Genomic DNA, 44,474 nt, shown 5'->3' with positions numbered 1-44,474 from the left:
CGGTGGCCGTTCAACTATGCGGGCACCATCCCGATGCCGGAGCAAACCCCCGGATCAGGTCGAACCCGTACACCACTTCCCTGGACGCAACCTTGCAGATCATGCCCGAAAGATCGCCAAGTGGGACCGGAACCCGCTGCCGAACTGGGTCACCTCACGTTGTCGAAGCCACTCCACGAGCCCTGCGGGCTCGGGCAGATCCGCCCGAGCCCGCATCCAGCCCGAAGAAACCGACAGCCCGGCTGGACAAACGCACCGACAGATCGTCAAGACAATCACGCAAGACCGCAGGTCATCGCGGCGCCAGTCGACAAACCAGATCGGAACCCACAGCCGGCACCACTCTTGGAACTTCAGGAACTCCAACGACCCGACGTCCCGCCCGCCGTACCCCGCTCGCCGTCGCGGGCGCCTCGATCGCCGCCCTGGCCCTCGCCGCCTGCGGGGGCGGGGCACCGGACACGGCCGGGCGCCCGCCGCGTCGGCCTCGTCGGCGACCGCCGGAACGACTTCATGGGCTTCACCGTGACCGACGGGGACACCTTCGCCGCCAGTGGGCACGGGCCCCGGGCAGCGGTCCCCTGGCGATGTCGGCCTGATCGAGACCTCGGACGCGGGCCGCACCTGGACGTCCCGGTCGCTGTCGGGACAGGCCGGCTTCCATCCCTTCGACTCGGCCAAGGGCACGGTCCACGGCTACGAAGGCGGCTGGCTCCAGGTCGGCACCGACCTGAAGACCTGGGAGGGCCGGGCGGCGCCGGCGGTCCTCGACCTCGCGGTGGACCCCGCCGGGGACACGTTCCTGACCACGAGGCGGAGGGCGTCGTCATCAGCACCGACGACTGCAGCCCGGGACTCGCGGATCGGCGTCGCCGCGGTTCCCGAGCGCAGGGAGTCGGACTCCGGTCGAGGCCCGGCGGCTCCACGTGCCTCCGACCCACAGAGGGAAGGCTCGGGCCGGACGGCCGTCACCGTCGCGCTGTACGGGCTCGGCGCCGGTCCTGCTCGCCGTCACCCGCTCCGGGCACCGCGCACCCCTGCCCCAGGGGATGAGCCGGTCGCCGGAGGGAACGGGCGTTCCCACGCCCCGCCAGGAAGACCACGGAGCCACTCCCCCGCCGGTCGCTTGAACACCCTCCACCCCAGCAACGTACTAAGGGCACTAGCAGTCAAAGACCGCGCGGCTGTTCCGTGGCGCTCGTACGACACGGCGGCGCCGGCTGTGCGAACCCGCTGTGCCCTGACGATGTGGAAGGTGACATGGGAACTCTGACGGTCAGTTGGGCCATCGCACTGGTCGCTGCCCTGGTGGCCGCCGTCAGCGCGGTCCGGGTGGCGACCACTGGCGGTGAGACCCGGTTCGCGGCGGTCGGCGACCTGCTGATGGGCCTGTGCATGGCCGCCATGGCACTCCCGGCGACGGTCGGCTGGTACGCGGGCTACGGCATGTGGTGGTCGGTGGCGTTCAGCCTTCTCGGGCTCGGAGCGGTGGCGATGGCCGTCAAGCACACGCGCGCGTGCGGGTGGAAGCACGGCCGTCACTGGGTGCACCTCATCGTCGGCAGCCTCGGCATGGTGGTCATGACGCTCGCCATGACGAGCACATCGTCCGGACCGGTGCTCGCCCTCGGCGGTGGGCACTCAATGGCGGGTATGCCTGGCATGGAGAGCGCGGCGAGCACGACGGGGACACATCAGATGGCCGGAATGGACTCCATGGCGGGGATGGAGTCCATGGACGGCATGGGCTCCGCGCACGGCGGGATGGACATGCCGGGTATGGCGAACGCCGCGGCCGACGCGGGGTCCTCAGGGGGATCCGGTGCCTTGTGGCGGTGGGTGATCGCGATACTCGCCGTGTACTTCCTGCTCTCGATCGGCGCCTCCATGTGGGCGAGGGTCCGCGGCACCGGCCCGCGCGGCCGGCGGAGCGGCTCACGGGGTGCGGGCCGCTGGCTGCTCGCCATGCCCGACACGGTGGTCGTCTTCCTCGCGTCACTGACGCTCTCGGTGTGGGACAGGACCAGGACGGCCCAGCGGTCGGGTCACGGCCGGCGCCGCAAACTCGGGGCCGCGCCCGACGCGGCGCTGGCGGCCCACGTCGGAATGGGCGGGACCATGTCGGCGATGCTGCTGATGATGGTCGCGTGAGCGGCGCCGGGCTTTACTCAGGTTTGCCACGCGATATCCGCGCCGGGACCCCGGCGGACCTGCTTTCTGCTGGGGCTCCGGGGGCCCGCGGCGGCAGCCGCTGATGTCAATGCCTCCGCAAGAGGCTCCGGTCCGGCGGGTCCAGTCCCATGTCGCCTTCGCACACCCGCAGGCGTGCCGTTTTGTCGGCGCTCGGAGCAGCCGTGGTTCCGCTGTTGGCGACCGCCCGTTCCGGCGGGGAGGACGATTCCGCCTCGCACTCCCCCAGCCCGGCGAATCCGGAGGCGGGGCCGGGCGGGAAGGGCACCGTGGTCCGGCACCGGCAGCATCTCGGGCGGAAAGTCCGGGATGTTCACCGCCCCGACCGAGCCGGGCGAGTACGAGGTCGTCTGCACCTTCCACCCGGACATGACCGGCACTCTGATCGCCGGCCGAGCCGACGCGGGCCCCCGCTCTCCGTGCCCGAGCAGGGAAGCGAGGTCACGATCGGCCCTCTGACTGTGCCCTGCGACCGCACCCCGCGGCCGGTCGCGTCTCGGGACCGCCGAATCCGTCGCCGCAGGTCGCGATGTGAATGGCGCAAGCCGGCGAGCAAGGTCCACTTCAAGCGGATCGTGTGGGCAGCACCACAGGTGACAGGATACCCCTAGGGGGTATAGCGTCATCACCGGCCGGGTGGACAAGGCAGCCATGCCCCTCCCGGCGCAGCGACCCCACGCACCCAGACCTGAGGAGGAAGCCATGACCACCGAGACGAACACCAGCACGGGCTCCTGCTGCGGCTCCGGCGGCTCCTGCGGCTCGGGCACCACGTCCGACGTCCAGATCCAGGGCACCGGCGCCACCATCACCGTCTACAAGGTGTCCGGCATGACCTGCGGCCACTGCGAGGGCGCGGTCTCTCAGGAGATCTCCGCGCTGGACGGCGTCACCGCGGTCACCGCCGTCGCCAAAACCGGAGAGGTGACCGTCACCTCCGCCGCCCCGCTCGACGTGGAGGCCGTCCGCGCCGCCGTCGACGAGGCGGGTTACGAGCTCGTCGGCCGCGTCTGACGGCTCGGTCCGGGCCCGCAGTCCCGGACACGCGCGTTCGCGCATTCCTCCGGCGCCGGGACGTACCGCTCCGCCGACACGGACGCCGTGCGTCCCGGCCTGCCCCTGGAAACACGTACATGACCAGCACGGCCCTCGAGGCGGCAGTCCCCGGCGCAGCACCCGCGCCCTCCTTTGCGGTCGAGCTCTCCGTCGGCGGCATGACCTGCGCCTCGTGCGCGGCCCGCATCGAGAAGAAGCTCAACCGCACGGACGACGCCACCGCGCCACCGCCCCACTACGCCACCGAGAAGGTGAAGGTGTCGTACCGGGCAGAATCGCGGTCGCCGACCTCATCGCCACCGTGGAGAGGGCCGGCTACACCGCCGAGGAGCCGCCGCCCGTGGTCGCCACGGCTGAGGCGAGCGAGCCCGAGGCCGCTCCCGCCGCGGACGGTGAACTGCTGTCATCCCGGGTCCCGCAGGTACGAGGCGCGGTTTCCATCCTGGCTGCGGATACCCCCACCACGTAGGGGCCTGCCGTACCTGGCCTCCGCCGTCGCACAGGGCCGTTCGACCCTCCACTAAGGACCTTAGTTCCATAGGACTCGCGGGGCGCCGGGGTCACGGTGAAGAAGCCCGCATCGACCGGGCGACAGAGGCGGTGAGGCGCGCGGGGCCGTCCGGCCCTGCCGGCAAAGGACCTGCGGCCCTGCCCTCGGCACGCTCAGCCCCTGCCGGACGATGCACGACAAGTTCAGCCTGGAAAAAGACCACCCATACCGGGTGGAGGTATGGGTGACGCAGCCGAGGAGGCCTCGTCATGACCAACGACGGCAAACGTCCGCTCTACGCACTCGCCGCGGCGATCGGGATCGTCGGGCTCGTGGCCCTTGGGGTGCCCATCGGGACCCTCGTCCTGCTGGCCGCCCTGGCCGCCTGCCCGCTGATGATGATGTTCATGATGCGCGGCATGCACGGCGGGGGCATGCACGGTGGGCACGACCGCACGGACGAATCCACCGACCGGGACCGCGATCGGCTGCACAAGCACGATCACCGGCACCCCTACGGCCATGGCCGGTCATAGCGCGGGACCGGGCCTCCGCGGGTCCTGCCACCATGCGGCGGCAGCGGTGCGGGAAGCGCCATGACCGCCGTGGTGGCGGCACTGATCGGCTCGCTGATCCTGGCCGCCCTGGTCTATGACATCGCCCGGCTGGTGACGCCGGGCGAGAGCCGCCTTCCGCCGCTCGCCCGGCTCAGGGGCCGTCGGGCCGCCTTGGAGACTGCCGAGATATGGCTCGTCGGGCTGCGGCTCCACGGCCGGATCGACGCGGCCGCCTACCGCACGAGGATGCACGGCCTCGCCCTCGGCGAGCGCACCCCGAGGAGGACGTGATGGCTGACGCCGCATACGGCCTGTGGCCGCTGGTGGTGCTCAACACCCTGCTGTTCATCGTCTTCGCCGCGAGCTTCTTCCACCCCAGGAGCAAGCGGGACTGGCGGGCGATGGGCGCCTACAGCGCGTTCATGGTGGCGCTGTTCACCGAGATGTACGGCACCCCGCTGACCGTCTACCTGCTGGGCAGCTGGCTCGGCTCCCGGTTCCCGCTGCTGGAGGACACCCACGCCGGCGGCCACCTGTGGAACGACCTGACCAACTGGCAGGGCGACCCGCATCTGAGCCCCTTCCACCTGGCCAGCTATGTCGGCATCGGCGTCGGCTTCTGGCTGATCGCCGTCGCATGGCGGGTGCTGCACGACGCCGCCCAGCACGACCGCCTGGCGACCACGGGCCCGTACGCATATGTGCGCCACCCGCAGTACGACGGCTTCCTGCTCATCATGATCGGGTTCCTGCTGCAGTGGCCGACCATCCCCACCCTGATCATGTTCCCGGTCCTGGTGTACGTCTACGCACGGCTGGCCCGCAGCGAGGAGCGCGAGGTCGCGAAGAAGTTCGGCACCGGCTGGGACGCGTACGCCGCCCGCACCCCCAGGTTCTGGCCCAGGTGGCACACCCGTCCGCCCGCGCCGCACGGTGGCCCGCCGGCACGGCACCAGCGCCGCACCACCGCACGGGGGTGAGGGACGTGATCGCCCTCGTCCGGTCCCTGATCGGTCCGCAGCCACCTGTCGTCGGGCTGTGCGACTACCGCCTCCCCTGCCGTTGCCAGAGGTCTGTCGGGCGTCGGCCACACCGCCGCGGCGCTGGTACACGCTGCCGCCGACACGCTGCGCGACCTCCCGTCCCGCACGTCGTCGGCCACTGTCAGAGAGGCACGTCCGGGAATCCGAGGAGGGAGTCATGAGCTCCACCGCATCCGCGTCCATCACCCACGCACCGCCGACACGGCACCCACGGCACGTCCTGACCGCCACCGGCATCGAGAAGGCCTACCGACGCGGCGTCTGGCCCACCCGGCACAGCCTTCACGTGCTGCAGGGCGCGGATCTGTCGCTGGCCCCCGGTGAGGTCGTGGGTCTGGTCGGAGAGAACGGCTCCGGCAAGAGCACCCTGATGAAGATCCTCGTGGGGGCGCTGCGGCCGGACGCCGGCACCGTGTCGTACGACGGCCGGCTCGGCTACTGCCCCCAGGAGCCCGTCGTCTACGAACGCCTCACCTGCGACGAACACTTCGAACTGTTCGGCCGCGCCTACGGGATGACCCCCGAGGCCGAGCGGCACGCCCGCCGGGCGATCTACGAGTCGCTCGGTTTCGAGCGGTACGCCGCCACCCGCACCGACCAGCTGTCCGGCGGCACCCTGTCCAAGCTCAACCTCGGCCTCGCGCTCCTGGCCGATCCCGACGTACTGCTGCTGGACGAGCCGTACGCGGGCTTCGACTTCGACACCTACCTGAAGTTCTGGGACCTCGTCGGGCAGCGGAGGCAGGCCGGCCGGTCGGTGCTGATCATCAGTCACTTCGTCACCGACGAGGAGCGTTTCGACCGCATCGTGCAACTGCGGGACGGCAAGGCGCGGCCACGCGACGAGAAGGCCGTGGCGTCATGACCACCACCGGGCTGCTCGTACGCCGCTATGTCAGTGAGACGGCGCGCAATCGGGTCACCGTGTCGATGCTGGTCGTCGTGCCGGTCGTGTTCGTGGCCGTCGCCGCGCAGAAGATCGCGGACGCCGCCGAACTGCTCGGCGGACAGGGCGGGGTGGCTGTGGAGACGGCCACCGCCGGGTGGGCCGCGGCCTTCGTCTCGGCCATCGCCATGTACTTCCAGGTACGCTCCGCCCGCGCCACCGACCGCCGCCTGGTGCTGGCGGGACTGGCTTCCGTACGGCTGGTCGCCGCCCGGCTCGCCACCGGGCTCGCGCTCGCCGTCACCGCGACCGCTGCGGCCCTGGTGACCCTGGCGGCCCGCACCGGTATCAGCGTGCCGGGGCGGACCATCGCGGGGACCCTGATGTTCGCGGTGATCTACCTGGGCATCGGGGCGTTGATCGGCGCCCTCGTGCCGGAGCCGGTCAACGGCACCGTCCTCGTCTTCTTCGTATGGATCCTGGACGTCTTCTTCGGTCCGGCGTTCGGCGCCGCGGACCGGGTGGTGACGCGTCCCCTGCCGACGCACTTCGCGGCGCTGTGGATGATGGATCTGCCGTCCCGCCACGGTGGCCGTATCGGTGACCTCGGCTGGGCGCTCGTGTGGACCGTCGCCGCGCTCGCCGTCAGCTGGGCGGTCGTCGCGGCCACCAGCCGCGCCGCACGACCGCGCCGCCCGGCGGGCCAACTCGCCACCGCCCTGCGGATGGGGCTGCGCGAGGCAGGTCGCAACCGCGTGCTGTGGGCGCTGCTGATCGCCGTACCGACCGCCTTCATCCTGCTCGCCGCGGTCAGCACCCCGGACGAGTACCAGTCCATGGTGCTCACCGAGAACGGCCGCCGGGCCGTGGTGCGGTTCTGGTTCCCCGACGCCCATCCCGGCTTCATGGCCCCGGTCTCCATCGCCACGCTGGCCGCGCTCGTAGGGCTGTTCACCGCCCTTCAGGCGCGCTCCGGCGACCAGCGGCTCTTCCTGGCCGGCCTGCGCGTCCGCAGCCTGCTCACGGCTCGGCTGTCCGTCGTCGCCCTGGGTGCACTGGTCGCGACCGCGGCTTCCCTCGCCGTCACGGCGGCCCTGTTCGACCCCCGCCAGTGGGGCCTCTACCTCCTCGCCAACCTCTTGATGGGCCTCACCTACGGTCTGATCGGCGTGCTGATCGGCTCGTTCGTCGGGCGGGTCGGCGGGGTGTTCGTCGCCTTCCTGGTGCCGTTCCTCGACATCGGCATCGAGCAGAGCCCCATGCTCAACTCCGAGGTGTCCGGCGTGGGACGGACCCTGCCCGGCTACGGCGCCTCCCGGGTCCTGTACGACGCCGCGCTCACCGGGTCCTTCGACGAGACCGGCCCGCTGCTCATCGCCCTCGCCTGGCTCGCGGGCCTCACGATCGCGGCCGCGCTGCTGTTCCGCCACGCCGTGCGCACCACGGCCGTATGAGGTTCCGGCCCGCCTTCGCGGAGGCTTCGTACGAGCGCCGGGCACGACGGGGGCGTCACGGCGTCCTCGCCGGGGCGAGGGCGGGGCGCGAGTTTCACCCTCGTACTGCCGTTGCAACCACGTCGGTGACGTGCGCTCCGGGGTCATGGGGCCGGGCGGCCCGGCTCGGTGGAGCTCTTCCCCAGTTGATCGAGACGGCGCTCCAGGGCGGGGTGGGTGGAGAACAGGTTCGCCACGGTGGAACCCGGGCCGAGGTGATGGGCCCGGCCGCCCCTGTCCTTGCTCCTGGCCATGTACACCGGTCTTCCTGCTCATCCGCGCCGTGTCCTGTTACCGCGAACCGGCCGCCGACCGGCCCGCCGCCCTGCTCACCGGCCGACCTTCCGCGCGTTCTTCTTCACCCCGGCCGCGTGCGTCGAGATGCTCATCCTGATCTCCCCCCGGTCGCGAAACGGTCCAGAGAACGGCGTGGTGCGGCTTCACTGCCCGAGGACCGCGCGCCTGTCACCGCAGGCACTCCGCACGGCCCCACTGGTCGTTTGCGGGAGGCCATCGGCTGCTCGGGGCCGTGCCCGAAATGTGAAGGAGGTGCGGGCACCGTCCGGATGTGCCGTGCATCGGTTGCGGAGGCGGGTGGTTGACGCGGGCGCCCGGGAACCATGGAATGTGGCGGCCGCCGCCCTGTCGTCGGCGACGGCGGCGGCCGCCTGCGCGAGTGCTCGCGTCTTCCCTTGGCGCGAGACCTCGCGCGGGATCGTCCTCACGACCTGTTGGGCGTGCGGGAGTTCGCCCATGGGCTGTGAGGACGAGGGACCGGGGCCGCGGACCGTTCGCGGGATGCGGGCTCCGGTTTCCCTGCGGGCTCGGTTGACTCTTCAGGCCCGGGGACTGGGGGCGGGTACGGGGCGCGGACCGGCCGGTGGCGCAGCTTCCGCTCGCTGCCCGAAGCGTAGAAGATGTCCGCGCCGGTCGGGAAGAGAGCCTCTCGGCCACCGCCCGGAGGCGGCGGCCGCTGACCTGCGCGATGGGACGCTGCGAGAGTTCGGTATCTCGCGGCCGCTTCAGTTCGGCCGGGGCGCGACGGGCTGGCCGGTGCCGGGGGACCGGTATCGGTCGGTCCAGGAGGACAACCCGGCACGGTCGGCGAGTCCGAGGGTGGTGAGAACGTCCTCGATGCGTTCTGTGACGGATCCGGGGTCGATGTGCAGCTGTTCGGCGATTGCCTGGCCGTCCAGGCCCTCGGTGACGACCGGGCGAGGTCCGTCCCGGTGCTGCTGAGCGGGCGGCTGGGCCATCGGGGTCGGCGGTGGGGGCGTGAACGGTGCGTCCAGTGCGTAGACCACGGGCTCCCCGCTGTTCATCCGGGCACCCTTGGCGAAGGCTGCCTCCGGTGACCACGACGGCGTAGGTCTGACGCACCGTGCGGGCCCCGCCGGGCAGTTGGGCGGCGCGTTCGGCTCGGAGGCGCGAGGTGCGCAGTCCGGCGAGGACCTCGAAGGTGACGGCCATGCCGATCACGTCGTGGAAGGCGTGCCGTATCCAGGGGGTGTCGCGGACGCGGGCGATGGCGGTGGAGAAGCGGCCGAGGACCCGGTCGGACTGGGCAAGCAGCCAGTCGAGGTGCGAGCGCATTCAGATACGGCCGCCGCGGTTCGCCCTCAAGGAGGGACGTCTGCACAGCTGCCGCACCAGGCCCTGGCGCCGGCCTCCGGGCCCGGGCGAAACCTACGCCTACGCGGTCATACATGTGGGGTGACGGCAGCGTTGAGGGTAGGAATGCCAGGCGGTGGCGGTCTGCGACGCGACCGGTCATCCGACCACCGGCCCACACTCCACGGAGCCGGAATCCGGACACGGCCCCGCCGACGCCGAGGGGGTGGACGCCGCCCCCGGGCCCGAATACTCGGATGCGGGCCCGGCCGGCGCCCGCCTAGGCTTCCGCGAGGGCCCGCACGGCGCCCTGTCGGCAGCAGGCGGTCAGCTGATCGGAGATGTACGGGGCCATGACTTCTCGACTGTTCGCAATCTGCTTCGGCGCGAGCGAGCCGCTGCGCCTCGCGCGGTTCTGGTCCGGGGTCCTGGGCTGGGAATTGGTGGACGATCCCCGGGACGGCGTCCAGCTCGTGCCCGGTGACGACGCCGGGTTCCGGCTCCGTTTCGTTCCGACCGAGGACCCCAAGTCCGGCCCGAACCGCATGCACTTCGATCTGACGAGCGCCACGCTCGAGGAGCAGCAGCGGACGGTGGAGCGGGCGTTGGCGCTCGGCGGCCGGCACCTCGACATCGGCCAGGGCGAGGTCGATCACGTGGTGCTCGCCGACCCCGACGGCAACGAGTTCTGTGTCATCGAGCCGGGCAACAAGTTCCTCGCCGACTGTGGATTCCTCGGAGCACTGGCCTGCGACGGTTCACAGGAGGTCGGCTACTTCTGGAGCCGGGCGCTGGAGTGGCCACTGGTCTGGGACCAGGACGAGGAGACCGCCATCCAGTCGCCGCACGGAGGCACGAAGATCACATGGGGCGGACCGCCGGTGGCGCCGAAGAAGGGCAGGAACCGGCAGCAGTTCGACCTCACTCCACCCCCCGGCGCCGACCTGCGGGCGGAGATCGACCGTCTGCTCTCCCTCGGGGCGACACACGCCGGGCAGGGCGACGCCGGTCAGGTACTGATGCTCGATCCCGACGGCAACGAGTTCACCGTACTGACACCCCGGTGACGACGCCGGCTGCCGCTGACGGACGGCGGCCCGGCCGCACTGTCAGTCCCCCGTGGCACCGTGGAGACGGCACGAGCGGCGTGCGGCGAGCCTGCGTCGCCGCTCGCGTCGATCTCGCCGTGACAAGGGGGCCGCGTCATGACCGACATCGACACACAGTTCCTGCGCAGCCTGTTCGACGAGGAGGGCGGCCTGCACACCGCGGGCCGCACCGCCCTGTACCGCCTGTACGGACCCGAGGGCCTGCTCTACGTGGGCATCACGATCTGCCCCCTCACCCGTATTCGCACCCACTTGCGAGACCAGCCCTGGGGGTCGGAGGTCATCGCCATCCGGATCGAGTACCCCGGTGACGCGGAGGCGGCCGAGCGTCGCGCGGTCCACACCGAACGCCCCAGGCACAACGTCGTCTTCAACGGCCCGGCCCCGTCCCCGCCGCCCGATCCCGCCTCCCGTCTGAGGGTGCAACTCGCCGTCGAGCGGCGCCGGTTGGAGGAGCTGGAGGCCACCGTCCCCGAATCCTCCACCCACCTGCGCCTGTTGACGCGGGCCATCACCACGAAGCGAGCGAGGGTCGCGAGACTCGCCCAGGAGATCCGGCTCGCCGAGGACCCCGCGGCCCCACGGCGCCATGGTCGAAATTCGCTACCGTGACGGCCTGGCACGACGGAGACTCGTCCCATGACTGACATGGGGGCGTTCCGGCAGGCGGTCACCGAGTGGGCGGCGGGTGGTCCCGGCGACCCCGCACGCGAGCTGGCCGAGCGGCTCTCCGTACGGACGGCCGTCCTGCTCGAAGGGCTGAGCGATGCCGCGGCGGTCGACGCGCTGGCCGCGAGCCGCAGCCGTGATCTGGCGGCCGAGGGCGTCTGTGTGATGCCGATGGGCGGCGCGATGAGCGTCGGGCGTTTCACCCAGCTCCTCGGCCCACCCGGTCTCGGCCTTCGCCTGACCGGACTGTGCGACGAGGCGGAACACCCCTACTACACCCGCGGCCTGGAGCGGGCCGGTGCACCGCAGGAGGGGTTCTTCGTCTGCGCGGCGGACCTGGAGGACGAGCTGATCCGCGCACTGGGCGTGGCCCGGGTGGCGGAACTCGTCCGGGAGGAAGGCGACCTGCGCCCCTTGCAGACCTTCCTCCGCCAGCCCGCGCAGCAGGGCCGCACCGCCCAGCAGCAGCTCCGGCGCTTCCTCGGCACGAAGAAGGGGCGCAAGATCCAGTACGGCCGTGTCCTGGTCGAGGCCCTCGAACCGGACCGTGTACCCGCGCCGCTCGACGATCTCCTCAGCAGCGTCTGACGAGGCCTGTCCTCCGCTCGGTCGCCCTCTCACAGGCCGGCGTCGGTGAGGATGCGGTCCATCCGGGCGGGGCCGAGCACGGGGTTGGCCGCGGCGGCGTCGGCGACCTTGGGGTCCGGGTCCACGAGCAGTCGCTCCAGCAGGGCGTCCGTGATGTTGGGGTGGCGGGCGACCCCGCGGCGCAGGAAGGGCTCCGGGGCGCCGGCCAGTCGGTGCAGCGCCGGCACCGGGAGCCGGGGGTCCTGGAGGGCGACGTAGCGGACGTCCGGGTCCGGTTCGTCGACGAAGGTGCGCAGGGCGTGGCGGGGGAAGTTGGGGTGGTCGACGTGCAGTGGCTTGAGATGGAAGACGTCTCCGTGGGCGCGTACCAGCTTTTCCAGGACTTCTGATGGTGCGTCGGGTCTGCGGGCGGCGATACGCCGGACCGACAGATCCGGGTCGTCGTCCAGGCGGCGCCATGCCTCCTCGGGAAGGTCGGGGCAGCGGGCGAGGGCACGCCGGAACACCGCGTGCGGGGAGTCCAGACAGGTCAGCCGCTCGCCGAGGGGGAGTTCGCACAACCAGGTCGGTTCCCCCGGCCGCCAGGTCAGCGCGATCCGGGCGTCGTCGCTTCCCTCGGCACGTTCGGCTTCCACCAGCGCGAACAGCCGGTCGCGGGTCGGGGTGTCGAGGTGGCGGCTGATCGCCAACGCGATCCGCACGTCCAGGTCGGCGATCTGCAGGAGCCGGTTGACCATGTCGGCGGAGAGATGCGGGTTGGCGGCGACGGCCCGGTGGAGCTTCACGTCCTTCACCCGCATCAGCTCGGCGAACTGGGCCGACGTGAGCGGGACGTGACGCGCGACGTGGGTCCGCACGGCTGGGTCGGCGAGACAGCGGTCCCTCAACTCAGCTGGAACGCCGGGCTGTTTGTACAGGGCGGCCGCTGTCCGCACGGTCGGGTCCGGGTCGGTGAGCAGCGCCGTCTGCACCGGCTCCGGCCGTTCGTGCCACGACTGGGCGACCGCGGCGCGCAGCTTCGGGTCCGAGGACTCTGCCAGTGCGGCACGGGGGCGGCCGTAGACCTCTTCCAGGTCGTCGATGGGGAGCTGCACTTCCAAGTCGACGGTTGTCCGGACGAAGTCTGCGAACCCTTCGCGGATCGCCGGATCCGGATGCCCGGCGATCCGGCGGCGCATCGCAGGGGAGACCCGGTCCCGGCGCAGGGCCACCACGATGTCGCCGCCGCCGTGCCGCAGCACCGCCTCGGCCACGGTGTCCGCCAACCGCTCACGGCGCTGGGCCATCCCGTGCCGGCCGGCCCCGTGGACGGCCAGCCGGACCAGGATGTCGTCAGAAGCCGCCGGGTTGCGCCCCAGTCCGGAGAGCTGTGGGTGCTTCAGACTCGTCATGCGCCCACCGTAGACGGCTCAGCTCAGCTCAGCCCTGCCCGGCAATCGTTGCCGCCGCGGTGGCCGCGTGTGCTCACCGCTGCTCCCGCTCCACCGGAAGCCACAACTCGGCGTCGGCCTCGGTCCCGTCCGGCGAGAGCCGGGTGCGCAGGATCTCCGGGCCGGGTCGGCTGCGGTACGGGTTGGCCGGGAACCACTCGGTGAACACGTCACGCCACAGTTCCTGGATGGCCTGCGGAGCCGGGCCCGAGGCGGTGAAGACCGCCCAGGTGCCGGCCGGGACGGCCAGGGCGGTCGTGCCCTCGGGGGCCGGCGCGGAGGTGATCACCGCGTGGTAGTAGTCGAGTTCGGTGCCCTCGGCGCGGCTGGGGTCCAGATCGTCGCAGACCGCGACGATGCCGTGGGGCTCCTGGTCCGACAGCTTCTCCAGTTGCTCCACGGTGCCCCGGCCGATCCCGCGGACGAAGTCGATGATGGCCTGGTTCGGACCCGAGTGGATCAAGGGCACCCGGGCCTTGGGGCCCACGACGGTGAACTCCGGCCGGTCCACTACGCGATAGCGCATGCTGCTGCTCCCTTCGATGGTGAGACGGAAGGTCAACCGGGGCTGGGAGACGAGCGCGGCACCCGTGCGCCGGGCCTCCCCCGGCCCGACGCCGTGCACGGCCCGGAACGCCCGCGCGAACGCCTCGCCCGAGCCGTAGCCGAACCGCACCGCGATCTCCAGCAGCGACTCACGGCCCGCGAGCACCTCGGCACCCGCGACGGTCAGCCGCCTGCGCCGGATGTACTCCGACAACGGCATCCCCGCGAGCGCGGAGAACATCCGCCGCAGGTGGTACTCCGAGGTCGCCGCGGTACGCGCCAGCCCCGCCACGTCGATCTCGCCGTCGAGGTGCCCCTCGATGTGCTCCATGACCTGATTGAGTCGTTCCAGCACGCCCGGTCCCCTTCCTGTTTACGATCACCACGCTAGGCAGCGGGCACCCACCGGGACCCGACATCCTGTGCCCGATCGGGTCGGGTAGGGAGGGACGGGCCGACCTGGGGCGGGTGCGGGACCCGGTGCGAGAATCCGATCATGTCCGAGGAATGGTCACGCTGGTACCGGGGCCGGTTGGTCGTCGGCCCGTTCACCCCTTTCGAGCCGGGTGAGCTCGCAGTTCTCGAACAGGAGACCGGGGCACCCCTGCCGGCGTCGTACCGGTCCTTCCTGGAGGCGGCGGGCGGAGCGAGCCTCTCGTACACGGTCCGCCTGCCGGCCTGCGAGGCGGAACCGCTGCAGAGCTTCGACGAGCTCCACCGGCTCGGCAGGGACGGCTCCGGCGAGTACGGCCACGGCACTCTGCTCGGCGAGTACCGCCGGTGCAAGGAGTGGCGGCTCGGGGACGATGTCCGCCCCTCAGGTCTGTTGCCCATCGCCCGCAACGGTGGCGGCGACACCTTGTTCCTGGACCTCGATCCGGCGGCCTGTGGCCGGCTTCATGCGTTCGTGCACGGCATCGCCTGGCCCGGCCGGCTCCGGCAAGGAGTCCTCACCGAGGTCTCCGACGACTTCGATTCCTATCTCGACGATCTGTTCGTCACCCGGGAGGCGGCCGAGGACGTGTGGGCCGATGTGGCCGGGAGTGAGGTCGACGATCCGTGGCGGCTGACCGTCGAGGCCTGGCTCGACAGGGAGGTGGCCGGGTGGCGGGCCGACCCGTGGGCGGCGGCGCTCTGACCGTGGGGCACCGGTCGGGTACTGCAGTGGGCCGGCGTTCCTCGTAGGCTGATTCCCGCGCATGACGGACAGGAGGCCGAGGTGGCCGAAGCGACGCCCAGTGGGACCGGGTTGGCCGAGGTGATGGCCGAGCTGGCCGGGCTCGAGGATCCGAAGGTCCGGGCCGTGAACGAGAGGCACGGGGACGATCACGGGGTGAACCTGGGGAAGCTGCGGGCGCTCGCCAAACGGCTGAAGACGCAGCAGGACCTCGCCTGCCGGCTCTGGGAGACCGGCGACTCCTCGGCGAGGCTGCTGGCGCTGTTGATCTGCCGCCCGAAGGCGTTCGGGCGGGACGAGCTGGATGTCATGCTGCGTGCGGCTCGGACGCCCAAGGTGCACGACTGGCTCGTCAATTACGTCGTGAAGAAGAGCCCGCACGCCGAAGAGCTGCGCCTGGCCTGGTGCGCCGATCCGGATCCCGTGGTGGCGAGTGCCGGGTGGGCACTGACCACCGAACGGGTGGCGAAGAAGCCCGAGGGGCTCGACCTCTCGGGGCTCCTCGACGTCATCGAGGCGGAGATGAAGGACGCCCCGGATCGGCTGCAGTGGGCGATGAACCACTGCCTCGCCCAGATCGGGATCACACACGCCGAGCACCGCACGCGTGCCGTCGAGATGGGTGAGCGCTTGCAGGTGCTCAAGGACTACCCCACTCCCCCGGGCTGCACATCTCCCTTCGCACCCGTCTGGATCGAGGAGATGGTGCGTCGGCAGGCCGGCCGGACGGCGACCTGAGTCCTCCCCCCCGTACGTCCCAGTACGCCCCGCCGTCAGACGTCCTCCACCGTCGCGGTGACCGGCGTACCGATCTCGACCGTGCGGCTGACCGTGCAGAGTCGGTCGTGGGAGGTCTTGACCGCTCGCGGAAGGATCGCCCGCGCCCGGTCCGCGCCTTCGCCGTCGGGGAAGGTGACGGAGAACGTGACCGCCAGGTCTGTCAGCCGGTTGCCGAGTTCGTCGGCGACCTTGTTGCCGGTCACGGTGACGGAGAACCCGTCCGGTTCCGCGTGGCGGCTGGTCGCGATGTCGACGTCCACCGCCGTGCAGCCGCCGAGCGCGGCGAGCAGCAGCTCGACCGGGGTGAACTCGGTGTCCCCGGCGGCATCGGAGCCGGTGCCGAAACTGATCGTGCCGCCACGGGAGTTCGTCGCGGTGAAGTGGCCGGTGCTGGTTCGCTCGACGGTGACGGAGCGCAGGGAGTCGTCGGTCATGTGGTCGACAGTAAACGTATGACCGGATCGCAAAGGCACCCCGACACGGGCCGTCCGGCCGGTGGCCGTTCTGATCGCTGGCGCCTCCTCCAGCAAGCGCTTGTCATGCACTGAACGCAAGGCCGTTCATTTCCGTACGTTTCGTAGGAGCCGTGGTCGGCTTCGCGAGCATGGGGTCCGAGAACTCGGACAACGGTGCCGCCGTGGAGAGGTCGGTAGTCGAGTGGGGAAAGCAAGGCGAGCGAAGCCCGGCAAGAGGACTCCGGCAGCCCGCGCGAAAGCTGCGCTGGACCGGGCGCAGCCTCCGCCCTCCGAGCCGCCCCCGTCCACGAAACGCGCACCGGGGAAGTTCTCCACCCGCAACTGGCGGGTGGCCCGGCGGCTGCGCGCCATCCTGCTCATCCCGGTGCTCGTGACACTCGTGTTCGGCGGGCTCCGGGTGAACCGCGCCATCGACACCTGGCAGAGCGCCGACGACGCGGTGCGGGTCGCCGAACTGGTCCAGGCGGCGAACAAGTACGCCAGCGACGCGATCAACGAACGCGATCTGTCCGTGGTCCCGTTGCTCCAGGGCGACACCGGCTCCGAGGTGGTAGCCAAGGCGCGCAAGGTCACCGATCAGGACCGGGCCGCGTTCGAGGCGGCGGTCGAACGGATGCCCAAGACGGCGCGGCTGCTCAGGAGGGTCGAGGTCGTCCAGCAGGGCAGCGAGCAGCTGGACGACATCCGGGCCGCGGCATTCACGTCGAAGCTGCCGGGCGTGCAGACCGAGGAGAAGTACCACCTCATCCAGCACCCCTTGATGGAGCTGGCCAACGAACTCGGCTTCGGCAGCAGCAACCAGGCCAGTTTCGGCCGGGCCCTGTACGCCATCTCCCTCACCCAGGCCGCCGAGTCCCTCACCCGGGCCATCGGCACCCACATCCTGGTGGAGGACCGCAGCGCCCTCCAGGACGGTGAACTCGAGTCCCAGCTGGCCTCGTTCCGGTCGTACGCCTATCTCCAGCAGGTCGCGCTGGTGGAGTTCGACGGGGCCGCGACGAGCCAGGACACGGCGCGGCTGCAGAAGGCGCTGGACACCGCGAGGGCCAAGGGCGAGCAGCAGGCCGTCGAGGCGGCGCAGCGTGCGGACGAGGCCGGGGAGGAGTATGTCGCTCCGCCGGCCATGACGAAGATGATCAGCGAGATCGCATCGGGGAAGCCGGCCACGGAACTGGCGAAGCAGGGCATCACCACCGAGTCGTTCTTCGCCGCCTCCACCCTCTCCTTCGACGCGTACCGGCAGGTCGAGGTCTATCTGACCGACACCGCGCTCTCCAACGCCGAGGACATCGCCGACAGCGCCCGCCGTGACGCCATCGTCAACTCCTCGGTCGCCCTCGCCGCCGTGCTCGCCGCGTTCCTGATCGCGGCGGGGGTGGCCCGTTCGATGAGCACGCGGATGAGTCTGCTGCGCGCCTCGGCGTTCCAGATCGCCGACCAGCGGCTGCCGGCCCTGCTCGCCCAGCTGTCCCGCTCCACTCCCGGACGCGTCGACTCCCGGGTCGCCCCGATCCCCATCACCTCGACCGACGAGATCGGCGAGGTCGCCCGCGCCTTCGACCAGGTCCATCAGGAGGCGGTCCGGCTGGCCTCCGAACAGGCCCTGCTGCGGGGCAACATCAACGCGATCTTCACCAACCTGTCGCGCCGCAGCCAGTCGCTGATCGAGGGCCAGCTGAGCCTGATCACCGACCTGGAGAACAACGAGGCCGATCCGGACCAGCTGGAGAACCTCTTCCGCCTGGACCACCTCGCGACCCGTATGCGCCGCAACGGCGAGAACCTCCTCGTCCTCGCGGGCGAGGAGTCCAACCAGCACGGCATGGGACCGCTCGCCCTGATCGACGTGCTGCGGGCCGCCGCCTCCGAGGTGGAGCAGTACGAGCGCATCGAGCTCTCGGGGGTGCCGGAGGCCGAGATCCACGGCCGTGCCGTGAGCGACCTCGTGCACCTGTTCGCCGAGCTCCTGGAGAACGCCACCGCGTTCTCCTCGCCGCAGACGATGGTCCGGGTCACCGCGGGGCGACTGCCCGACGGCCGGATCATGGTGGAGATCCACGACAGCGGTATCGGTCTGACGGCCGACGACTTCGCCGCCATCAACCACAAGCTCGCGCATCCACCGACCGTCGACGCCAACATCTCCCGGCAGATGGGCCTGTTCGTGGTGGGCCGGCTCGCCGACCGGCACGGCATCCGGGTCCAGCTGCGCCCCTCGCGTGCGCAGACGGGCACGACGTCGCTGGTCATGCTGCCCGACACCATCACCTACACGGCGGTGGAGGCCGTACCGGCCGAGGGGCCCGTCGCGCTTCCGCATGCGCCGCAGGAGGCGCCGGACCTCGCGGCCGTCGCCGCGGTCATCGCGGACAGCGTCGCCCGCCGCGGCCGCGGCATCCATGAGACCTGGGAGGACCCGGGGAACGACGCGATGAGCCGCTTCCTCCACCGTGAGGAGCGGCGCAGGCAGACGACGCGGGGCGAGCATCAGACCACGGGGCCCGACACCCCTCAGTGAGGCAGTCGCGCAACTAATGGTTGCGAATAGCGGCCCGCCGTCGTAACCTGATACGCAACCAAAGGTTGCGAAAGGGAGTCGGGGATGGAGTACGGCAGCATCGAGCGCGACATCCATGTCGAGGCATCACCCGAGGTGGTCTTCGAGGTCATCAGCCGGCCGGAGCACATGCGGGAGTGGTGGCCCGACGACGCCCGGTTCAAGCCCGTGGAGGGCACACCGGGCGAGCTGTTCTGGCGTGACGAGGCGACCGGCGAGACCATGACCGTCGAGTTCACCGTCCTGGAGGTCGCCCCGCCGTCACGGTTCTCGTTCCGCTGGTGCTACACGGACGCCGGACGAGCAGGGGACTCCCTGCTGGTCACCTTCGACCTGAAGCCGACACCCGACGGAACGCTGGTGCGGATGACCGAGACGGGGTTCCGCGAGATGGGCTGGGAGATCGCCGTGCTCGAGGAGCAGTACCGCGATCACGTCAGGGGCTGGGACCTCTACATCCCGCGGCTCGGCGCGTACGTGGCACGGCTGGGATCGACACCATGAGCACGCCGATCGACGACGACCTGTGGTCGGCCATCGGCGACCCGACCCGGCGCACCCTGATCGACCTGCTCCTCACCTCCGGACCGGGCACCGCCACCTCGCTCAGTGCGGACCTCCCCCTCACCCGGCAGGCCGTGTCGAAACATCTGGCCGTCCTCGACCGGGTCGGCCTGGTCCACGCCGAGCCGGCGGGCCGTGAGCGGCACTACCGGGTCGACGAGGCGCAACTCGCCCGCGCGGCCGCGCAACTGGCCTCGGTCGGCACGGCCTGGGACGCCCGACTGCGTCGTATCAAGCACATCGCGGAGGCGATCGAGCGCCGCCGCGCGACTGGCTAAGGAGCATGAGAATGGTCGACATCCTGCATCGGATCGGTGCCGTCGCACCGCTGGACGACGTCTACCGCGCGCTTGCGACACCGGAGGGCATCTCCGGCTGGTGGACCACCGACACCTCCGGCAAGAGCGAGGTGGGCGGTCAGCTGGCGTTCCGCTTCGGCGACGTCGGAGGCTTCGACATGGAGATCCTGGAGCTCGACCCCGTCGGCCGGGTGCGCTGGCGGGTCACGGACGGCCCCGCGGAGTGGATCGGGACCGAGATCGACTTCAGTCTCAGCCGGCGCGACGACTACACGATCGTCCTCTTCAAGCACGAAGGCTGGCGGGAGCCGGTGGAGTTCATGCACCACTGCAGCACCAAGTGGGCCGTCTTCCTGATGAGCCTCAAGGAGTACGTGGAGAGCGGACGCGGCAGGCCGGCGCCCGACGACGTCCGGATCAGCGACTGGCACTAGCCATCGACACCGTCCGCGCCGTCTCACCCCTCAGCGATTTGAACATGTTCAAATATGGCGGCTACGCTTCTGCCACCACAGTTGAGGGGGACCGATGAAGGTAGTGCTGCCCGGGGGTACCGGACAGGTGGGGACCGTCCTGAACCGTGCGCTCACCGCGGCCGGCCACGAGGTCGTGGTGCTGACGCGGCGGCCCGGGCACGAGCGCGAGATCGGGTGGGACGGGAAGACGCTCGGCCGCTGGGCCGAGGCGATCGACGGCAGCGATGTCGTGATCAACCTGGCCGGCCGCAGCGTCTCCTGCCGTTACACGGCGGAGAATCTGCGGGCCATGATGGACTCTCGGGTGGACTCCGCCCGAGTGGTCGGCGAGGCGATCGCCCGGGCCGCGCGGCCGCCTCGCACCTGGCTGCAGATGAGTACGGCGACGATCTACGCCCACCGCTTCGACGCGGCGCACGACGAGGCGACGGGAGTGATCGGCGGCCGGGAGAGCGGCGTGCCGGACCACTGGGCGTACAGCGTCGAGATCGCCGAGAACTGGGAGCGGGCGCAGGCCGAGGCGCCCACTCCTTGGACCCGGAAGGTCGCGCTGCGCTCGGCGATGGTCATGAGCCCCGACCGTGGCGGGGTCTTCGAGGTGCTGACACGGCTGGCCCGGCTGGGACTGGGCGGGCCGGTGGCCGGGGGCGCGCAGTACGTCTCCTGGATCCATGACGAGGACTTCGTGCGGGCGGTGGAGTTCCTGATCGCCCGGGAGGATCTGGACGGGCCGGTGAATCTCGCCTCCCCCGGTCCCCTCCCCCACCGGCAGTTCATGCGGACGCTGCGCGCGGCGCGGGGCGTACCGGTCGGGCTGCCCGCCACGCGGTGGATGGCGGAGGTGGGTGCCTTCGCGCTGCGCTCGGACACGGAGTTGCTGTTCAAGAGCCGGCGGGTGGTGCCGGGAAGGCTGCTGGAGGCCGGGTTCGACTTCGCGTATCCGACGTGGGACGGGGCCGCCGCGGACCTGGCCCGCCGCGCCAGGTCACCTCGCGGAGGCCGGAGGCACGCGGAAGCCGCGGCCTGACCACGGGCCGCGGGCTCATCACCCGCCCTGCATCCACGCCCGGGTGCCGAACGAGGTGCACGCGCGCGAGGCCACCTCGGCTGCGGCGCGCAGCGCCTCGGCGAAACCCTCCGATGTCAGGGTGCCGTGCAGCGCGAGGCGGTGGGTGAGGGCCCCGTGCAGGACGTCTCCGGCGCCGAGCGTGTCCCTCACCTCGACCTGCGGCACGTCCACCGTGCCGCCGCCGTCGGGGCCCGCCCACACGATGGGCCCGCCGCCCCGGCTGACGGCGGCCCAGGCCACCCCGTGCTCCCGCAGGAACCGCAGGGTGGCCGTCGGTGTGTTCACGCCGGGCGGGTGGAAGTCGGCCGAGCAGACGGCCACGTCGATCGACGGCAGCAGGTCCTCGGTGCCGTCCTTCCAGCTGCCCGCGTCGAGGACGGTCGGACGGTCGAGGGCACGCGCCGTCCGGGCGGCGGCGAGCGCCAGCTCCCGGTGGTGACCGTCGACTTCGACGATGTCGCAGGCCGCCACGACGGTGGCCAGATCGCCGGGAGGGTCGAGCCGGTGGGCCGTGGCGTTCGTCGACGCGACGGCACGTTCTCCGGTGGACGCGGTGACCAGGATCGAGGAGACGGCAGGAGGTTCGGTCGACTCGGCCGCCAGGTCCGACACCCTCACGCCCAGTCGGTGCAGGTCGGCGGCGGCCGCGAGGCCCAGCGGATGGGAGCCGATCGCGGTGAGCAGCCGGGCCCTGCCGCCCAGGTGACGGAAGGTCGCGGCCGCGTTCGCCGCGGGCCCGCCGGCGACGACGAGCTGTTCACGGGCCGTGAGTTTCTCGTCGGGGGCGGGGGCGTGGTCGACGAGCTGGACGACATCGAGGGTGCACAGTCCGACGAACAGACCTACAGGCACCCCGCCACTGCGGCTTCCGTCCGCCAACGCCCGCTCCCGTCCGTACGGTTCTCGTCTCACGACAGCAGCGGGGCCGCCGCCGCGCGTCGAGTCCCGGTTCTCGGACCGCGAATGCCGCGCACCGCGGATGTCTTCGTGAAGTGCCCGGTCAGCGCTGCTGATCGAGCAACTGGGCTGCGATGCCTGCCAGTACCAGACCGGTGGCGATCAGCAGTCCGCTGGCCATGACCACACCCCCCACCAGTACGGCCGTGGCGATCGCCAGCACCCACCAGGCGAACCGGGCTTCGAGCGTCATCAGACGCTCATCGTCGGATCGGGGCATGACTTCTCCCCCTCGCGGAGTCGTCTCGCCTTATTCTCCCTGGTGGTTGGCGCCTACAAACACCGCCGGCCGCATCAGCCCGGGACGGACGCGCGCTGCGGGACCAGCGAGCCCATGGACTGCAGAGCGCGCGCCAACAGATGGGCACGTCCGGCCAGTACGGGTCCGAGGACCGCCAGGACTAGAACGTATCCGGCGATGAACGGGGCGAGCCGGGCGTCGAGTCCGGCGCTGGTCGCCATCGCGGCGAGGATGAGGGCGAACTCCCCGCGGGCGACGAGGGTGGTGGCGATGTCCGCGGCGTGCTCGGGGCCGTGACGGTGGAGGCGGGCGACGAGGACTCCCGCGATCACGTTCATGACCACGGTCAGGGCCGCCGCCGCGGCGACCGGCCCGGCGACGGCGGCGACGACGGCGGGGTCGATGGCGAGTCCGAAGGCGAAGAAGAAGATGGCGGCGAAGGCATCGCGCAGGGGATGGACGAGTCGGCGGATCCGGGCGGCGGACGGGGTGCCGGCGAGGATCAGTCCGACCATGAAGGCCCCGATCGCGTCGGCGACACCGAGGAGTTCGGAGACCCCGGCGACCAGTACGGCCGCGCCGAGGAAGCTGATCACGAGCAGTTCGTTGTCGCGTACGGCGATCAGGCGGCCGACCAGCCGGGTGCCGTAGCGGGCCGCGGCGGCCAGTGCGAGCAGGAACGCGAAGGCCTTGCCCGCCTCCAGCGCCACGTCGGCGACGCCCCGGGCTCCGCCGACGACCGGTTGGAGTGCCGCGAGATACAGGGCGAGGAAGATGTCCTCCACCACGATGACGCCCAGGATCAGCCGGGTCTCGGGGCGGCCGATCCGGCCGAGGTCGATCAGGATCTTGGTGACGATCGCGGACGAGGAGATGCCCAGCACCCCGGCGAGCACCAGCGCCTCCCGGGCGCCCCATCCCAGGGCGAAGCCGAATCCCAGGCCGGCGCCGACGTTGAGCACCAGATAGATGCCGCCTGCGGCGAGGAGCCGCCCGCCGCCGCGCCGGAGGTCGTCGAGGTGGAACTCCAGGCCCAGACAGAACAGCAGCAGCACCAGTCCGAGCGCGGAGAGCATCTCGAAGTCGTGCGCGTCCCGGACCAGGACGATGCCCGGTGTGTGGGGGCCGAGCAGGATGCCGGCCAGCATGAACAGGGGGATGGTCGGAAGTCCGATCCTGCCGCCGAGGCGGGCGAGGAACGCGGCCGCGAGGAAGGCGCCGCCCATGGCCAGGAGGGTGTCAGCGTGTCCCATGGGTCACCGCCTTCCGCCGCGAGGAAGGCCGGGGATGCTGCTGGTGCTTGACTTGGCGGGGATGGATACAGGTTCTCCTTGCTGCGTGCCGTTGCGGTCTGCGTCATCCCCACGCTCACACGGCCCCCATGTCCGGGGCCATCGGTGTCAGCACTCATTTCCGCAGATCAGGAGAGCGGGCCCAGGACCTCCTGGGACTCGATGAGCCCCTGGTCGCTGGGGGCCTTCCCGTCGCCGAAGACACGGGTGGCCTGCCGGGCCCGGAACTCCAGGTGGGCCTCGGCGGGTTCGGCGTAGCCGTAACGGGCGCGGGCCTCCGCGGGGGTCAGGACCTCCGCGTTGCGGGGCGGGATGCCGAGCTTGACCGGTGCGACCACCGCGACCGTCGAGGGCGACAGCCGTCCCAGCAGGTGCAGTTCGACCCTGGGGTTGAGGTGGGCGAGAGCGAAGGCCACCTTCATGACCGGCACGATGAGGGTGTCGAGGAGGCGGGACTGGCGTATGCCGGCCATCTCACGCATCCAGCGCGGCATCGTGGCCAGCGTCGCGGCCCGCTGCGTCCTCGCCACGACCAGGGCGATCGGCTTCGCCCAGCGCGGGTGGGGCGGAAAGACGAGTTCGCTCTTGAGGAGGTGGTTCATGGCCTCCCGGGCGATCGGGCTGGCGGAGAGGTGCGGGCGCATCCGGGCGAAGTACTCCCGGACTCCCTCACGGCTGCGGGGGACGTCGTCGGGCGAGCAGGTCTGCAGTTCCGCGGCGAGCGCGCAGGCCTCCCAGTACTCCTTCTCCTCCTCGGCGGTGAGCTTGCCGGGGCCGTACTTCTCGTACGCGTAGAGGATGGAGTGCCAGCCGGTGAGCTGGATCCACAGCTGCGAGGCGGGGTCGTTGGCGTCGTACGTGCCGCCGCCGTAGGGGAGGTGGCCGATCGCCTTGGAGTGGACCTTGACCAGGATGTCCGCGGCCTTGGACACCTCCCGCGAGCCGGCGAAGGCGACCATCGCGAAGTAGCGCAAGGTGCGGTCGTAGCGGGTGCGGGAGCGCTGGTAGATGCCCTGGGTGGCGTCGACGGCGGCCACCAGCGGCGGGTCGAGTTCCTCGACCACCACGGCCCGCTGGAAGCCCACGGTCGGCGCGGTCGGATAGCCCCAGACCTTCCACACCACCGAGCCGGGCCCGAAGAAGCCGTAGTCCTCGTGCGGTGGGACCTCGCTGCGCCTGAGCCTCGCCATGGAGCCGCTCCCTGTGCCTGCGCGGCCTGTGCCGCCCCTCGATTACGACAGTGCTGTCGTAAATTAAGACACGCGTGTCGTAAGCTGCCAAGGTGTCAGCGTCCACGTCTTCGCAACAGGGGCCGCGCAGGCGGCGCCCCTACGCGCCGCGCGTCCCGATGGCGGAGCGCCGCGAGCAGCTCCTCGACGCGGCACTGGCCGTGATCGTCGACGACGGCTACGACCGGGTCTCCATCGACGCCATCGCCAAGCGGGCCGATGTCGCCCGGTCGGTGGTCTACGGCGCGTTCGAGAACCTCGACGCCCTGCTGACCGCCCTCCTCGACCGGCAACAGGCCCGCGCCTTCACGCGGTTGCTGGAGAGCGTCCCCGACGTGCGGCAGCTGCGCGATCCCGCCGCGTTCGCCGCCGAGGCGGTGCCTCGGATGGGCGCGATGCTCCGTGCGGACCCAGACACCTGGCGCCTCATCCTGCTGCCTCCCGGGAACATGCCCGCCGTCGTACGCGACCGCGTCGAAGCGGACCGGGAACGGTTCCGGCTGCGGGTCGAGGCCTGGATCCGCCACGTCCAGGCCGACCGCACCGGTCCGTCCCTCGACCCGCAGATCCTCGCCCACGCCCTCGTCGCCTGCGCGGAACACTTCGGCCGCGTCGCGCTCAGCGAGCCGGGCAGGTTCGACCCCGCCCACCTCATGGAGCAGGTGAGGACGGTTCTCGGAGCCGTCTGGCCGACGCGCTGACGCCCTTCGGCCGCTTCCTCAGTGGGCGGAGAACTGGACCCCGGTCTGCTGCACGGCCCCCGGACGCACCGCGATGCCCTCGACCGTCAGCCGCTCACCGTAGATGTCGGTGATCCTGATCGCACTCCCGCAGCCGCTGCCCTTCTCGGAGAGGAAGTAGTTGTAGTCGGTGCGGGGCAGGCTGGTCCACCCGCCGCCGGTGCGGACCTCCAGGCGCGCCAGCGGATTGCGGTGGCCGATCGCCTGGATGCCGCACCAGTAGCGGCTGGAGCCGGTCTTGTAGCGGATCGAGATCTTCTCCGAGGTGCCGGGGCTGAGCAGGCTCCAGGTGACCGGGATCTGCCCCTTCGAGGGCGCCGCCAGCTTGGCGAAGGCCTGGGCGCTGAGGTCGAGTTGGCCGGGGGCGCAGGGCAGGGGGCATTCGTTGGTGATGCGTACGGTGACGGTGGCGCCGCTCGACGCCCGGACCCGGACGTACGCGCCGCACACCTTGGACGTCTCGTAGTCGGTGTGGTTCATCGCGGCCGTCATGACGTCGTCGGTCGGGCCGAACGAGCAGGCGCCGTCGCCGTTGCCGGCGTCGTAGAAGGTGGCGACGCCCTGGTAGGTGGTACCGGGCCGGATCCGTCCCGCCGATACTGCCGTGCCGGCCGAGGTGCGCCGGGGGCTCGTGGTCGTCGGCCGCGTGGCCGGGGTGCTCTTCCTGGCCGACGGGGTGGCCGACGGCGTGCTCGACGCGGCCGTCGGCGACGGAGAGGGAGACGGCGACTGCGTCGTCGGTGCGGACGTCGTGGGCGCCGCGCTCAGCTCGGCGCCGGCGACCGATGCGGCCGCCTCGGGCCTGTCGTCGGCATCGCGGTCGGGGGCGAAGGCCACGATCAGGGAAGCGACGAGGGCGACGGCCGCCACGGCTATCGCGGAGACCACCCAGGTGGCCTGCCGGCGGGGGCGACGACGGCGGTGTGAAGGGGACGCCACGGATGAGGTCCTTACTCGGTTCGGAGTGCACGGTTCGGAACGGCACGCTTGATGCCGGGCCGCCCCCGGGAAGGAGGCGTCCGACCCATCAGTGGCCACCGGATCCGAAAAGGTTGCCGCGGATCGAGAGAAAGTTCCGCGGATCCCGGAAATCAGTGCGCTGTCACCGCAGATCGAGTCGCATCAGAATCCGGGGATGTCCGGCCAGCACCGAGGTGGTGTCGGCGGCATGCACGAACCCGGCGCGCTCGAAGTTCTTCCGCAGACCGGCGTACGCCATGGTCAGGTCGACACGGGCGTCGCCGTTGTCGAGCGGGTACGCCTCGATCGCCGGGGCGCCCTGGGCGCGGGCGAAGTCGACGGCGCCGGCGATGAGGGGGTGCGAGATGCCCTGCTTGCGGTGGCCCGCGCGGACGCGGATGCACCACAGGGACCACACCGGCAGGTCGTCCACACGCGGGATCTTGCGGCTGCGGGCGAAGGACGTGTCCGAGCGGGGCGCCACGGCTGCCCAGCCGACCGGCTCGTCACCGTCGTACGCGATCACCCCGGGAGGGGGCTGCCGGCTGCACAGCTCGGCGACATAGTCGGCGCGGGCCTGGCCGCGCAGTTCGTTGCTGAGCTTGGACGGGATCCGGTAGCTGAGGCACCAGCAGACAGTGGACGTGGGCGACTTCGGGCCCACCACCGCACGTACGTCCTCGAAGACCGAAGCCGGGCGCACCTCGACAGTCATGACGCCACCCTGCCACGGCGGGTCCCGCTACGCCCGGTAATCTGACGATCATGGCGGACTGGGAACTGCGGCCGGCGTCGGGGGCCGACCTCGAACCGGTGGCGGAACTGCGTGCCGTGGTGATGCGGCCGGACCTGGAGCGGCTCGGGCGGTACGACGAGCACCGGGTCCGGCAGCGGCTGCGGGACAGCTTCGTACCCGAGCACGCCTGGATCATCGAGGTGGGCGGTGAGTTCGCCGGGTGCGTGGCGCTGCGGCCGGCCGAGGACGCCCACTGGCTGGAACACTTCTTCCTGGCCCCGCACCTCCAGGGCAGCGGTATCGGTTCGGGTGTGCTGCGGGAGCTGCTGGAGCGATGCGACCGCGAGGGCCGGCCCGTCCGGTTGAACGTGCTCCAGGGCAGCCCGGCCCGGCGGCTGTACGAGCGGCACGGGTTCACCGTCGAGTCGGAGGACACGGTGGACGTGTGGATGGTGCGCGAGCCGGCGGGCGGCCCGCGCGCGGGTGCGGCGCCGGACGGCGTTCGTCCGTAGGCTGCCGGGCGTCGGGCGAGCTGCGGGAGGCAGGATGACCGAGCGGCGGGCGCTCAACGGGGTCGACCACCGGATCGGCGGTGTCCACGTGCAGGGTCGTCATGTGCCGTGGCGGTGGGACGACGGAACGGAGACGATCGTGCATCTGGGCGTGACGGGGACCGTCGGATGAGTGCGTCCGTGCCCGAGGAGGGTGACGGGCCGGGGGCTGTGGCGGCCCGGCTCACCGGGCGGGCGGTGGTGACGCGGCGGCGGCTGACCGGGGCGGTCACCGAAGTCGCCCTGGACGGTGGCTCGGTGGTGGTCAAGGACGCCGGCGGCGCGGCGGAGGCACGTGCCGAGGCGGCCGGGATGCGGTGGCTGGGCGATGCCGGGTCGGTGCGGGTGCCGCCTGTCCACGGTCGTGAGGGACGGTGGCTGGTCACCGGGTTCGTGCCCGAGGGGCGGCCGAGCGCAGAGGCCGCGGTGCGGTTCGGGCGGGAGCTGGCCGGGATGCACGCGGCGGGTGCGGCCGCGTTCGGGGCACCACCGCCCGGCGGCTGCGCGCAGGCGTTCATCGGACGGGCGCCGATGCGCAACGCGCAGGGGAGCAACTGGGCCGACTGGTACGGCACTCACCGGGTTCTGCCGTATGTGCGCCAGGCGGTCGACGGAGGTGTCGTACGGGCCGCCGAGGCTGCCGTGTTCGAGCAGGTCTGCGAGCGAATGGACGAACTGGCCGGTCCTGCCGAGGAGCCCGCGCGACTGCACGGGGATCTGTGGAACGGCAACGTGCTGTGGGGTGCCGACGGGCAGGTGTGGCTGATCGATCCCGCGGCGCACGGCGGGCATCGCGAGACCGACCTCGCCATGCTCCAGCTGTTCGGTTGTCCGTTCCTCGCGGAGGTGCTGGCGGGATATCAGGACGCCGCACCCCTCGCCCCGGGCCGGCAGCAGCGCGTCGGCCTGCACCAGCTCTTCCCGCTCCTGGTCCACACGGTGCTCTTCGGGCGCGGCTACGCCGATCAGGCCCTGGTCACCGCACGGCGGCTCCTGGCCGCCCACTGACCACCGGCCTACGGTAGAGCACCATGAAGGTGCTGATCATCGGTGGCAGCGGGTTTCTGGGAACGGAGCTCGTGCGTCGGTCCACGGCAGCGGGCTGGGAGACGGCCGCGACCTACCATTCCCGGCCCGGCGACGGCTCCGGTGCCACATGGCACCGGCTCGACGTCCGCAAGGGTGCGGAGGTCGAGGCGGCTCTGGCGTCGATCGCCCCTCAGGCCGTCATCGACGTGACGAGCGGAGGGAGCGACTGGGAGGTGACGGCGGACGGTTCGATCCACGTGGCGATGGCATCGGCCCGGCTCGGCCGCCGTCTGGTGCACGTGTCGAGCGACGCGGTGTTCTCCGGCTCCCGGGTCCACTACGACGAGCGCTGCCTGCCCGATCCGGTCACTCCGTACGGCGCCGCCAAGGCCGCCGCCGAGAGCGCGGTACGGCTCCTGGCCCCAGCTGCCGTGGTCGCGCGCACCTCGTTGATCATCGGGTCCGGCGGTTCCGTGCACGAGCGGATGGTCCGTTCCCTGGCGGAAGGCAGGCACGGCGGGGTCCTGTTCACCGACACCGTCCGCTGCCCGGTCCACGTGGAGGATCTCGCCTCGGCCCTCCTGGAACTCGCCGCCTGCGACCACTCCGGCGTCTTCCACCTGGCCGGCCCGGACGCCCTCAGCCGCCACGAACTCGGTGTCCTCATCGCCCGTCGCGACGGTCTGGACCCCACCCGCCTGCCCTCCGGCCGCCGGGCCGACACCGGCATCCCCGGGGCACTGGACGTCCGCCTGGACAGCACCACGTCCCAAGCACTCATCACCACTCGGCTCCGCGGCGCCCGCACGTTCCTGCGAGTCGGAACCCGCGAGGGCGGAGTCGCCCACGGGTAGGACTTCCGGGTGACGACGATCCCCGGTCCCGGATGCGCCACCCCTACGGCTTCCACCAAGGCCACGAGATCTTCGTCATCCGTGAACTCCACCTCGACCGCGCAGGGCGAACCTTGCGCGAGGGCCAGGGCGTCGGTACGGCGGACCACGGCGCGCAGGTCCCGCACGGCGGGCATCTCAACGTGTTCGTCGATGCCGTAGGGGCAGCCCTGCCGTTTCTCGGCAGCGATCGCGAACTCGCGCACCACGTCGATCAACGGGGTGTGGCGGGACGGCGTCGGGGCCTGAAGTTCACCGGCCCCGACCCTACGCCGGTGAAGCCGGACGCGTCCTCGTCGAGCGTGCACAGGCCGGTGAACTCGGTCAACGTGTCGAAGTACGCGGACCGTTCGGCATGGTCGGGGTGCCGGCCCACCCGGGAGCCGGCAGGTGTCCCGCGGCCCCCGCACTCGGCCGCCCCTCGGACACGAAACCGGTGCCGGTCACCGCAGCCCGGCCGTCTCGCCACCTACCTCCGCCGCGCATCCGGTGTCCTTGACCACCACCGAGCCACCGTCCAGGGCGACTTCGGTGACCGCCCCGGCCAGCCGCCGCGTCGACACGGCCCGCCCGCTGAACCGGTCCGCCATGGGGACGTCGAGGCCGCGCGGGTTCGGGGCTCTCGGTCACCGGCGCTTCCTACGCAGGGCCTTTCAGCTGGAAACGGCGGCAGGGCTCGGCGCGGCCCGTGGCGAGGTCGGCGGCCATCGCGCCGATGAGCGGGGTGAACTTGGCGCCCTGGCCCGAGCAGGCGGACACGACGACGAGGGGACCGATCCGGTCGAGGACGAAGTCGTCGTTCGGGGCGGTGGTGTACAGACAGGTCGCCTCCGCGACCGGGGCCGGATCGAGGCCCGGGAGCCGGTCCCGGACGAAGTCGCCGACACGGGTGCGCGACGAGGGGTCGACGACGCCGGTCCGGGTGCTGGCCTTGGTAGGGGTGCCGCGGTCGTGCTCGGCGACCTTGACCGCGGGCAGCGGTCCGCCGTCACTCCCGGACGGCAGCCCGTACGTCTGCATCGTCTGGTCCTGGAAGACCACCGTCGGCCACACCACCGACGGGTCCCGCTGACGGAAGTGGAAGACCTGCTGCTGGGTCACCTTCAACTGCTGCAGCAAAAGCGGCAGTCCGAGCTCGGGCAGCCACGCTCCGGCGGCGATCACGACCGTGTCGGCGGTCAGTTCACGGCCGTCGTCGGTACGCAGGAGTGCCTTCTCCCCCAGCTCGAACCCGGTGACCCGTACGCCGATCCACGCGTCCGCCCCGTGCTCGACGGCCCTGCGCACACAGGCCGCGACGGTCTGGTCGGCATCGATCACTCCGGCGCCGGGGTGGTACAGGACGGGCCCGTCGAAGCGGATGTACGGCCAGCGCTCCGACGCCTCCTGGGCGGACAGGACTTCGTGCGGCACCCGGGCCCCGCCCAGCACACGCGCCAGCCCTTCCGGGTCACGCCCCGCCCCGAAGTCGACACCACCGGTCGTGCGCAGCAAGGGAGTCGAGCTGTCGTGCTCCAACTCGCGCCATTCCTCGTAGGCCTGCCCGGTCAGCTCCACGTAGAGCTTCTCGGCGTAGGCCCGCCGGAAAATCCGTGAACTGCCGTGCGAGCTCCCCCGCTTGTGGCCGATGTCGTACGCCTCGATCAGCGTGACCTCGTGGCCGCGGCGGGCGAGTTGCCAGGCGGTGGCCGCTCCCATCAGACCGGCACCTACGACGGCGATCACAGTCCCTCCCCGGAGATTCAGTTCGTACCCGCGAGCGGCGCTCGGGCCGTGGCGGCGGACTCGATCGTAAGGGCGACCAGGTCCTCGGGCTCCAGACGCAGGAGGTGGGCCTTGCCGCAGGCGCGGACGCACACGCAGACGCGGGTCCGTCCCTGCCTGGTCATCACCCGCAGCACAGTCGGCCGGCCGACAGCCGGCGCCGACGAGGTCCAGGCGCGCGGACAGTTCCTCGACCCGGGTCACGGTACTCGGCCCGGTCACGGCCGCCGTCCTGGTGGTCGTCGAGGTCCCGACCTCGCCGGCACCGCGCCCGGGCGCCTCCTTGGCCTGGGCGGACAGGGCGCCCGAGCTCACGCCGGCGATGGTCACCGGGGGGTGAGTCTCTGGGGCCCCGGCGTGCCGGGTATCTGCTCAGCTCCGTCGTCGTGCGCCCGGGCCCGGCCTGGCCGTGACCTCCCTGGGGGCCAGGGACACGTGCTCCTCGGTGCATGTGACGACGGCCCGGACCGGGGCCCCGCATCCGGCGTGCCGCTGGTCCATGACCGGGCCTTCGGGATCCGCCGCGTAGGTGTCGCCCCACTGCCGCAGTGCGACGAGCACGGGCCACAGGTCCCACCCCTTGCGGGTCAGCCGGTACTCCTTGCGGGACCGGCTGCCGGGCTCCTGGTAGGCGACGGTCGTCAGGATGCCGGCCGCGGTCAGTTTCCGCAGCCGGTCGCTCAGGATCGCCTCCGACAGTCCGATGTGCCGGCGGAAGTCGTCGAAGCGGCGCACACCGCAGGCGACGTCCCGCACGATCAGCAGGGTCCACTTCTCCCCGACCAGATCGAGCGTGCGCTGGACGGGGCAGTTCTCCGTGCTGACCTCAAGCCACTCCATTCCCCCATACTAAAGGCTGGCTTCACCTTTGACAGCCAGGTGGACACCCAGCTAGCTTCAATCAACGAAGTCAGCCGAGAGGATGCCAAGTCATGGGACGGTCACGCACCTACGAGTGGGACGACCCTTCGATCACCGCCGCAGCCGTCGGGCGCGCTTCGGGCCTGGAGTTGCTGCGCCAGGTACAGAAGGGGCTCCTCCCCGCGCCGCCCATCGGGGCGACCCTCGACTTCACCCTCGACGAGGTGGACGAGGGCAGGGCCGTCTTCTCGATCACCCCGGGCGAGGAGCACTACAACCCGATCGGCAGCGTGCACGGCGGCGTCTACGCCACCCTGCTCGACTCGGCGGCGGGCTGTGCCGTGCAGTCCACGCTCCCGCCCGGCATGGGCTACACCTCGCTCGACCTGAACGTGAAGTTCCTGAAGCGGATGACCGTGGAGACGGGCCGGGTCCGGGCCATCGGCACGATCGTCAGCCGAGGGCGGCAGACCGCGCTCGCCGAGGCCAGGCTCGTCGACGACAAGGACCGCCTGCTCGCCCACGCCACCAGCAGCTGCATGCTGTTCCCGATCCCCGGCTCCGCGGCCTGAGCGACGGCCACAGGCCCGTGGCCACGACCAGGCCGCACGCGGGGCGGACGCGACCGGCTCAGGAGAACAGGGCGGCCAGGTCGGGCTTCTTGTCGCCGAACAGGCCGTCCTCCTCGCTGAGCGAGGCCAGCTTCTCCAGCGAGGCCATGTCGACCTCGGCCGGCCAGCTGGGCAGGATGAGGTTCTTCAGGACGTCACCGCTGATCTTGGTGTAGGTGGTGAGGGTCCGGCGTGCCTCGTCCGGGTGGGCGGAGGCGTACTCCAGGGACTCGGTCATCGCTTCGGTGAACCGCTTGACCAGGTCGGGGTCCTGCTCGGCGGTCTTCGTCGAAGTGAAATAGGTGGCCACGGTGAGCTCGGGATCCGTCTCGGCGAACGGCGAGGCGATGACGCGGGCACCCTGTGCCTTGGCGATCGTCTGCGCGGGCTCGCCCATCCAGGCGGCGTCCACCCGGCCGTCGTCGACGGCGGCCGGCATCTGATCGAAGGGGATCTCGACGAACTTGACCTTCGACGGATCGCCGCCGTCCTTGCGGACCGACTCGTTCACGGTGGTGGAGCCGATGTTCTGCAAGGTGTTCACCGCGACCGTGCGCCCGGCGAGGTCCTTGGCCGACTTGACGGGGCTGTCCTTCTTCACCATCACGGCGGTGACGTCGCCGCCCACCTTGCCGTTGGAGGCCGCGCCGTTGGCCACGGACTTGACCGGAACTCCCTTGACCTGGGCGACCATCAGCGACGTCGTGTTGCTGAACCCGAACTCGAACTGGCCGCTCGCCACCCCGGGGATGATCGCGGCACCGCCCTGGGCGGCGACCATCTCCAAAGTGATGCCTCGACTGCTGAAGAACCCCTCCTCCTGCCCCAGGTAGAGCGGGGCCACGTCCACGATGGGGATGATGCCGACCTTGACCTTCGTGGTCCCGCTTCCGCCCGACGCCGACGAACCACCCGTTCCCGAGTCCCCCGATCCGCATCCGGCCACACCGACGACGATGATCAACGCTGCGCCAAGCCCGAGAATGCGCCTTTGCATGGGCTCTCCTGAGGGAAGGGGTGGGGAAGAGACCACGGCTGTCCTGGTGCGGCTCGACAGCCCGACTGATTTTGTGCATTTTCGCGACGGCCGCAATCTACACGCCGCATTTCACGCTGTCAGTACTCCGCGCAAGGGTCCGTCCACGATGCGCGGACACCGGCGCCCCAGTACCGTGCTGGCATGGCGGGCAAGAAGGCGGCCAGGCTGCCGCGCAAGGCGTACGAGACGGAACTGCTGCGACTCCAGACGGAGTTGGTGAAGCTCCAGGAGTGGGTACGGGCCGAAGGCGCCCGGCTGGTCGTCGTCTTCGAGGGGCGGGACGCGGCAGGCAAGGGCGGCACCATCAAACGGGTCGCCGAACACCTCAATCCACGCGTCGCCCGGATCGCGGCCCTGCCCAAGCCGACCGAGCGCCAGCGCACCCAGTGGTACTTCCAGCGGTACGTCGAACACCTGCCGGCCGCCGGGGAGATCGTGCTGTTCGACCGGTCCTGGTACAACCGGGCCGGGGTCGAGCATGTGATGGGCTTCTGCACCAAGGAGGAGTACCAGCTCTTCCTGCGCCAGTGCCCGATCTTCGAGCGGATGCTGGTGGAGGACGGCATCCTGCTGCGCAAGTACTGGTTCTCGGTGAGCGACACCGAGCAGCAGGACCGTTTCCGGCGCCGTCTGGAGGATCCGCTGCGGCGCTGGAAGCTGTCCCCGATGGACCTGGAGTCCATCACCCGCTGGGAGGCGTACTCCCGCGCCAAGGACGAGATGATGGTGCACACCGATGTCGCCGAGGCACCCTGGCACATCGTGGAGAGCGACGACAAACGCCGGGCCCGGCTGAACATGATCGCCGATCTGCTCGATTCGGTGCCGTACCACGACGTGCCGCCCCCCGTGCTGGAGCTGCCGGAGCGACCGGAGTCGACCGGCTACCAGCGCACCCCGCGTGACCTGCAGACCTATGTCCCGGACCACGCGGCAGGCCTGTGAAGCACGGCGCACGCACCCCGGTGGCCCGGTCGGCTCAGGCGCCGTCCGCCACCGGAGCCCGCCACACCAGACTCGTCCCGCCCCCGGGCGGGCCGGTCAACTCCATGGCCCCGCCGAGCTGTTCCGCCCGTTCCGCCATGTTGCGCAGCCCGCTGCGGCGGCCCTCCGCCGGAACACCCACGCCGTCGTCGGCCACCGTCAGCCGCACCTCGTGCCCGTCGGTCTCCAGCACCACGTCGGCGCGGCCCGCGTGGGCGTGCCGGGCGATGTTGGTCAGCGCCTCAGAGAGGACGGCCATGACGTGGTCGGCGACGGCCTTCGGCACATGGGTGTCGAGCAGGCCCTCCATCCGCACGCTCGGCGCGAACCCGAGGACCGGCGCCGCCTCGCCGACTGCGCGGACGGCACGGGAGCGCAGGCTCGGCCCCGCCGCGTCCGTGTGCGAACGCAGACCGAAGATCGTCGACCTGATGATCTTGATGGTCTCGTCGAGGTCGTCCACCGCCCGCAGCACCCGCTCCGAGGCCTCAGGGTGCTCGATGAAGCGGCCGGCGCTCTGCAGTGTCATGCCGGTGGCGAAGAGCCGCTGGATCGCCAGGTCGTGCAGATCACGGGCGATCCGGTCACGGTCCTGCAGTACGGCGATCTGCTCGGCGTCCCTGCGGCGGTCCGCGAGCTCCATCGCCACCGAGGCCTGCGCGGCGAACGCCTGAAGCGGCTCGGTCTCCTTCTCGGCGAACGCCGTCCGACCGGCGGCCCGGACCAGCAGGGCGACGCCCCGCACACTGTCGCCGGTACCGATCGGTACGGCCACCGCCGGGCCGAGTCCGGCGAAGCGGGGCGGGCCGGACGCCACCCGCTCGTCCCGCGCGACATCGTCGCTGGTGACGGGGGCGGCGCCGGTGAAGGCCCGGCCCATCAGACTGTCGTCCCGGGGCAGCACCAGACCACGGTGGGCCTCGGCGCCCTCACCGATGGCCAGTTCCACGGTGAGCGAGTCGGTGTCCGGCATCGGCACCGCGACGACGGCGAGTGCCGCCCCGGTGATCTCCCTGGCCCGCTCGGCGATGAGCCCGAGGACCTCACCCCGGGTACTGCCGGACATCAGGCTGTGGGTGATCTCGGCGCTCGCCCGCAGCCACCGCTCACGCAGCCGGGACTCCTCGTAGAGCCGGGCGTTGTCGATGGCCACGCCGGCCGCGACGGCCAGGGTGGCGAGGACCGACTCGTCCTCCTCGTCGAACTGCGCCCCGCCCCGCTTCTCGGTCAGATAGAGGTTGCCGAAGACCTGGTCGCGCACCCGGATCGGGACGCCGAGGAAGGTGTTCATCGGCGGGTGGTGGGCCGGGAAGCCGTAGGAGGCGGAGTGCTCGGAGATCTTCGCCAGCCGCAGGGGCTCGGGGCGGCGGATCAGCTCGCCCAGGATTCCGTGGCCCTCCGGGAAGTGCCCGATGGCGGCGATCTGCTCGTCGGCGACACCGACGGTGAGGAAGGCGGAGAGCCGGGTGCCGTCCGGACCGATCACACCGAGTGCCGCGTACTCGGCGTCCACGAGTACGGCCGCCGCCTGCACGATGCTGTGCAGGGCCTGCTCCAGATCGAGCTCACGGCCGACGGAGAGCACCGCCTCCAGGAGGCTGTGCACCCGGTCGCGCGTACCGCGGGCCGCGTCCAGCCGGGCCTGCAGTTCCTCCAGCAGCTCGTCCAGCCGCAGCTGCGGCAGTCGCACCCTGGCCTGCCGCCGCTCCTCGGGGCTTCCCACCGGTCATCCTCCAGATCCCGCTCGCCGTACCGACGCCCGGCCGTTGCCTCTGAGTGCCACGGTATCGGTCCCCGGCAAAGAGCGGGACGGGAGCATCCCTGACCTGCTAGGCCGACAGCAGGGGCAGCGGTGAAAATGTGCCGTTCCCACAGATGCCGTGAGGCCTTCTCGGGGTAGGCCGCGACCGTCGGTCCGGACGGTGTACCGCCGGGTCCGCGTCCGGGGTCCGGACGTTCACGGTCAGCCCGTTGTCACCGGGTGAAAGGCTCCCCGGGGTCGGGCTGCGAAGCGAGCCTCACCCACGGGGCCAAGAAGCTCAGGAGTGCCCACAACAGTCGTCAGCGGACACGGCCCCAAGCCGGCAGAAGCACGACGCCTCGATCGGTACGTCCGCCAGCGCCACGGCGATCTTCAGCTGCTGGGCCACGATCTGCGCCTCGCCCGCCTTGCCGAGCCGGACCAGACACTCGTGGAACCCGTGCAGCGCCCACACGTTCCCGGGATGCTGGAGCGCACGCGGGAGTGTGTCGTCGAGTCCCAGGTCGGCGCGGTAGACCGCCTCCGCCTCCTCGACCCGCCCCTGCTCCAGGAGCAGGGCGCCGTAGGCATGGCGAGTGGGCTGCATCCAGCCCCACGGCTCGTCGTAGGGCAGGTTGTCGTCGAGGTCGATCGACCGCTCCAGCGCGGCGAAGGCGGCGTCGAAGTCGCCCTTGCGGTACTCGAGTTCGCCGTCGAGCATCTCCGAGGCGATGGCGAGGATGTCGGCGCAGGTGTTGTTGAACAGCATCCGGGTCTCCGGTACGCGGCCGACGGCCTCCTGGAACAGCCGTCGCTCGGCCGCGGCCTCCTCCACCCTTCCGGTGGCCGACAGGGCGACACCGCGCGCGTAGTGCAGCATGGCGGTGGTGACGCTGTACAGCTCGGGATCGGCGGGCAGCGGCAGCCGCAGAATGTCGGCCCACCGGCCGAAGCGGATCAGCACATGGACCCGCATGGCGAGGAATCCCTCCAGCCAGTCCGCCATGGGCGGGCTCTGCACCCGCAGCAGGTCCTCCGGGATGGACGCCTCCAGTTGGGCGGCGGTCTCCAGGGCGATCCGGGACCGGCCGAGGAACATCGCGCCGTAGATCTTGAAGTGGAAGTTGTGGGACCGGTAGAGCGTGTAGAAGTTCATCGCGCCGGACCGCGCATGGAACTTCTCGTCGGCGACGATGGCCGCGGCGTTGTCCGACACGACGCGGCGGTAGTCACCGCACAGCACGTCCAGATGGGTGGGCATGTGCTGCAGATGTCCGGCGTCGGGCACGAGTCCGCGCAGTCGGTCGGCGACGGGCAGGGCGGCCTCGGGTGCCGGTGACATCTCCATCAGATGGATGTACATGTGCAGGACGCCCGGATGCCGCAGCCCGGCATCCATGGCCAGGGCCCGGTCGAGCACGGCTTTGGCCTCCAGTGTGCGGGCCCCCTTCCCGGGCTCTCCGGTCCTCAGGTCCCACAGCTGCCAGGGGGTCAGATTCATCAGGGCGTCGGCGTACAGCGTGGCGACGTCGAGGTCCTCCGGGGCGAGTTCATGGACCGCCCGCATGCTCTTCGCATACGGCGCGTTCCACACCGAGCAGTCCTCGACGGCCTCCGCCTGCGGGTACCGAGCCCGCAACGCCCCGATCAGCGCCCGCTCGACGGGAGTGGCCCCGGCCGCGGCCTTCTCGTGCGCCGACTCGACCGCGGCATGGGTGCGCTCGACGGTCCGCACGAGATCCTCTCCGTCGAAGAACTCCCACGGCTTGTTGTAATTGGGCCCGAGTGCGTACGCGATCCCCCAGTACGCCATCGCACACTCCGGGTCGGCCGCGACCGCCGCCTCGAAGCACGCCACGGCCTCCTCATGGTGAAACGCGTACGTCCACACCAGCCCGCGATCGAACCACAACTGGGCCTCGGGGGACGTCGTCGTGACGGCGCGGGTGTGGGTGCCGAGGTCGTAGTACTCCATGCCATTCCCCTGACTGCGAGCTCAGAACGGCGACGTTACAGGCTGGTTTGCGCCCGACACACCGAAAAGTCACGAGGTGACGCGATCCGACGAGGCCTGCGCCTCGCGGCGGTGCCGCCGTCGCCGACAGCCCCAACGGCAAGGATTCAGGGCGCTGTTCCATCAGCTCGGTCGTCGCGGCGCGTGTGCCCCGGTCCGCCGGCAGCACGGTGTTCTCCCCCGGCGGAAAGCCGTGTGTCTGCTCGAAGGACTCCGTGAGTGCGCTCAGGTGCCGCGTCATCTCCCGGCACCACGAGGCCGGCCGGCATCAGTCGTGCCAGTAGCCGGGCCGCGGCAGTTCGGCCCAGACATCCGGGGGCCCGAGGACCGCGCGGGCGTCGGGCAGGCGCAGGCCCGCCCAGGCGCAGGCGTAGGCCGCCGCGCGGTACCGGAAGAGGTAGGCGACCAGGACCTCCTCCGAGGTCGCGTCCGGACCCGGGGCGCCGCCCGGGTGGAGGTCCCACGCTTCCAGGACCCCGTCGCGGGCGATGCTGCCCTGGTTGCCGCTCTTGGGGTTGGCGTAGAGGCCATAACAGACGGTCCCGGTGGAGAGGCGGGTCATCACACCCGGCATCTGCGGGCCGTACCCCCACGGCTGGGAGATCACACAGCCGCCCGGCACGGTCGTCACACCGACGATGTGCAGGATCTCGTCCACCTCGAAGTCGTACGGGGCCTCCAGCACCTCGTCCACATCCTCGCCGTTCGCAGGCCCCGCCCCCAGCCGGCGCATCGCCTCCTCGGCGTCGATTCCGGCGACGCACGCCAGGCTGAAGCCGTCCTGGTCGATCCGCCCCAGCACCTCCACGAGCCGTCGGCCCTCCCGCACCGCAACCTGTTCGGCCTCGCTCAGTCCGGCTTCCCCCTCGGGCACCGCGAACAGGTCCGGTACCGGCCCGGCCAGAGCGAGCCGCCCCGGTGACCAGCCGCCGATCGACGGCCGCCAGGGATCGGCGCCGGCATCCACGAGAGCGCGAGCGTTGTCGGGCCGGTCGGCGAGGACGGCCTCCCACAGCGCGGTCGTCCCATGGCCCGGCGCGTCGACGTCCGTGACGCGCCGGGCCAGTTCCGCCACGACCTCCGGTGAGCCCTCCGCCGCGGCCGCGTGGAGGGGGCGGGTGCTGCCCCAGCCGTCCGGATCGGCGCCCTGGTCCAGGCGTCGCCGTACCACGTCGTAGTCCTCCCGGTCCCGCCAGGCGATACCTGCCCAGCCCTCATCCCGGCCTGTCACGATGCCCCCTCCGCTCCCACTCGTATGCACACCCTCGCAGACGCCACTGACATCGCATCGTCCGCACGGCGGACCGGCGGACCGACGGCCACGAGCAGGCCTGTCCACCGAGGCGCGGGCCGCCGAAAATCCGTTGCCGCCGCCCTCGATGCCCAAGGACCCTGGCCTCCATGCCGTACTTCCTGCGCCCGGCCCTCTTCAGCGACGGTCCCGCGATCACCGAACTCCTCAACACCGTCGACGAGTTGGAGATCGGACGGCGCGAGACGGACCTGTCGACGGTCGAGGCCGATCTGAAGCGGCCGGACGTCGACCTCGCGCTGGACTCCTGGCTGGCCTTCGACGGGGACCTGCTGGTTGCCTACGGGGTGCTGTGGGACGACTCCGGCGCCGAGCGCATCGACATCGACCACTACGTCCTTCCCGACCATCAGCCGGCCGGTGCCCGCATCCTCGACGCGATGCAGGTCAGGGCCGTCGACAAGGCCCGGGGCAATGGGGCGGCGAGGGCGGTGGTGCATCTGCATCTCAATGCCGAGCCCACGCTCGACACGTCGTTGATCGAGGCTCGGGGGTGGCGTGTCGTACGGCGGTACCAGGTGCTGCAGCGTCCGCTGGACCCGGCCGGCGACCTGGCCCCCGTGCCGCCCGCCGGGACACGAATCCGTCCGTGCACGACGGAGGCCGACCACCGGCGCGTCCATCTGCTCTACCAAGCCGCCTTCGCCGAGCACTTCGACTTCCAACCCCGCACCTACGAACAGTGGTCGCACGATGTCGACACCGAGACCCTCGACTGGTCGCTGGTGTGGATCGTCAGCACCGAGGAGTCGGGGGACACCGGGTTCCTGATCGCGCGCGACGACCGTGAGGCCATGGGGTGGATCCGGAGTGTCGGGGTCCTTCGGGAAGGCCGTGGCCGGGGCCTGGGCGGGTTTCTGCTGCGGCATGCCTTCGCCGCGTTCGCAGCGCGCGGGCGCGACACGGTGGGGCTCGGCGTCGACACGGCCAATCCCACCGGGGCTCCCGAGCTGTACGGACGCAACGGCATGACACTGCACTACGCCGTCGACACCTGGGAAGGGGTACTGAGCTGAACGAGGACGGGTCCTCGCCGCGGGACTTCTACGACGATCTGGCCCCCGACTACCACCGGATCTTCCCCGACTGGGACGCGAGCATGGCGCACCAGGCGGCGGTACTGGACGGGCTGATCCAGCACGGCCTGGGGGCGGGCGTGCGGCGGGTGCTGGACTGCTCCTGCGGCATCGGCACCCAGGCCATCGGGCTGGCCCGGACGGGGCACCAGGTCGTCGGCGCGGACCTCAGCCCCGTCGCCGTCGCGCGCGCCTCCCGGGAGGCGGCCGCACGGGCCGTCGGGCTCCCGGTGACGGTCGCCGACATGCGCCGACTGCCCTTCGCCGGCTCCGTGTTCGATGTCGTGCTCTGCGCCGACAACTCGCTTGCGCACCTGCTCACCGCTGAGGACGTCACGGCGGCGCTGCGGGAGATGCGGCGGGTGCTGCGCACCGGCGGGCTGCTGCTGCTCACCCTCCGGGACTACGACGAGATCCTCGCGACCAGACCCGGCGCGCAGCCGCCCCAGGTCTCCGAGACTCCCGAAGGCCGTTTCATCAGCCTCCAGTTGTGGCACTGGCACGAAGACGGCGAACGCTACGACCTGGAGCACATCCAGCTCCTCCCCACGGGCGGCACCTGGACGGTCCGCACCCGCCGGACCGTGTCCTGGGCGCTCACGCGCGGGGAGCTCACGCGCCTCGTGACGGATGCCGGCTTCACCGATGTCGGCTGGCACGCACCGGAGTCCACGGGCTTCTATCAGCCCGTGCTCACCGCGCGGCGGGCCAGCAGGTAGGCACGGCGGGTCTCCACCTCATGGGGGTAGTGGGTGCGTTCCATACGCATCTCCACCGTGAAGCCGGCCGTTTCGAGCAGCTCGGCGATGTGGGTCGGGTCGAGGAAGCGGAAGTCGACGTCCACCTTGTGTCCCCACCACTCGTCCACGTGCCGGATCTCCTCGCCGATGTGGAAGGAGAAGAGGGCCAGGCCCGAGGGGCGCAGGACGCGTTCGATCTCCTTGAAAGCACGGTGCAGTTCGTCGGGGTCGAGGTGCAGGATCGTGTAGAAGGCCGCGACCGACCCGAACTCGGCGTCCTCAGCGGGTAGTTCCAGCAGGTCACCCGCACGGAACTCCACGTCGGGGAAGCGCCGCCTGCCCGCCGCGACCATGCCCGGCGACAGGTCGATCCCGACCGTACGCGCCCCCTTCTCCGCGAGCCAGGCCGCCACGTGTCCGGGCCCGCAGCCCAGGTCGCCGATCGTGGTCCCCGGTTCCGTCTGCTCCAACAGAACCGCGAGCAAGGCCTTGTCGAGCGGCTTGGCGTCCAACTCGGTGTGCAGGCGGGTCGCGTACTCCTCGGCCACGGTGTCGTAGCTGCGGCGCACGGAGTCGTGCTGCGCGTGATCACCCATGCGGCAAGCATGCCACGGGCGGCGTCGAGGCCTCCGGGAGTTCAGGGGCCCCGCCGGGCGCACACGGCGGTCTGGCTCAACCCGCGGGCGGGGTAGCTGGATTCGCTCCTCGTACGACGACGGTGGTGGCGGCGGCGCTGCCCTATGCGGACCTGCTGTTGCCGGCCGGGGCCTTCGGTGACCTGTTGCGCGTACCGGGCGAGATCGCACGGCGAAGGTCCGGCCGGCGAAGGTTCCGGTGCCCATGACATTCTGCCCGTCATGGAACACTCCGGGGTCCGTGGACTCGTCCTGCCCGCACGGCTGAGCGCGCTGATGCGGGAGGGCCGGTGGCGCCATCCCGGCGACGCGGAACTGACGAAGCTCATCCCGTGGTTCGAGGATCCGCTCGACTTCCTGACGAGCGCGGAGCAGATGAGGCGCGAGTCCCGGTCGCTGGACAGGCTCGCGGACGACCCACGGCTCCGCGAACTCTTCCGCACGGTCCGCGGCAGCAGCTGCCCGGCCGCCGTCGACCTGCCCTGGCTGGACACCGAGCAGGCGATCCTCATCGCCGTCAATCGCAGAGCCGGTGATGACGTGGCCCTGGCGCTCGACTACCGCGCCGGCGCCGTCGATCCGCGTGTCGTGGGCAGCGACTGCTGGACGAGCTCTCGGGAGTGCGCCTGGCGAGTCGTGGCCCCTGCCTTCTCCTCCTTCGCCGACGCCCTGGGCCTCTGACTCCAGAGCGTCACATGAATCGCCGACCGGAACCGCCCCGCCGCCACTGTCGGCCCATTGCCACAGGCAGCCGCCGTCAGTCCATCAGCCCGGCGGCGACCGTCGCACCCAGCTCCCAGCAGGCCTCGACATCTGACTTGCCCGGTTCTCCGGTGACCGTCACGGCGTTCGTCGCGCGCCGCCAGCCGAGGCCCGTGGTGATGGACTCGATGCCGCGTACCGCTCCGGTGACGTCGTTGCCGCCGTGTACGTAGTAGCCGAAGGGGCGGCCCCTCGTGTCGTCCAGGCAGGGGTAGTAGACCTGGTCGAAGAAGTGCTTCAGAGCCCCGGACATGTAGCCCAGGTTGGCCGGTGTGCCGAGCAGGTAGCCGTCGGCGGCCAGCACGTCGGACGCGGTGGCCGCCAGTGCGGCGCGCCGGACGACTTGGACGCCCTCGATCTCCGGTGCCGTAGCTCCGGAGACGACGGCTTCCAGCATCGTCTGGCAGTTGGGTGAGGGCGTGTGATGCACGATCAGCAAGGTGGGCACCCCCGAACCCTGCCGTCGGCCGTGCCTCCCGCGCAAACGCGAACCACTACCGGAGGTCATTCACAGTGCTCCGGCCTTCAGGCCGGGGTGAAGTGAATCTTGCGGCTGCGACGCGGAGCGTCGCGGTCTCGTTCCGGCCGAGCCGGACCCTGCTTCGTGATGGTGACGGATCGTCCACATGTTCCCGGTGACGACGTGGGTTCGACTTGCCTAGTGTGATCGTCATGCAGCTCCGGTACGCCTTCAGGTTGTACCCCGACGCCGCTCAGCAGGCCTCGCTGGCCAGGGCGTTCGGGTGCGCACGCGTCGTGTTCAACGACGCCGTGCGGGCCCGCGAGGACGCCCGCAAGGCCGGGGAGCCGTTCCCGACGGCCGGGCAACTGTCCACCCGCCTGATCACCCAAGCGAAACGAACTGCGGAACGGGCCTGGCTGGGTGAGGTCTCCGCCGTCGTCCTCCAGCAGTCTCTGCGGGACGCCGAGACCGCCTACCGCAACTTCTTCGCCTCTCTCAAAGGCACGCGCAAGGGCCCGAAGGTGGGAGGTCCCCGGTTCAAGTCCCGTAAGGACGCGCGGCAGTCGATCCGGTTCACGGCCAACGCCCGCTGGAGCCTCACGGACGCCGGCCGTCTGAACCTGCCGAAGATCGGCGCGGTGAAGGTGAAGTGGTCTCGGACCCTGCCCGCCACGCCGTCCTCGGTCACCGTTATCAAGGACGCGGCGGGCAGATTCTTCGCCTCCTTCGTCATCGACACCGACCCCGCCGCCGACCAGGCACGCATGCCCGAAACCGA

49 protein-coding genes and 1 pseudogene are annotated in these 44,474 nt (G+C 71.1%); 29 read left to right on the top strand and 21 right to left on the bottom strand.

Annotated features, from left to right (window positions below; translation table 11 throughout):
• Positions 1 to 1,260 precede the first annotated feature (1,260 nt).
• From PH203_RS48250 to PH203_RS48215, 8 genes and pseudogenes are all read left to right on the top strand, one after another.
• Positions 1,261 to 2,151 (top strand): DUF5134 domain-containing protein, encoded by an 891-nt coding sequence (locus PH203_RS48250; protein WP_289929193.1) that lies wholly within the window; start codon positions 1,261 to 1,263, stop codon positions 2,149 to 2,151.
• A gap of 741 nt (positions 2,152 to 2,892) precedes the next feature.
• Positions 2,893 to 3,204, top strand: a complete 312-nt coding sequence (locus tag PH203_RS48245; protein WP_289929192.1) for a heavy-metal-associated domain-containing protein — start codon at positions 2,893 to 2,895, stop codon at positions 3,202 to 3,204.
• 119 nt (positions 3,205 to 3,323) lie between these two features.
• Positions 3,324 to 3,586: pseudogene (locus PH203_RS48240) on the top strand (heavy metal-associated domain-containing protein); the annotation flags it as partial.
• A 419-nt stretch (positions 3,587 to 4,005) separates the two neighbouring features.
• The gene (locus tag PH203_RS48235) at positions 4,006 to 4,272 is read left to right on the top strand and encodes a DUF2933 domain-containing protein (protein ID WP_289929190.1); all 267 of its coding nucleotides are present in this window, start codon (positions 4,006 to 4,008) and stop codon (positions 4,270 to 4,272) included.
• Positions 4,273 to 4,332: 60 nt separating this feature from the next.
• Entirely contained in the window at positions 4,333 to 4,584 is a 252-nt protein-coding gene (locus tag PH203_RS48230; protein ID WP_289929185.1) for a hypothetical protein, read from the top strand.
• Positions 4,584 to 5,273 (top strand): isoprenylcysteine carboxylmethyltransferase family protein, encoded by a 690-nt coding sequence (locus PH203_RS48225; protein ID WP_289929183.1) that lies wholly within the window; start codon positions 4,584 to 4,586, stop codon positions 5,271 to 5,273. The genes PH203_RS48230 and PH203_RS48225 overlap by 1 nt, the downstream gene beginning before the upstream one ends.
• Positions 5,274 to 5,493: 220 nt before the next feature.
• The gene (locus PH203_RS48220; protein ID WP_289929182.1) at positions 5,494 to 6,201 is read left to right on the top strand and encodes an ABC transporter ATP-binding protein; all 708 of its coding nucleotides are present in this window, start codon (positions 5,494 to 5,496) and stop codon (positions 6,199 to 6,201) included.
• Complete coding sequence (locus tag PH203_RS48215) at positions 6,198 to 7,676, top strand: ABC transporter permease (protein WP_289929181.1); 1,479 nt, start codon at positions 6,198 to 6,200, stop codon at positions 7,674 to 7,676. Before PH203_RS48220 ends, PH203_RS48215 begins: the two co-directional genes overlap by 4 nt.
• Before the next feature lie 143 nt (positions 7,677 to 7,819).
• On the opposite strand, the gene PH203_RS48210 is transcribed toward PH203_RS48215, so the two are convergent.
• Together PH203_RS48210 and PH203_RS48205 are read right to left on the bottom strand one after the other, a co-directional pair.
• Positions 7,820 to 7,969 carry a hypothetical protein gene (locus tag PH203_RS48210; protein WP_289929180.1) on the bottom strand — a complete coding sequence of 50 codons (150 nt, stop codon included), beginning with the start codon at positions 7,967 to 7,969 and terminating at the stop codon, positions 7,820 to 7,822.
• A 768-nt stretch (positions 7,970 to 8,737) separates the two neighbouring features.
• Positions 8,738 to 9,037 carry a hypothetical protein gene (locus PH203_RS48205; RefSeq protein WP_289929177.1) on the bottom strand — a complete coding sequence of 100 codons (300 nt, stop codon included), beginning with the start codon at positions 9,035 to 9,037 and terminating at the stop codon, positions 8,738 to 8,740.
• A gap of 642 nt (positions 9,038 to 9,679) precedes the next feature.
• Between PH203_RS48205 and PH203_RS48200 the strand changes: the two genes are divergently transcribed.
• The 3 genes from PH203_RS48200 (at position 9,680) to PH203_RS48190 (ending at position 11,692) form a co-directional block, all read left to right on the top strand.
• Positions 9,680 to 10,393, top strand: a complete 714-nt coding sequence (locus PH203_RS48200; RefSeq protein ID WP_289929176.1) for a VOC family protein — start codon at positions 9,680 to 9,682, stop codon at positions 10,391 to 10,393.
• A gap of 138 nt (positions 10,394 to 10,531) precedes the next feature.
• Positions 10,532 to 11,047 (top strand): GIY-YIG nuclease family protein, encoded by a 516-nt coding sequence (locus PH203_RS48195; protein WP_289929175.1) that lies wholly within the window; start codon positions 10,532 to 10,534, stop codon positions 11,045 to 11,047.
• 27 nt (positions 11,048 to 11,074) lie between these two features.
• The gene (locus PH203_RS48190) at positions 11,075 to 11,692 is read left to right on the top strand and encodes a TOPRIM nucleotidyl transferase/hydrolase domain-containing protein (protein ID WP_289929173.1); all 618 of its coding nucleotides are present in this window, start codon (positions 11,075 to 11,077) and stop codon (positions 11,690 to 11,692) included.
• Positions 11,693 to 11,721: 29 nt separating this feature from the next.
• On the opposite strand, the gene PH203_RS48185 is transcribed toward PH203_RS48190, so the two are convergent.
• Both PH203_RS48185 and PH203_RS48180 read right to left on the bottom strand, forming a co-directional pair.
• Positions 11,722 to 13,083: a hypothetical protein gene (locus tag PH203_RS48185; protein ID WP_289929171.1), complete on the bottom strand. Its 1,362-nt coding sequence runs from the start codon at positions 13,081 to 13,083 to the stop codon at positions 11,722 to 11,724.
• A 73-nt stretch (positions 13,084 to 13,156) separates the two neighbouring features.
• Positions 13,157 to 14,023, bottom strand: a complete 867-nt coding sequence (locus tag PH203_RS48180; RefSeq protein ID WP_289929170.1) for an AraC family transcriptional regulator — start codon at positions 14,021 to 14,023, stop codon at positions 13,157 to 13,159.
• Between the two features lie 141 nt (positions 14,024 to 14,164).
• Between PH203_RS48180 and PH203_RS48175 the strand changes: the two genes are divergently transcribed.
• On the top strand, positions 14,165 to 14,806 hold the full coding sequence (locus PH203_RS48175) for an SMI1/KNR4 family protein (RefSeq protein WP_289929169.1): 642 nt from the start codon (positions 14,165 to 14,167) through the stop codon (positions 14,804 to 14,806).
• Positions 14,807 to 14,929: 123 nt separating this feature from the next.
• Entirely contained in the window at positions 14,930 to 15,583 is a 654-nt protein-coding gene (locus PH203_RS48170; protein ID WP_289929198.1) for a DNA alkylation repair protein, read from the top strand.
• 35 nt (positions 15,584 to 15,618) lie between these two features.
• Here PH203_RS48170 and PH203_RS48165 read toward each other — a convergent pair whose 3' ends face one another.
• Positions 15,619 to 16,059 (bottom strand): OsmC family protein, encoded by a 441-nt coding sequence (locus PH203_RS48165; protein WP_289929168.1) that lies wholly within the window; start codon positions 16,057 to 16,059, stop codon positions 15,619 to 15,621.
• A gap of 370 nt (positions 16,060 to 16,429) precedes the next feature.
• Here PH203_RS48165 and PH203_RS48160 point away from each other — a divergent pair, with 370 nt between their 5' ends.
• The 5 genes from PH203_RS48160 (at position 16,430) to PH203_RS48140 (ending at position 21,024) form a co-directional block, all read left to right on the top strand.
• Positions 16,430 to 18,619, top strand: a complete 2,190-nt coding sequence (locus PH203_RS48160; RefSeq protein ID WP_289929197.1) for a nitrate- and nitrite sensing domain-containing protein — start codon at positions 16,430 to 16,432, stop codon at positions 18,617 to 18,619.
• An 84-nt stretch (positions 18,620 to 18,703) separates the two neighbouring features.
• The gene (locus PH203_RS48155) at positions 18,704 to 19,162 is read left to right on the top strand and encodes an SRPBCC family protein (protein ID WP_289929167.1); all 459 of its coding nucleotides are present in this window, start codon (positions 18,704 to 18,706) and stop codon (positions 19,160 to 19,162) included.
• Entirely contained in the window at positions 19,159 to 19,500 is a 342-nt protein-coding gene (locus PH203_RS48150) for a metalloregulator ArsR/SmtB family transcription factor (RefSeq protein ID WP_289929166.1), read from the top strand. Before PH203_RS48155 ends, PH203_RS48150 begins: the two co-directional genes overlap by 4 nt.
• Before the next feature lie 11 nt (positions 19,501 to 19,511).
• On the top strand, positions 19,512 to 19,955 hold the full coding sequence (locus tag PH203_RS48145) for an SRPBCC domain-containing protein (protein WP_289929165.1): 444 nt from the start codon (positions 19,512 to 19,514) through the stop codon (positions 19,953 to 19,955).
• A 94-nt stretch (positions 19,956 to 20,049) separates the two neighbouring features.
• Positions 20,050 to 21,024: a TIGR01777 family oxidoreductase gene (locus PH203_RS48140; protein ID WP_289929164.1), complete on the top strand. Its 975-nt coding sequence runs from the start codon at positions 20,050 to 20,052 to the stop codon at positions 21,022 to 21,024.
• 18 nt (positions 21,025 to 21,042) lie between these two features.
• Here the strand turns inward: PH203_RS48140 and PH203_RS48135 are convergent, their stop codons facing one another.
• From PH203_RS48135 to PH203_RS48120, 4 genes are all read right to left on the bottom strand, one after another.
• The gene (locus PH203_RS48135; RefSeq protein WP_289929196.1) at positions 21,043 to 21,945 is read right to left on the bottom strand and encodes a PfkB family carbohydrate kinase; all 903 of its coding nucleotides are present in this window, start codon (positions 21,943 to 21,945) and stop codon (positions 21,043 to 21,045) included.
• Between the two features lie 121 nt (positions 21,946 to 22,066).
• Positions 22,067 to 22,243 (bottom strand): hypothetical protein, encoded by a 177-nt coding sequence (locus PH203_RS48130; RefSeq protein ID WP_289929163.1) that lies wholly within the window; start codon positions 22,241 to 22,243, stop codon positions 22,067 to 22,069.
• Positions 22,244 to 22,317: 74 nt separating this feature from the next.
• Complete coding sequence (locus PH203_RS48125; RefSeq protein ID WP_289929162.1) at positions 22,318 to 23,517, bottom strand: cation:proton antiporter; 1,200 nt, start codon at positions 23,515 to 23,517, stop codon at positions 22,318 to 22,320.
• A 167-nt stretch (positions 23,518 to 23,684) separates the two neighbouring features.
• Positions 23,685 to 24,746: an oxygenase MpaB family protein gene (locus PH203_RS48120; protein ID WP_289929161.1), complete on the bottom strand. Its 1,062-nt coding sequence runs from the start codon at positions 24,744 to 24,746 to the stop codon at positions 23,685 to 23,687.
• Positions 24,747 to 24,838: 92 nt separating this feature from the next.
• Between PH203_RS48120 and PH203_RS48115 the strand changes: the two genes are divergently transcribed.
• The gene (locus PH203_RS48115) at positions 24,839 to 25,486 is read left to right on the top strand and encodes a helix-turn-helix domain-containing protein (protein WP_289929160.1); all 648 of its coding nucleotides are present in this window, start codon (positions 24,839 to 24,841) and stop codon (positions 25,484 to 25,486) included.
• Between the two features lie 18 nt (positions 25,487 to 25,504).
• Here the strand turns inward: PH203_RS48115 and PH203_RS48110 are convergent, their stop codons facing one another.
• Together PH203_RS48110 and PH203_RS48105 are read right to left on the bottom strand one after the other, a co-directional pair.
• Complete coding sequence (locus PH203_RS48110) at positions 25,505 to 26,464, bottom strand: expansin EXLX1 family cellulose-binding protein (protein ID WP_289929159.1); 960 nt, start codon at positions 26,462 to 26,464, stop codon at positions 25,505 to 25,507.
• A gap of 163 nt (positions 26,465 to 26,627) precedes the next feature.
• Positions 26,628 to 27,200: a GNAT family N-acetyltransferase gene (locus PH203_RS48105; RefSeq protein WP_289929157.1), complete on the bottom strand. Its 573-nt coding sequence runs from the start codon at positions 27,198 to 27,200 to the stop codon at positions 26,628 to 26,630.
• 50 nt (positions 27,201 to 27,250) lie between these two features.
• Here PH203_RS48105 and PH203_RS48100 point away from each other — a divergent pair, with 50 nt between their 5' ends.
• Genes PH203_RS48100 through PH203_RS48085 form a run of 4 tightly spaced genes read left to right on the top strand, consistent with a single transcriptional unit; the run spans position 27,251 to position 29,655 of the window.
• Positions 27,251 to 27,733, top strand: a complete 483-nt coding sequence (locus PH203_RS48100) for a GNAT family N-acetyltransferase (RefSeq protein ID WP_289929156.1) — start codon at positions 27,251 to 27,253, stop codon at positions 27,731 to 27,733.
• Positions 27,734 to 27,767: 34 nt separating this feature from the next.
• The gene (locus tag PH203_RS48095) at positions 27,768 to 27,905 is read left to right on the top strand and encodes a hypothetical protein (RefSeq protein ID WP_289929155.1); all 138 of its coding nucleotides are present in this window, start codon (positions 27,768 to 27,770) and stop codon (positions 27,903 to 27,905) included.
• Positions 27,902 to 28,780, top strand: a complete 879-nt coding sequence (locus PH203_RS48090; RefSeq protein ID WP_289929154.1) for a fructosamine kinase family protein — start codon at positions 27,902 to 27,904, stop codon at positions 28,778 to 28,780. The genes PH203_RS48095 and PH203_RS48090 overlap by 4 nt, the downstream gene beginning before the upstream one ends.
• Before the next feature lie 23 nt (positions 28,781 to 28,803).
• Positions 28,804 to 29,655 (top strand): sugar nucleotide-binding protein, encoded by an 852-nt coding sequence (locus PH203_RS48085; protein WP_289929153.1) that lies wholly within the window; start codon positions 28,804 to 28,806, stop codon positions 29,653 to 29,655.
• Between the two features lie 482 nt (positions 29,656 to 30,137).
• Here PH203_RS48085 and PH203_RS48080 read toward each other — a convergent pair whose 3' ends face one another.
• The 4 genes from PH203_RS48080 to PH203_RS48065 all read right to left on the bottom strand — a co-directional run bounded on the left by PH203_RS48080 (position 30,138) and on the right by PH203_RS48065 (position 32,298).
• Positions 30,138 to 30,284 carry a hypothetical protein gene (locus PH203_RS48080; RefSeq protein ID WP_289929152.1) on the bottom strand — a complete coding sequence of 49 codons (147 nt, stop codon included), beginning with the start codon at positions 30,282 to 30,284 and terminating at the stop codon, positions 30,138 to 30,140.
• Between the two features lie 49 nt (positions 30,285 to 30,333).
• Positions 30,334 to 31,419, bottom strand: coding sequence for an FAD-dependent oxidoreductase (locus PH203_RS48075; protein ID WP_289929151.1), 1,086 nt, complete (start codon positions 31,417 to 31,419; stop codon positions 30,334 to 30,336).
• Between the two features lie 17 nt (positions 31,420 to 31,436).
• Entirely contained in the window at positions 31,437 to 31,583 is a 147-nt protein-coding gene (locus PH203_RS48070; protein ID WP_289929150.1) for a hypothetical protein, read from the bottom strand.
• Positions 31,584 to 31,830: 247 nt separating this feature from the next.
• Positions 31,831 to 32,298 carry a helix-turn-helix domain-containing protein gene (locus PH203_RS48065; protein WP_289929149.1) on the bottom strand — a complete coding sequence of 156 codons (468 nt, stop codon included), beginning with the start codon at positions 32,296 to 32,298 and terminating at the stop codon, positions 31,831 to 31,833.
• A 92-nt stretch (positions 32,299 to 32,390) separates the two neighbouring features.
• On the opposite strand from PH203_RS48065, the gene PH203_RS48060 reads away from it, so the two are divergent.
• Positions 32,391 to 32,891 (top strand): PaaI family thioesterase, encoded by a 501-nt coding sequence (locus tag PH203_RS48060; protein ID WP_289929146.1) that lies wholly within the window; start codon positions 32,391 to 32,393, stop codon positions 32,889 to 32,891.
• Positions 32,892 to 32,949: 58 nt separating this feature from the next.
• Here the strand turns inward: PH203_RS48060 and PH203_RS48055 are convergent, their stop codons facing one another.
• Positions 32,950 to 33,927, bottom strand: a complete 978-nt coding sequence (locus tag PH203_RS48055) for an ABC transporter substrate-binding protein (RefSeq protein WP_289929144.1) — start codon at positions 33,925 to 33,927, stop codon at positions 32,950 to 32,952.
• A 183-nt stretch (positions 33,928 to 34,110) separates the two neighbouring features.
• Between PH203_RS48055 and ppk2 the strand changes: the two genes are divergently transcribed.
• On the top strand, positions 34,111 to 34,914 hold the full coding sequence (ppk2, locus tag PH203_RS48050) for a polyphosphate kinase 2 (protein WP_289929142.1): 804 nt from the start codon (positions 34,111 to 34,113) through the stop codon (positions 34,912 to 34,914).
• A 34-nt stretch (positions 34,915 to 34,948) separates the two neighbouring features.
• Here the strand turns inward: ppk2 and PH203_RS48045 are convergent, their stop codons facing one another.
• The 3 genes from PH203_RS48045 to PH203_RS48035 form a co-directional block, all read right to left on the bottom strand.
• Positions 34,949 to 36,676, bottom strand: coding sequence for a GAF domain-containing protein (locus PH203_RS48045; protein WP_289929139.1), 1,728 nt, complete (start codon positions 36,674 to 36,676; stop codon positions 34,949 to 34,951).
• A gap of 316 nt (positions 36,677 to 36,992) precedes the next feature.
• The gene (locus tag PH203_RS48040; RefSeq protein ID WP_289929136.1) at positions 36,993 to 38,669 is read right to left on the bottom strand and encodes a hypothetical protein; all 1,677 of its coding nucleotides are present in this window, start codon (positions 38,667 to 38,669) and stop codon (positions 36,993 to 36,995) included.
• A 307-nt stretch (positions 38,670 to 38,976) separates the two neighbouring features.
• Positions 38,977 to 39,939 (bottom strand): ankyrin repeat domain-containing protein, encoded by a 963-nt coding sequence (locus tag PH203_RS48035; protein WP_289929135.1) that lies wholly within the window; start codon positions 39,937 to 39,939, stop codon positions 38,977 to 38,979.
• A 170-nt stretch (positions 39,940 to 40,109) separates the two neighbouring features.
• On the opposite strand from PH203_RS48035, the gene PH203_RS48030 reads away from it, so the two are divergent.
• The gene (locus PH203_RS48030) at positions 40,110 to 41,036 is read left to right on the top strand and encodes a GNAT family N-acetyltransferase (RefSeq protein ID WP_289929131.1); all 927 of its coding nucleotides are present in this window, start codon (positions 40,110 to 40,112) and stop codon (positions 41,034 to 41,036) included.
• Positions 41,037 to 41,119: 83 nt separating this feature from the next.
• Complete coding sequence (locus PH203_RS48025; protein ID WP_289929129.1) at positions 41,120 to 41,815, top strand: class I SAM-dependent methyltransferase; 696 nt, start codon at positions 41,120 to 41,122, stop codon at positions 41,813 to 41,815.
• On the opposite strand, the gene PH203_RS48020 is transcribed toward PH203_RS48025, so the two are convergent.
• Positions 41,779 to 42,432 (bottom strand): class I SAM-dependent methyltransferase, encoded by a 654-nt coding sequence (locus tag PH203_RS48020; RefSeq protein WP_289929125.1) that lies wholly within the window; start codon positions 42,430 to 42,432, stop codon positions 41,779 to 41,781. The two genes, PH203_RS48025 and PH203_RS48020, sit on opposite strands and share 37 nt — an antisense overlap.
• A gap of 261 nt (positions 42,433 to 42,693) precedes the next feature.
• On the opposite strand from PH203_RS48020, the gene PH203_RS48015 reads away from it, so the two are divergent.
• Complete coding sequence (locus tag PH203_RS48015; RefSeq protein ID WP_289929123.1) at positions 42,694 to 43,152, top strand: hypothetical protein; 459 nt, start codon at positions 42,694 to 42,696, stop codon at positions 43,150 to 43,152.
• Between the two features lie 76 nt (positions 43,153 to 43,228).
• Here PH203_RS48015 and PH203_RS48010 read toward each other — a convergent pair whose 3' ends face one another.
• The gene (locus tag PH203_RS48010; RefSeq protein WP_289929120.1) at positions 43,229 to 43,681 is read right to left on the bottom strand and encodes an NAD(P)H-dependent oxidoreductase; all 453 of its coding nucleotides are present in this window, start codon (positions 43,679 to 43,681) and stop codon (positions 43,229 to 43,231) included.
• Between the two features lie 224 nt (positions 43,682 to 43,905).
• Here PH203_RS48010 and PH203_RS48005 point away from each other — a divergent pair.
• On the top strand, positions 43,906 to 44,474 hold a 569-nt coding region (locus tag PH203_RS48005; protein WP_289929117.1), incomplete at its 3' end, for a transposase.

The sequence above is a fragment of the Streptomyces sp. S.PB5 genome (assembly GCF_030403745.1).
Taxonomy (GTDB): Bacteria; Actinomycetota; Actinomycetes; order Streptomycetales; family Streptomycetaceae; genus Streptomyces.
Note: the sequence above shows the minus strand (reverse complement) of the source record. Positions and strands in the feature narration are given on the sequence as shown.

Excerpts from the sequence above, each read along its gene's own strand:
- PH203_RS48185 (WP_289929171.1), bottom strand. The coding sequence starts at position 13,083 with ATGACGAGTCTGAAGCACCCACAGCTCTCCGGACTGGGGCGCAACCCG.
- PH203_RS48105 (WP_289929157.1), bottom strand. The coding sequence starts at position 27,200 with ATGACTGTCGAGGTGCGCCCGGCTTCGGTCTTCGAGGACGTACGTGCG.
- PH203_RS48175 (WP_289929169.1), top strand. The coding sequence starts at position 14,165 with ATGTCCGAGGAATGGTCACGCTGGTACCGGGGCCGGTTGGTCGTCGGC.
- PH203_RS48095 (WP_289929155.1), top strand. The coding sequence starts at position 27,768 with ATGACCGAGCGGCGGGCGCTCAACGGGGTCGACCACCGGATCGGCGGT.
- PH203_RS48130 (WP_289929163.1), bottom strand. The coding sequence starts at position 22,243 with ATGCCCCGATCCGACGATGAGCGTCTGATGACGCTCGAAGCCCGGTTC.
- PH203_RS48085 (WP_289929153.1), top strand. The coding sequence starts at position 28,804 with ATGAAGGTGCTGATCATCGGTGGCAGCGGGTTTCTGGGAACGGAGCTC.
- PH203_RS48015 (WP_289929123.1), top strand. The coding sequence starts at position 42,694 with ATGGAACACTCCGGGGTCCGTGGACTCGTCCTGCCCGCACGGCTGAGC.
- PH203_RS48215 (WP_289929181.1), top strand. The coding sequence starts at position 6,198 with ATGACCACCACCGGGCTGCTCGTACGCCGCTATGTCAGTGAGACGGCG.
- PH203_RS48225 (WP_289929183.1), top strand. The coding sequence starts at position 4,584 with ATGGCTGACGCCGCATACGGCCTGTGGCCGCTGGTGGTGCTCAACACC.
- PH203_RS48145 (WP_289929165.1), top strand. The coding sequence starts at position 19,512 with ATGGTCGACATCCTGCATCGGATCGGTGCCGTCGCACCGCTGGACGAC.
- PH203_RS48140 (WP_289929164.1), top strand. The coding sequence starts at position 20,050 with ATGAAGGTAGTGCTGCCCGGGGGTACCGGACAGGTGGGGACCGTCCTG.
- PH203_RS48060 (WP_289929146.1), top strand. The coding sequence starts at position 32,391 with ATGGGACGGTCACGCACCTACGAGTGGGACGACCCTTCGATCACCGCC.
- ppk2 (WP_289929142.1), top strand. The coding sequence starts at position 34,111 with ATGGCGGGCAAGAAGGCGGCCAGGCTGCCGCGCAAGGCGTACGAGACG.
- PH203_RS48230 (WP_289929185.1), top strand. The coding sequence starts at position 4,333 with ATGACCGCCGTGGTGGCGGCACTGATCGGCTCGCTGATCCTGGCCGCC.
- PH203_RS48235 (WP_289929190.1), top strand. The coding sequence starts at position 4,006 with ATGACCAACGACGGCAAACGTCCGCTCTACGCACTCGCCGCGGCGATC.
- PH203_RS48055 (WP_289929144.1), bottom strand. The coding sequence starts at position 33,927 with ATGCAAAGGCGCATTCTCGGGCTTGGCGCAGCGTTGATCATCGTCGTC.
- PH203_RS48030 (WP_289929131.1), top strand. The coding sequence starts at position 40,110 with ATGCCGTACTTCCTGCGCCCGGCCCTCTTCAGCGACGGTCCCGCGATC.
- PH203_RS48190 (WP_289929173.1), top strand. The coding sequence starts at position 11,075 with ATGACTGACATGGGGGCGTTCCGGCAGGCGGTCACCGAGTGGGCGGCG.
- PH203_RS48250 (WP_289929193.1), top strand. The coding sequence starts at position 1,261 with ATGGGAACTCTGACGGTCAGTTGGGCCATCGCACTGGTCGCTGCCCTG.
- PH203_RS48020 (WP_289929125.1), bottom strand. The coding sequence starts at position 42,432 with ATGGGTGATCACGCGCAGCACGACTCCGTGCGCCGCAGCTACGACACC.
- PH203_RS48245 (WP_289929192.1), top strand. The coding sequence starts at position 2,893 with ATGACCACCGAGACGAACACCAGCACGGGCTCCTGCTGCGGCTCCGGC.
- PH203_RS48080 (WP_289929152.1), bottom strand. The coding sequence starts at position 30,284 with ATGGCGGACCGGTTCAGCGGGCGGGCCGTGTCGACGCGGCGGCTGGCC.
- PH203_RS48120 (WP_289929161.1), bottom strand. The coding sequence starts at position 24,746 with ATGGCGAGGCTCAGGCGCAGCGAGGTCCCACCGCACGAGGACTACGGC.
- PH203_RS48205 (WP_289929177.1), bottom strand. The coding sequence starts at position 9,037 with ATGAACAGCGGGGAGCCCGTGGTCTACGCACTGGACGCACCGTTCACG.
- PH203_RS48065 (WP_289929149.1), bottom strand. The coding sequence starts at position 32,298 with ATGGAGTGGCTTGAGGTCAGCACGGAGAACTGCCCCGTCCAGCGCACG.
- PH203_RS48025 (WP_289929129.1), top strand. The coding sequence starts at position 41,120 with ATGGCGCACCAGGCGGCGGTACTGGACGGGCTGATCCAGCACGGCCTG.
- PH203_RS48070 (WP_289929150.1), bottom strand. The coding sequence starts at position 31,583 with ATGACCAGGCAGGGACGGACCCGCGTCTGCGTGTGCGTCCGCGCCTGC.
- PH203_RS48200 (WP_289929176.1), top strand. The coding sequence starts at position 9,680 with ATGACTTCTCGACTGTTCGCAATCTGCTTCGGCGCGAGCGAGCCGCTG.
- PH203_RS48155 (WP_289929167.1), top strand. The coding sequence starts at position 18,704 with ATGGAGTACGGCAGCATCGAGCGCGACATCCATGTCGAGGCATCACCC.
- PH203_RS48165 (WP_289929168.1), bottom strand. The coding sequence starts at position 16,059 with ATGACCGACGACTCCCTGCGCTCCGTCACCGTCGAGCGAACCAGCACC.
- PH203_RS48100 (WP_289929156.1), top strand. The coding sequence starts at position 27,251 with ATGGCGGACTGGGAACTGCGGCCGGCGTCGGGGGCCGACCTCGAACCG.
- PH203_RS48125 (WP_289929162.1), bottom strand. The coding sequence starts at position 23,517 with ATGGGACACGCTGACACCCTCCTGGCCATGGGCGGCGCCTTCCTCGCG.
- PH203_RS48220 (WP_289929182.1), top strand. The coding sequence starts at position 5,494 with ATGAGCTCCACCGCATCCGCGTCCATCACCCACGCACCGCCGACACGG.
- PH203_RS48170 (WP_289929198.1), top strand. The coding sequence starts at position 14,930 with ATGGCCGAGCTGGCCGGGCTCGAGGATCCGAAGGTCCGGGCCGTGAAC.
- PH203_RS48150 (WP_289929166.1), top strand. The coding sequence starts at position 19,159 with ATGAGCACGCCGATCGACGACGACCTGTGGTCGGCCATCGGCGACCCG.
- PH203_RS48195 (WP_289929175.1), top strand. The coding sequence starts at position 10,532 with ATGACCGACATCGACACACAGTTCCTGCGCAGCCTGTTCGACGAGGAG.
- PH203_RS48210 (WP_289929180.1), bottom strand. The coding sequence starts at position 7,969 with ATGGCCAGGAGCAAGGACAGGGGCGGCCGGGCCCATCACCTCGGCCCG.
- PH203_RS48090 (WP_289929154.1), top strand. The coding sequence starts at position 27,902 with ATGAGTGCGTCCGTGCCCGAGGAGGGTGACGGGCCGGGGGCTGTGGCG.
- PH203_RS48040 (WP_289929136.1), bottom strand. The coding sequence starts at position 38,669 with ATGGAGTACTACGACCTCGGCACCCACACCCGCGCCGTCACGACGACG.